This is a genomic window from Vogesella indigofera, assembly GCF_003633895.1.
In the GTDB taxonomy this organism is placed as follows: domain Bacteria; phylum Pseudomonadota; class Gammaproteobacteria; order Burkholderiales; family Chromobacteriaceae; genus Vogesella; species Vogesella indigofera.
Window position 1 is genome coordinate 112,955 of record NZ_RBID01000011.1, and the last position, 56,196, is coordinate 169,150.

General features: G+C 66.3%; 54 protein-coding genes and 1 pseudogene (2 of these 55 only partly in view). 42 read left to right on the top strand and 13 right to left on the bottom strand.

Translation table 11 applies throughout. The features are described from left to right. Positions 1-135: the 5' portion of a BolA family protein gene (locus tag C8E02_RS02845; protein WP_120809568.1), read on the bottom strand. Its footprint begins 129 nt before the window's first position; the window shows 135 of its 264 coding nt (coding positions 1-135); its start codon is at positions 133-135; the stop codon falls past the left edge of the window. After that, a complete protein-coding gene (locus tag C8E02_RS02850) occupies positions 132-434 on the bottom strand; it encodes a YciI family protein (protein ID WP_120809569.1) in 303 nt (100 codons plus the stop codon). The genes C8E02_RS02845 and C8E02_RS02850 overlap by 4 nt, the downstream gene beginning before the upstream one ends. A 325-nt stretch (positions 435-759) precedes the next feature. Here C8E02_RS02850 and C8E02_RS02855 point away from each other — a divergent pair, with 325 nt between their 5' ends. Next, positions 760-1,695, top strand: coding sequence for a DHH family phosphoesterase (locus C8E02_RS02855; RefSeq protein ID WP_120809570.1), 936 nt, complete (start codon positions 760-762; stop codon positions 1,693-1,695). 140 nt (positions 1,696-1,835) lie between these two features. Here the strand turns inward: C8E02_RS02855 and C8E02_RS02860 are convergent, their stop codons facing one another. Continuing rightward, positions 1,836-2,498, bottom strand: coding sequence for an HAD family hydrolase (locus C8E02_RS02860; RefSeq protein ID WP_120809571.1), 663 nt, complete (start codon positions 2,496-2,498; stop codon positions 1,836-1,838). A gap of 124 nt (positions 2,499-2,622) precedes the next feature. Here C8E02_RS02860 and C8E02_RS02865 point away from each other — a divergent pair, with 124 nt between their 5' ends. From C8E02_RS02865 to C8E02_RS02875, 3 genes are all read left to right on the top strand, one after another. Continuing rightward, positions 2,623-3,246, top strand: coding sequence for a ParA family protein (locus C8E02_RS02865; RefSeq protein ID WP_120809572.1), 624 nt, complete (start codon positions 2,623-2,625; stop codon positions 3,244-3,246). A gap of 207 nt (positions 3,247-3,453) precedes the next feature. Continuing rightward, positions 3,454-4,404, top strand: a complete 951-nt coding sequence (locus C8E02_RS02870; RefSeq protein ID WP_120809573.1) for a GMP reductase — start codon at positions 3,454-3,456, stop codon at positions 4,402-4,404. A gap of 91 nt (positions 4,405-4,495) precedes the next feature. Then, positions 4,496-4,846, top strand: a complete 351-nt coding sequence (locus C8E02_RS02875) for a VanZ family protein (RefSeq protein WP_245961050.1) — start codon at positions 4,496-4,498, stop codon at positions 4,844-4,846. Between the two features lie 194 nt (positions 4,847-5,040). On the opposite strand, the gene gntR is transcribed toward C8E02_RS02875, so the two are convergent. Further along, positions 5,041-6,063 carry an HTH-type transcriptional regulator GntR gene (gene gntR / locus C8E02_RS02880; protein WP_120809574.1) on the bottom strand — a complete coding sequence of 341 codons (1,023 nt, stop codon included), beginning with the start codon at positions 6,061-6,063 and terminating at the stop codon, positions 5,041-5,043. 198 nt (positions 6,064-6,261) lie between these two features. Here gntR and C8E02_RS02885 point away from each other — a divergent pair, with 198 nt between their 5' ends. From C8E02_RS02885 to prmB, 18 genes and pseudogenes are all read left to right on the top strand, one after another. Then, positions 6,262-6,774, top strand: coding sequence for a gluconokinase (locus tag C8E02_RS02885; RefSeq protein ID WP_211329140.1), 513 nt, complete (start codon positions 6,262-6,264; stop codon positions 6,772-6,774). Between the two features lie 9 nt (positions 6,775-6,783). Next, on the top strand, positions 6,784-7,302 hold the full coding sequence (locus C8E02_RS02890) for a TRAP transporter small permease (protein ID WP_211329141.1): 519 nt from the start codon (positions 6,784-6,786) through the stop codon (positions 7,300-7,302). A 10-nt stretch (positions 7,303-7,312) separates the two neighbouring features. Beyond that, on the top strand, positions 7,313-8,590 hold the full coding sequence (locus C8E02_RS02895) for a TRAP transporter large permease (protein WP_047966448.1): 1,278 nt from the start codon (positions 7,313-7,315) through the stop codon (positions 8,588-8,590). Between the two features lie 50 nt (positions 8,591-8,640). Beyond that, positions 8,641-9,654 (top strand): TRAP transporter substrate-binding protein, encoded by a 1,014-nt coding sequence (locus C8E02_RS02900; protein WP_120809576.1) that lies wholly within the window; start codon positions 8,641-8,643, stop codon positions 9,652-9,654. Between the two features lie 589 nt (positions 9,655-10,243). Continuing rightward, positions 10,244-12,442, top strand: a complete 2,199-nt coding sequence (locus tag C8E02_RS02905; RefSeq protein ID WP_120809577.1) for a TonB-dependent receptor — start codon at positions 10,244-10,246, stop codon at positions 12,440-12,442. Between the two features lie 21 nt (positions 12,443-12,463). Beyond that, positions 12,464-13,867 (top strand): Y4yA family PLP-dependent enzyme, encoded by a 1,404-nt coding sequence (locus C8E02_RS02910; RefSeq protein WP_120809578.1) that lies wholly within the window; start codon positions 12,464-12,466, stop codon positions 13,865-13,867. Positions 13,868-13,871: 4 nt separating this feature from the next. Next, positions 13,872-14,912 carry a PLP-dependent cysteine synthase family protein gene (locus C8E02_RS02915; protein ID WP_047966444.1) on the top strand — a complete coding sequence of 347 codons (1,041 nt, stop codon included), beginning with the start codon at positions 13,872-13,874 and terminating at the stop codon, positions 14,910-14,912. Continuing rightward, positions 14,909-16,042 carry an NAD/NADP-dependent octopine/nopaline dehydrogenase family protein gene (locus tag C8E02_RS02920; protein WP_211329142.1) on the top strand — a complete coding sequence of 378 codons (1,134 nt, stop codon included), beginning with the start codon at positions 14,909-14,911 and terminating at the stop codon, positions 16,040-16,042. The genes C8E02_RS02915 and C8E02_RS02920 overlap by 4 nt, the downstream gene beginning before the upstream one ends. 5 nt (positions 16,043-16,047) lie before the next feature. Next, on the top strand, positions 16,048-17,946 hold the full coding sequence (locus C8E02_RS02925; RefSeq protein ID WP_120809580.1) for an IucA/IucC family protein: 1,899 nt from the start codon (positions 16,048-16,050) through the stop codon (positions 17,944-17,946). 3 nt (positions 17,947-17,949) lie between these two features. After that, positions 17,950-19,176: an MFS transporter gene (locus C8E02_RS02930; protein WP_120809581.1), complete on the top strand. Its 1,227-nt coding sequence runs from the start codon at positions 17,950-17,952 to the stop codon at positions 19,174-19,176. A gap of 75 nt (positions 19,177-19,251) precedes the next feature. Further along, entirely contained in the window at positions 19,252-20,448 is a 1,197-nt protein-coding gene (locus C8E02_RS02935) for an ABC transporter substrate-binding protein (RefSeq protein WP_211329143.1), read from the top strand. Then, positions 20,445-21,506, top strand: a complete 1,062-nt coding sequence (locus tag C8E02_RS02940) for a FecCD family ABC transporter permease (protein ID WP_211329144.1) — start codon at positions 20,445-20,447, stop codon at positions 21,504-21,506. Before C8E02_RS02935 ends, C8E02_RS02940 begins: the two co-directional genes overlap by 4 nt. Beyond that, positions 21,500-22,279: an ABC transporter ATP-binding protein gene (locus C8E02_RS02945; protein WP_120809582.1), complete on the top strand. Its 780-nt coding sequence runs from the start codon at positions 21,500-21,502 to the stop codon at positions 22,277-22,279. Before C8E02_RS02940 ends, C8E02_RS02945 begins: the two co-directional genes overlap by 7 nt. A gap of 56 nt (positions 22,280-22,335) precedes the next feature. After that, complete coding sequence (locus C8E02_RS02950; RefSeq protein WP_120809583.1) at positions 22,336-22,761, top strand: ParB N-terminal domain-containing protein; 426 nt, start codon at positions 22,336-22,338, stop codon at positions 22,759-22,761. A gap of 262 nt (positions 22,762-23,023) precedes the next feature. Further along, positions 23,024-23,593, top strand: a complete 570-nt coding sequence (locus C8E02_RS02955; protein ID WP_120809584.1) for an aminodeoxychorismate/anthranilate synthase component II — start codon at positions 23,024-23,026, stop codon at positions 23,591-23,593. Between the two features lie 33 nt (positions 23,594-23,626). Beyond that, positions 23,627-24,649, top strand: coding sequence for an anthranilate phosphoribosyltransferase (trpD, locus tag C8E02_RS02960; protein WP_120809585.1), 1,023 nt, complete (start codon positions 23,627-23,629; stop codon positions 24,647-24,649). A 70-nt stretch (positions 24,650-24,719) separates the two neighbouring features. Next, positions 24,720-26,093, top strand: coding sequence for a phosphomannomutase/phosphoglucomutase (locus tag C8E02_RS02965; RefSeq protein WP_120809586.1), 1,374 nt, complete (start codon positions 24,720-24,722; stop codon positions 26,091-26,093). Positions 26,094-26,220: 127 nt separating this feature from the next. Beyond that, a pseudogene (prmB, locus tag C8E02_RS02970) lies at positions 26,221-27,108 on the top strand (50S ribosomal protein L3 N(5)-glutamine methyltransferase); the annotation flags it as partial. 171 nt (positions 27,109-27,279) lie between these two features. Here the strand turns inward: prmB and aauR are convergent. Then, on the bottom strand, positions 27,280-28,608 hold the full coding sequence (gene aauR, locus C8E02_RS02975; protein ID WP_047966401.1) for a two-component response regulator AauR: 1,329 nt from the start codon (positions 28,606-28,608) through the stop codon (positions 27,280-27,282). Continuing rightward, the gene (locus C8E02_RS02980; protein ID WP_211329145.1) at positions 28,601-30,448 is read right to left on the bottom strand and encodes a sensor histidine kinase; all 1,848 of its coding nucleotides are present in this window, start codon (positions 30,446-30,448) and stop codon (positions 28,601-28,603) included. The genes aauR and C8E02_RS02980 overlap by 8 nt, the downstream gene beginning before the upstream one ends. Before the next feature lie 409 nt (positions 30,449-30,857). Here C8E02_RS02980 and C8E02_RS17715 point away from each other — a divergent pair, with 409 nt between their 5' ends. Continuing rightward, a complete protein-coding gene (locus C8E02_RS17715) occupies positions 30,858-31,949 on the top strand; it encodes a methyl-accepting chemotaxis protein (protein ID WP_082133658.1) in 1,092 nt (363 codons plus the stop codon). Between the two features lie 107 nt (positions 31,950-32,056). Here C8E02_RS17715 and C8E02_RS02990 read toward each other — a convergent pair whose 3' ends face one another. The 4 genes from C8E02_RS02990 to C8E02_RS03005 form a co-directional block, all read right to left on the bottom strand. Further along, positions 32,057-33,598, bottom strand: a complete 1,542-nt coding sequence (locus C8E02_RS02990) for a DHA2 family efflux MFS transporter permease subunit (protein WP_120809589.1) — start codon at positions 33,596-33,598, stop codon at positions 32,057-32,059. A 12-nt stretch (positions 33,599-33,610) separates the two neighbouring features. Further along, positions 33,611-34,807 (bottom strand): HlyD/EmrA/EmrK family protein, encoded by a 1,197-nt coding sequence (locus C8E02_RS02995; protein WP_120809590.1) that lies wholly within the window; start codon positions 34,805-34,807, stop codon positions 33,611-33,613. Between the two features lie 19 nt (positions 34,808-34,826). After that, a complete protein-coding gene (locus tag C8E02_RS03000; RefSeq protein ID WP_120809591.1) occupies positions 34,827-36,233 on the bottom strand; it encodes an efflux transporter outer membrane subunit in 1,407 nt (468 codons plus the stop codon). 122 nt (positions 36,234-36,355) lie between these two features. Further along, positions 36,356-36,865: a MarR family transcriptional regulator gene (locus C8E02_RS03005; protein WP_120809592.1), complete on the bottom strand. Its 510-nt coding sequence runs from the start codon at positions 36,863-36,865 to the stop codon at positions 36,356-36,358. Between the two features lie 163 nt (positions 36,866-37,028). Here C8E02_RS03005 and C8E02_RS03010 point away from each other — a divergent pair, with 163 nt between their 5' ends. The 3 genes from C8E02_RS03010 to C8E02_RS03020 are packed head-to-tail and all read left to right on the top strand — an operon-like array spanning position 37,029 to position 38,912. Further along, positions 37,029-37,466 (top strand): hemerythrin domain-containing protein, encoded by a 438-nt coding sequence (locus C8E02_RS03010; RefSeq protein WP_120809593.1) that lies wholly within the window; start codon positions 37,029-37,031, stop codon positions 37,464-37,466. Continuing rightward, the gene (locus tag C8E02_RS03015; protein WP_170152084.1) at positions 37,453-37,668 is read left to right on the top strand and encodes a DUF2249 domain-containing protein; all 216 of its coding nucleotides are present in this window, start codon (positions 37,453-37,455) and stop codon (positions 37,666-37,668) included. Before C8E02_RS03010 ends, C8E02_RS03015 begins: the two co-directional genes overlap by 14 nt. 8 nt (positions 37,669-37,676) lie before the next feature. Continuing rightward, positions 37,677-38,912 (top strand): hypothetical protein, encoded by a 1,236-nt coding sequence (locus C8E02_RS03020; RefSeq protein WP_147424419.1) that lies wholly within the window; start codon positions 37,677-37,679, stop codon positions 38,910-38,912. A gap of 176 nt (positions 38,913-39,088) precedes the next feature. On the opposite strand, the gene cobA is transcribed toward C8E02_RS03020, so the two are convergent. Beyond that, entirely contained in the window at positions 39,089-39,883 is a 795-nt protein-coding gene (gene cobA / locus C8E02_RS03025) for a uroporphyrinogen-III C-methyltransferase (protein ID WP_120809596.1), read from the bottom strand. 162 nt (positions 39,884-40,045) lie between these two features. On the opposite strand from cobA, the gene C8E02_RS03030 reads away from it, so the two are divergent. The 3 genes from C8E02_RS03030 to C8E02_RS03040 all read left to right on the top strand — a co-directional run bounded on the left by C8E02_RS03030 (position 40,046) and on the right by C8E02_RS03040 (position 42,614). Continuing rightward, entirely contained in the window at positions 40,046-40,471 is a 426-nt protein-coding gene (locus C8E02_RS03030; RefSeq protein ID WP_047967298.1) for a c-type cytochrome, read from the top strand. Between the two features lie 41 nt (positions 40,472-40,512). Then, on the top strand, positions 40,513-41,967 hold the full coding sequence (locus tag C8E02_RS03035) for a cbb3-type cytochrome c oxidase subunit I (RefSeq protein WP_245961051.1): 1,455 nt from the start codon (positions 40,513-40,515) through the stop codon (positions 41,965-41,967). A 62-nt stretch (positions 41,968-42,029) separates the two neighbouring features. Continuing rightward, positions 42,030-42,614 carry a cytochrome c oxidase subunit 3 gene (locus C8E02_RS03040; RefSeq protein WP_120809597.1) on the top strand — a complete coding sequence of 195 codons (585 nt, stop codon included), beginning with the start codon at positions 42,030-42,032 and terminating at the stop codon, positions 42,612-42,614. Positions 42,615-42,620: 6 nt separating this feature from the next. On the opposite strand, the gene C8E02_RS03045 is transcribed toward C8E02_RS03040, so the two are convergent. Next, positions 42,621-43,541, bottom strand: coding sequence for a LysR substrate-binding domain-containing protein (locus C8E02_RS03045; RefSeq protein ID WP_120809598.1), 921 nt, complete (start codon positions 43,539-43,541; stop codon positions 42,621-42,623). A gap of 150 nt (positions 43,542-43,691) precedes the next feature. On the opposite strand from C8E02_RS03045, the gene yfcF reads away from it, so the two are divergent. The 7 genes from yfcF (at position 43,692) to C8E02_RS03080 (ending at position 49,881) form a co-directional block, all read left to right on the top strand. Next, entirely contained in the window at positions 43,692-44,321 is a 630-nt protein-coding gene (gene yfcF, locus C8E02_RS03050) for a glutathione transferase (protein WP_120809599.1), read from the top strand. 77 nt (positions 44,322-44,398) lie between these two features. Further along, the gene (locus C8E02_RS03055; protein ID WP_120809600.1) at positions 44,399-45,265 is read left to right on the top strand and encodes an AraC family transcriptional regulator; all 867 of its coding nucleotides are present in this window, start codon (positions 44,399-44,401) and stop codon (positions 45,263-45,265) included. Between the two features lie 267 nt (positions 45,266-45,532). Next, on the top strand, positions 45,533-46,489 hold the full coding sequence (locus C8E02_RS03060) for a DMT family transporter (protein ID WP_211329146.1): 957 nt from the start codon (positions 45,533-45,535) through the stop codon (positions 46,487-46,489). Positions 46,490-46,575: 86 nt separating this feature from the next. After that, a complete protein-coding gene (locus tag C8E02_RS03065; protein ID WP_120809602.1) occupies positions 46,576-46,836 on the top strand; it encodes a hypothetical protein in 261 nt (86 codons plus the stop codon). Positions 46,837-46,848: 12 nt separating this feature from the next. After that, positions 46,849-47,658: a CbbQ/NirQ/NorQ/GpvN family protein gene (locus C8E02_RS03070; protein ID WP_120809603.1), complete on the top strand. Its 810-nt coding sequence runs from the start codon at positions 46,849-46,851 to the stop codon at positions 47,656-47,658. Continuing rightward, positions 47,648-48,037, top strand: coding sequence for a hypothetical protein (locus tag C8E02_RS03075; protein ID WP_211329147.1), 390 nt, complete (start codon positions 47,648-47,650; stop codon positions 48,035-48,037). Before C8E02_RS03070 ends, C8E02_RS03075 begins: the two co-directional genes overlap by 11 nt. A 17-nt stretch (positions 48,038-48,054) precedes the next feature. Next, on the top strand, positions 48,055-49,881 hold the full coding sequence (locus tag C8E02_RS03080) for a nitric oxide reductase activation protein NorD (protein WP_120809605.1): 1,827 nt from the start codon (positions 48,055-48,057) through the stop codon (positions 49,879-49,881). A gap of 229 nt (positions 49,882-50,110) precedes the next feature. On the opposite strand, the gene C8E02_RS03085 is transcribed toward C8E02_RS03080, so the two are convergent. Next, a complete protein-coding gene (locus C8E02_RS03085) occupies positions 50,111-51,028 on the bottom strand; it encodes a bestrophin family protein (RefSeq protein WP_120810070.1) in 918 nt (305 codons plus the stop codon). Positions 51,029-51,288: 260 nt separating this feature from the next. Between C8E02_RS03085 and C8E02_RS03090 the strand changes: the two genes are divergently transcribed. The 6 genes from C8E02_RS03090 to ahbB (C8E02_RS03115) form a co-directional block, all read left to right on the top strand. Further along, the gene (locus C8E02_RS03090) at positions 51,289-52,983 is read left to right on the top strand and encodes a nitrite reductase (protein WP_120810071.1); all 1,695 of its coding nucleotides are present in this window, start codon (positions 51,289-51,291) and stop codon (positions 52,981-52,983) included. 42 nt (positions 52,984-53,025) lie between these two features. Then, positions 53,026-53,334 carry a c-type cytochrome gene (locus C8E02_RS03095; protein ID WP_047967249.1) on the top strand — a complete coding sequence of 103 codons (309 nt, stop codon included), beginning with the start codon at positions 53,026-53,028 and terminating at the stop codon, positions 53,332-53,334. Between the two features lie 109 nt (positions 53,335-53,443). Then, positions 53,444-53,809, top strand: coding sequence for a c-type cytochrome (locus tag C8E02_RS03100; protein WP_120809606.1), 366 nt, complete (start codon positions 53,444-53,446; stop codon positions 53,807-53,809). Then, complete coding sequence (locus C8E02_RS03105) at positions 53,806-54,984, top strand: cytochrome D1 domain-containing protein (protein WP_120809607.1); 1,179 nt, start codon at positions 53,806-53,808, stop codon at positions 54,982-54,984. Before C8E02_RS03100 ends, C8E02_RS03105 begins: the two co-directional genes overlap by 4 nt. A 23-nt stretch (positions 54,985-55,007) precedes the next feature. After that, the gene (gene ahbB, locus C8E02_RS03110) at positions 55,008-55,967 is read left to right on the top strand and encodes a siroheme decarboxylase subunit beta (protein ID WP_245961052.1); all 960 of its coding nucleotides are present in this window, start codon (positions 55,008-55,010) and stop codon (positions 55,965-55,967) included. Between the two features lie 13 nt (positions 55,968-55,980). After that, positions 55,981-56,196: the 5' portion of a siroheme decarboxylase subunit beta gene (ahbB, locus tag C8E02_RS03115; protein WP_170152085.1), read on the top strand. It continues 825 nt past the right edge of the window; only the first 216 of its 1,041 coding nucleotides appear in the window; the start codon lies at positions 55,981-55,983; its stop codon lies beyond the right edge, outside the window.

A 56,196-nucleotide genomic window follows, 5' to 3' on the forward strand; every position in this document is an offset into this window, starting at 1 on the left:
GATCAGCACATTGTAGTGGCCGCCGCTCTTGGCGCCGGCGTGGCCGGCATGGGAGGCGCTGTCGTCCTCGATGTCGAGGTGTTCCGGCGCCAGTGCCGCCAGGCGCTGGCGCATCATTTCGATGATGGCGCTCATGCCGGCAGCACTTTGCGGAACGGCTTGACGCTGACGCTGGCGTAGACGCCGGCGGCAACATAGGGATCGGCCTTCGCCCATTGCTCGGCCGCGGCCAGCGAGTCGAACTCGGCGACGATCAGGCTGCCGGTGAAGCCGGCCGGGCCAGGGTCGTTGCTGTCGATGGCCGGAAACGGCCCTGCCAGCAGCAGCCGGCCGTCGTTCTGCAGTGCCTGCAGGCGGGCCAGGTGTTCCGGCCGTGCCGCCAGGCGGTTATCGAGGGAATTGGGGGCGTCGGTGCCTGTGATTGCGTACAGCATGGTGCCTTTCTTTGTCTCTCAAAAAGCGGTCTGGCCGGTGGCAGACCTGCTGCGGGGGCGGTGAGGGCGGGCCGCGCTTCTGCACTGGCCGGCACCGGAATCACTGCGCTCTGTCTGCTGAAATGGCGGCCACGGCTGCGATTTCAAGCGGCAAGGCCAAGTGGCGGAACAATATGTCAGGATTATGCGGTGCCGGGTAGTGGCTGACAAGCTGGCAGGGCTATCACGCCCTTGCCGACTGCGGTACAGTTGCCGACAGCATTGATCGTGGCGGCAGGCGGCCCGATCGAATCATCATTCATGGAAACAGGGCAGGGAAACAGAAATGACAACAGGACAGTTTCGTCTGGTGACGCGCAGTGATTTCGATGGTCTGGTCTGCGCGGTGTTGCTCAACGAGCTCGGGCTGATCAACGACATCAAGTTCGTGCACCCGAAAGACATGCAGGACGGCAAGGTCGACATCACCGACCGCGACATCACCACCAACCTGCCATACGTCGAAGCCGCGCATCTGGCCTTTGACCACCACCTGTCCGAAACCCTGCGCAACGCCTCCGGCAAGCAGAACCACATCATCGACGCCGCGGCGCCGTCCGCCGCGCGCGTAGTGTACAACTACTACGGCGGCAAACAGCGCTTCCCGATGATCGCCGACGACATGATGGCGGCGGTGGACAAGGCCGACGCCGCGCAGTTTTCGCGCGAGGAGATTCTCGATCCGAGCGGCTGGGTGCTGCTCAACTTCCTGATGGATGCCCGTACCGGTCTTGGCCGTTTCCGCGAGTTCCGCATCAGCAACTACACGCTGATGATGGACCTGATCAAGTACTGCCGCGACCACTCCATCGACGAGATACTGCAGCTGCCGGACGTGCGCGAGCGGGTCGAGCTGTACTTCGAGCACGAGGCGCAGGCCAAGGCGCAGATCCAGCGCTGCGCCCGCGTCGAGGGCAAGGTGGTGGTGCTGGACCTGCGCAACGAGACGCTGATCCACCCGATCAACCGCTTCATGATCTACGCGCTGTACCCGCAGGCCAACATCTCCATCCACGTGCTGTGGGGGCTGAACCAGCAGAACACCGTGTTTGCCACCGGCAAATCGATCCTCGACCGCAGCAACCGCACCAGCGTTGGCGAGCTGATGCTGAAGTACGGCGGCGGCGGCCACGAAGCCGCCGGCACCTGCCAGGTCGACAACGACCAGGCCGAACGCGTGCTGGGCGAACTGGTGGCGCAGATCAACGCCAACGAGGGTTAAGAATCTGTTCAAGGTCTCGCGAGCTAGAGCGAGACAAGGCAAAAACGCCTGAGGAAGCGGCGTTTACCTGGATGTAAACACGCATGCCGAAGGCGTTTTTAACGCGGTATCGCCGAAGCGCAACAGACATTGAATGGGTTCTACACGTCCCGCAGCTGTTGCAGCAACGCCCGCGCGGCAAACAGGTCCTTGCATACCGCCAGGGCCTGTTTTGCCATGGAGGCGGGCGGCTGCACGATGTCCGGCACGATGATCACCCGCATGTTGGCCGCCAGCGCGGCGCTGGCGCCGTGTACCGAGTCTTCCAGCACGATGCAGCGCGCCGGTTCCACTTGCAGCCGTGCCGCCGCCGCCAGGTAGATGTCCGGTGCCGGCTTGCTGTTGGCGACGTCGCTGGCGCTGACCACGTGTTGGAAATAGGGCGCCAGCTGGCTGCGTTGCAGCTTCAGCTGCGCCAGAGGTCCTTCGGTGGCGGTGCCGACGGCGCAGGGGATCGCCTGCTGCCGCAGCCAGTCCAGCAGCGCGGTGATGCCGGGCTTGAGCGGAATGTCGCCGTGCTGCAGCTGCTGGTGGTAGTACTGCCGGTTCAGCAGCGCCAGTGCCGGCATGTGCGCGGACAGCTCGGAGTGCTGTTGCAGGTAGCGCAGGCAGTGCTGGTGGCTGAGGCCGACCAGCTGGTGCAGGGTGTCCTCGCCGATGCGGGTGCCCAGCTCGCTGGCGGCATCGCGCCAGGCCTGGGCACAGAGCTGCTCGGTGTCGATCATCAGTCCGTCCATGTCCAGCAAAATGGCGTCGTACGGCATGGTGTGGTTATCCTTTGTTGCGGGTGGGGGTAGCGAAGCCGCGTGGCCTGCTGTCTTTTATCATAAAATGCCCGGCGGGTAGTGGCGTCGCCGCGACCGGCAAGCAAGTACAGCGAAAGGTGTTATGGCGTATTCGATACTGGTGGCAAACCCCAAGGGCGGCAGCGGCAAGTCGACGCTGTCGACCAATATCGCCGGTTTTTACGCGTCGCAGTCGACCAAGGTGATGCTGGGCGATATCGACAAACAGCAGTCGTCGCTGAGCTGGCTGGCGCAGCGGCCGCCGGCGGCGCCGGCTATCCAGGGCTGGCAGATGATCGAGGGCCTGGCCAAGCCGCCGAAGGACACCCAGGTGGTGATCCTCGACAGCCCGGCCGGGCTGGACGGCAAGCGGCTGCGCGCGCTGGTGAAGAAGGTCGATCGCGTCATCGTGCCGATCCAGCCGTCGCCGTTCGACATGTGGGCCAGCAGCGAGTTTTTTGACGCCTTGCTGGCGGAAAAGGCGGTGCGCAAGGAAAAGACCTTTGTCGGCGTGGTCGGCATGCGCGTCGATCCGCGCACCCGCTCCGCGCGCGAGCTGGAAAACTTCCTGTCGCGCTACCAGGTGCCGGTGCTGGGCTGGATCCGTGACACCCAGTTCTACGTGCAGGCCGCCGGCGCCGGGTTGACGCTGTTCGATCTGCCACCGGCACGGGTGCGGCGCGACATCGAGGCGTGGCGTCCGATCCTGTCCTGGCTCGACAATTAACGCTTGACGCCCGGATTTTGCGCTGCGTATAGTCAGTACCGTTTGCCCTGCGCCCGACAGCGCCGCAGGGCGGGAAAATTGCAAGCGAAAGCCGCCCGGCTTTCGCTTTTTTATTTGGGGACGCCCGAAATCTGCACCGCTATCCGGAACGGCGGCGCAGCACCATTCCGCGAATGGTTTCCCGAATGCAATTTGGAGTGACAGCTGATGATCAACACCGAACTCAATTACGGCGATGTGTATCTCGTTCCGAAAAAAACCATCGTCGACAGCCGCAAGGAGTGCGACACCTCGGTGCAGTTCGGCCCGCGCCGTTTCGCGATGCCGCTCTATGCGGCCAACATGAAGAGCGTGGTCGATGCCGAGACCTGCGAATACTTTGCGCGCCGCAACTGGTTCTACACCATGCACCGCTTCGATGTCGACGCCGTGGCCTTCGTGCGCGACATGCAGGCCAAGGGCCTGTTCGCCTCGATCAGCGTCGGCGTCAACGGCGACACCCTGCAGCAGCTGGCCGCGCTTAAGGCCGCCGGGTTGAGCCCGGAATACATCACCCTCGACGTGGCCAACGGCTGGTGCGTGAAGGCGGAGCGCATGATCCGCTTCATCAAGCGCGAATTCCCGGACAGCTTCCTGATCGGCGGCAACATCGCCACCGCCGAGGCGGCGCGCGAACTGCAGGAGTGGGGTTGTGACGCGATCAAGGCCGGCATCGCCGGCGGCCGGGTATGCATCACCAAGAACAAGACCGGCTTCCACCGCCCGATGGTGGCCACCGTGCGCGACTGCGCTGCCGCAATCAGTGTGCCGTTGATTGCCGACGGCGGCATCGTCGAGCACGGCGACGTGGCCAAGGCGCTGGCCTGCGGCGCGAGCATGGTGATGGCCGGCTCGCTGTTTGCCGGCTACGACGAATCGGCGGGCGAGATCGTCGAGATCGACGGCAAGCACTACAAGGAGTACTTTGGCAGTGCCTCGCAGTTCAACAAGGGCGAGTACAAAAACGTGGAAGGCAAGAAGATCTTGGTCGAGTACAAGGGCAGCATCGCCCGCCTGCTGCACGAGCTGCAGGAAGACCTGCAGTCGTCGGTCAGCTACGCCGGCGGCCGCGAGCTGTCCGCGCTGCGCACGGTGCAGATGATCGCCGTCGCACACTAGGATTGATTAGGGGGCCGGTCTGCCCGTTGGCAGGCTGGCCGGGTTCTGGCCGCGCGACGACGGGCGGCAATCGAGATAAGGTGAAGTCGTGTTGTCGCACTCGTTACGTCGCAGTCTGGCCGCCGCTAGTTGGTGGCTGTTCTCCGTTTACCTGTTGTTGCTGAAGCCGGCCGGCACGCCGTCGGCGATTCCCCATTTCGACAAACTGGGCCACGCGCTGCTGTTCGCGGTGTGGGCGTGGCTGCTGGCGCGCAGTTTCGCCGCCCGCCAGCGTCCGCCGTTGCGGCCAACCTTGTGGCTGTGCCTGGGCTGGGCGCTGCTGTCCGAGCTGGCGCAGGGCAGCCTGACGCTGACCCGCAGCGCCGAGGCGGGCGACGTGGTGGCCGACATGGCCGGCGCGTTGATCGGCCTTTACTTGTGGCGGCGGGGGCAGGGCCGGTGACGGTTGCGGCCAAGGTTGGCCGCAAGGCAAGGCGTGCCGCTCAGAACCTGTTCAAAGTCTCGCGCGCTCACGCGAGACAAGGCGAAAACGCCTGAGGAAGCGGCGTTTAACTGGAAATAAACAAGCATTCCGAAGGCGTTTTTAACGCGGTGTCGGCCCATTGAAAACAATCACAGCAGCTATTGAACAGGTTCTCAGGTGCTGTCGCGCGCCAGCAGCTGGTAACCGAGGTCGACCCGGGTCGCCACCGGTGTCTTGCCCGCCATCAGTTGCAGCAGCATGCTGGCCGCGGCCTTGCCGATGTCGTAACGCGGGGTGTCGACCGTGGTCAGCGACGGATTGCTCCACGCCGAGGCGTCGAGGCCGTTGAAGCCGGCAATCGCCAGCTGCTGCGGGATGGCGATTTGGCGGCGCTGGCACTGGAACAACACTCCCAGCGCCAGGTCGTCGTTGTTGCAGAACACGGCATCGCAGTCCGGCGCCTGCAGCAGCAGGCGATCCAGTAGCCGCGAGCCGAGCCCGACCGAGGACGGGCTGGCCTCGGCCAGTTCGCGCTGTGGCTGGTACAGGCCGGCTTCGCGCAGCGCGGCACGGTAGCCTTCGCCGCGCTTGAGGGTGCGCGGGTCCAGCTGTGCTGCCAGAAAGGCGATGCGGCGATAGCCCTTGTCCAGCAGGAAGCGGGTGAGGGCGTAGCCGCTGTCGTATTGCGAGAAGCCGACGCAGGGGCTGTCGCCCTGTTCCGCCAGTTCCATCATGTGCACGGTAGGAATGGCGGCGGTCTGCAGCAGCGTCTGCGCTGTCGGGGTGTGGTCGAAGCCGGTGATCAGGATGCCGTCCGGGTTGTACTCCAGATAGGTGCGCAGCAGCTTTTCCTCGGCCTGTGGCGAGTAGCGGGTGTCGCCGATCAGCATCTGGTAGCCGGCCGGGTGCAGCGTGTCGTGGATGGCGGCGAGGGTGTCGACAAACACGGTGTTGGACAGCGACGGCACCAGCACCACCACGCTGTGCGACTTGGCCGACGCCAGCGCGCGCGCAGCGCGGTTGGGGACATAGCCCAGCAGCTGCACCGCGTCGTCGATGCGCTGGCGCAGCGCCTCCGAGACCAGCTCCGGCTTGTTCAGCGCGCGGGAAATGGTGATGGCGCTGACACCGATATGGTTGGCAACATCGCTCAAGGTGGTCCGGCTCTGGCCGGCGCGGGGTTTGCGTTCGCTCATGGGCTGCCATTGTAAGGGGGAGGGCGGTTTGCATCGCCGGATTCGATGTTGCGCTGCACGATCAAAACTGCTTTACCTTGCCGAATGTTAGCGCTAACCTTCGAGCAACCTTAGCACCCGGTGCCGCTTTGCTCAAGCACCGGACACCAGTGGCCGCGCGATGCGGCTTTTCATTAACCTGAATATGTTAACGCTAACATGAATAAAGCACCGATGATTGTGGTGATGGGCGTGTGCGGCTGCGGCAAGAGCGAGATCGGTCGCCGCCTGGCTGCGGCGCTGGACACCGGCTTTGTCGAAGGCGACGACTTCCATCCGCCGCACAATGTGGCGCGGATGGAGGCGGGCACGCCGCTGACCGATGCCGACCGCCAGCTGTGGCTGGAAACGCTGCGCGACCAGCTCGCCGCCGCCGCGCACGCCGGCCACGGGCTGGTGTTGTCCTGCTCGGCGCTGAAACGGCGCTACCGCGACCTGCTGCGCGAGGGCGATGCCGCCACCGTGTTCGTGCACCTGCACGGCAGCCGCGCGCTGATCGGGCAGCGGATGCAGGCGCGGCAGGGCCATTTCATGCCGCTGGGCCTGATCGACAGCCAGTTTGCCGATCTGCAGCCGCCGGCGGCGGACGAACGCGCCATCGCCGGCGACATCACCTTGCCGCCGGACGAGCTGGTCCGGCACATCCTGCAGCAGCTGGCTGCACTGTCGTGAGGAGCAATCATGCATAACTGCTTATCCCGTCTCGAACGGCTTGTTGAATGGCTGATGGCCTTGGCACTAGTGGTGATGGTGGCGCTGGTGTTCGGCAACGTGGTGCTGCGCTACGTGTTCGATTCCGGCATCGCCGCCGCCGAGGAAGTGTCGCGGCTGATGTTCGTGTGGCTGGTGTTTCTCGGCGCCATTCTCGCGGTGCGGCAGAACTCGCACCTCGGCGTGGAAATGGTGCAGGCGCGGCTGTCGCCGGCGTGGCGCCGCGGCTGTGCCGTGCTCAGCCATCTGCTAATGCTGTATGCGCTGTGGCTGTTCCTGCAAGGCAGCTGGAGCCAGACCCTGATCGGGCTGGAAACCTACTCCACCGTGCTCGGCTTCCCGATGGCGCTGTTTGCCGGCGCCGGGCTGTTGTGCGCCGTGGCCATGCTGCTGCTGATTGCGGCCAACCTTTACCGCATCGTGCGCCGCCACCCGCAGGCACAAATCCCCGGCAGTCCGGACACCCATTCCACCGCCCAGGACCTGTAAGGAACACACCATGACAATCGTGATTTTTCTGGCCGTGCTGTTTGCCTGCATGGCATTGGGCATGCCGGTGGCCTTTGCCCTGATGCTGACCGGCATCGCGCTGATGTTCCATCTCGACTTCTTCGACGCGCAGCTGGTGGCGCAGAACCTGTTGTCCGGCGCCGACAACTTCCCGCTGATGGCGGTGCCGTTCTTCATCCTCGCCGGCGAGCTGATGAACGCCGGCGGCATCTCGCGCCGCATCATCAACCTGGCGGTGGCCTTTGTCGGCCACATTCCCGGCGGTCTCGGCTTTGTCGCCATCGCCGCCTCGGTATTGCTGGCCAGTCTGTCCGGCTCCGCCATTGCCGATACCGCGGCGCTGGCCACGCTGCTGATCCCGATGATGCGTGACCACGGCTACCCGGTGGAGCGGGCCTCCGGCCTGATCGCGTCCGGCGGCATCATCGCGCCGATCATTCCGCCGAGCATGCCGTTCATCATCTTCGGCGTCACCACCAACACCTCGATTACCGCGCTGTTCCTCGCCGGTATCGTGCCGGGGCTGCTGATGGGCGTCGGCCTGGTGCTGACCTGGCTGCTGGTGTCGCGCGGCATGAATGTCACGCCGCAACCGAAGCAGAGCTGGGCACAGCGTCGCTACGCGCTGCGCGACGGGGTCTGGGCGCTGATGCTGCCGGTAATCATCATCGGCGGCTTGAAGTTCGGCATCTTCACCCCGACCGAGGCGGCGGTGGTGGCGGCGATGTATTCGCTGCTGGTCAGTCTGCTGGTGTACCGCGAGCTGAAGCTGTCGGTATTGCAGCCGGTCTTCGTGCACGCCGCACGCACCACCGCCACGGTGATGTTCCTGTGCGCCGCCGCGCTGGTGTCGTCGTACATGATCACGCTGGCCGATCTGCCGGCACAGATCGCCGAGATGCTGGGGCCGCTGATGGAGCAGCCACGCCTGCTGATGGCCGCCATGATGGTGCTGTTGCTGGTAGTCGGCATCGTGATGGACCTGACCCCGACCATTCTGGTGCTGGGGCCGGTGATGATGCCGCTGGTGCAGCAGGCCGGCATCGATAGCACCTATTTTGGCGTGATGTTCGTGCTGGTCGGCTCCATCGGCCTGATCACGCCACCGGTATGCACCGTGCTCAACGTGGTGTGCGGCGTGGCGCGCATTTCGATGGAATCGGCAACCCGCGGCGTGTGGCCGTTCCTGCTGACCTACCTGCTGCTGCTTAGCCTGCTGGTGGCGGTGCCGGAAGTGGTCACCGTTCCCGCCCAGTTCTTCCGCTGAGCGCAAGCCAGCCCGATCACAGCTGTAACAACACAACCGAGGAGAGACTCATGAAAACAATGTTCAAACCGCTGCTGGCCTGCCTGATCACCGCCGGCGCCCTGGCCACGCCGCAGGCGCTGGCCGCCGACATCAAGCCGCGCATCATCCGCTTTGGCTACGGCCTGGCCGAAGACAGCAACCAGGGCCGCGCGGTGAAGCTGTTTGCCGACGAAGTGGCCAAGCGCTCTGGCGGCAAGCTGAAGGTAAAGGGCTTCGGCTCCGCCAGCCTCGGCAACGACGTGCAGATGCAGAATGCGCTGATCGGCGGCGCGCAGGAAATGATGGTCGGCTCCACCGCCACGCTGGTGGGCGTGGAAAAGGACTTCGGTGTCTACGACCTGCCGTTCCTGTTCGCCAACGAGAAGGAGGCCGACACCGTGCTGGACGGCCCGTTTGGGCAGAAACTGATCGCCAGGTTGCCGGCCAAGGGCCTGGTCGGCCTGACCTACTGGGAAAACGGCTTTCGCAACGTAACCAACACCAAGCGTCCGATCACCCGCTTCGAGGACTTCCAGGGCATCAAGCTGCGCGTGATGCAGAACCCGGTGTACATCGACATGTTCAACAGCTTCGGCGCCAATGCGGTGCCGCTGGCCTTCGCCGAGCTGTTCACCGCGCTGGAGACCCGCGCCGTGGACGGTCAGGAAAACCCGGTCAACACCATCCAGTCCAGCAAGTTCTACGAAGTGCAGAAGTACCTGTCGGTGACCAAGCACGTGTACAGCCCGTGGGTGATGACCGCCAGCAAGAAGTGGTGGGACGGCCTGTCCCGCGACGAGCAGAAGATCCTGCAGGACGCTGCATTGGCATCGCGCACCTTCGAGCGCAAGGATTCCCGCGCCGAGGCGATGCGCAGCGTGAAATTCCTGACCCAGCAAGGCATGAAGATCAACATGGTCAGCGACGCCGAGCTGAAGCGCATGCGCGAGAAAGCCAAGCCGGCCTTCGACAAGTTCGCGGCCAACGGTGGCGCGGAGGTGTTGAAGGAGCTGCAGGGCGCGCTGGGCCAGTTGCGCAAGTAAGTCTGAGCCATCACCGTGGCGGCGCCAGCGTGCGCCGCCACGCTGTCTTTCCTCGCGCCGGCATCTGCCGGCGCTTTGTTTTGCCCATGCCCGCTCAAAGGTTGGCCGCAAGCGCGGTCGCCAGCACTGGCGCGGCCAGCCGCCCCTGAGACGGCTTGCTTGCCGTGTGCCGCATCGGCGCGTTGTGCAGTAGTGCCAGTCTGACTGGCGGTAATGATCGCTCCGGCGGCCTCGACGATGCGTTGCCTGTGCTGCCTGCTCGTACTCGCACTGCTAGCTGTGGATGCCATCCGCACTCGCACCCTCCCCACGATTTCTCCCGTAAAACCTTTCTTCTCCCGGCATGGAAATGATCCGGCATACGGCACTTGGCTTGTGCCGGTTTGCTGGTGCCCGGTGCTTGTCGCAGCGCCTGCGCCGTGTTGGGCGACTGCTTCCTGCCGTCACGCCCACCATTAAGTCATCTTGTTTGACAGCAGTTTTAATCGGAATGCATTTCTTGTTGCAAATCATTTGCATTTGCATTATTGTCGTGGGCAGTCATCCGATAGTTAAAGTTATCGCTTAACAAAACAGGAAATCGCTCGCCATGCAGCCCCAGTCTCCTTTATCTCCTTCCCATTCAGCCGCTCCGGTTACCACAACAGCATCCCTGCTCAAGCCGCTGGCTTTTGCCACGCGCATGGCCTTCTCCGGAATGCTGATGGTCGGGTTTGCAGGCCATGCCTATGCCGAAGAAGTCGCCGAGCTCCCGGCGGTGCAGGTCAGCGCGGACCTGTCCAGGGTGTTTTCCCGGCCTTATGCCGGTGGCCAGGTTGCCCGTGGGGGGCGCCTGGGCTTGCTGGGTAATGCTGACGCGATGAAGTCGCCGTTCAGCATCAGCAGCTATACCTCGCAGGCGATACAGAACCAGCAGGCGGCAACGGTGGCCGATGTGCTGGCCAAGGATGCGTCCGTCCGCGCCAGCCAGACCGGGGGCGTGGTCGATTCGTTCTTCATCCGAGGTTTTCCGATTGGCGAGGGGAATCTGGGGGAAGTCGCACTCGACGGGCTCTATGGTGTGGCGCCCAACTACCGGGTGTTCACCGAGTACGCCGAGCGGGTCGAGGTGATCAAGGGGCCGGCCGCGCTGCTGTACGGCATGTCGCCGAACAGTGGCGTCGGCGGCGTGATCAACGTGGTGCCAAAGCGGGCGCTCGCCCAGGACCTGACCCGGTTCACCGCCGACTACGCGTCGGATACACAGGGGGGCGGGCATCTCGATGTCAGCCGGCGCTTCGGCACGGATGAGCAGTTCGGCGTGCGTTTCAACGGCAGTCACCACCAGGGCGACACCGCCGTGGACAAGCAGACCCGCACCGCGGATGTCGGGGCCTTGTCGCTCGACTATCAGGGGGAGCGCTTCAAGGCGACGCTGGACCTGATCAGCCAGCAGGAGGAGTTCGACGCGCCGTCGCGGCCGTTTCTGGTCGCCGCCGGCGTCGCCGTGCCGTCGGCGCCGGACGGCCAGAACAACGTAACCCAGCAGTGGGCATGGTCGAAGATCGACGACCGCTCGGCCATGTTGCGCACCGAATACGAGCTGAGCGACAAGCTGACACTGTTTGCCAATGTCGGCGCCGCTCACACGGAAGTGTCGCGCCTGTCCGATCAGACACCGACGATTCTGAATGCCGCGGGCGATACGACGGCGACGCCGATGCACTTCAAGTTCGACATCGAGCGCTTCACGGCCGACGCGGGCGCGCGTGCCCGCTTCAATACCGGTCCGGTGCGTCATGCAGTCACCCTGCAGGCCAGCACCTATCGTGACCAACTGGCGCGGGGCTCCACTAGCGGCACGGCTGTGCTGTCGAACATCTACTCGCCGGTGGGCAGCCCGAGCCAGAACGTGAGCGCGCCGTCCTTGGTACCGAAGGTGTCCGAAACCACGCTGTCCGGCGTCGCCCTGGCCGATACGCTATCCATGCTCGACGAGCGCCTGCAGCTCATGGTTGGCGTGCGCCGGCAGCAGGTCGAATCGGACAACTTCAACGCGACTACCGGGGCCGTGACGTCTTCCTACGACAAGAGTGCTGTGACGCCGTTGTTCGGCATCGTCTTCAAGCCATGGGAAAAGGTCTCGCTTTACGCCAACCGTATCGAAGGGCTGAGCAAGGGAGACATCGCGCCAGCGACGGCATCCAACTCGGGGGAGGTGTTCGCACCGTACAAGTCGAAGCAGTACGAGGTCGGCGTGAAGATTGATCACGGTGGCCTGATGACCACGGTGAGCGCTTTCCAGATCACAAAGCCGAGCGGCCAGCTCACCAACGGCGTGTTCGCGGTCGATGCCGAGCAGCGCAACCGTGGTCTGGAGTTCAATGTCGCCGGCGAAGTGGCGAAGTCGGTACGGCTGTTTGCTGGCGTCACCTTGCTCGACGCCGAGCTGACCAAGACCAACAGCAGCGCAACCCGCGGCAAAGAGCCGGTTGGCGTTCCATCGGTGCAGGCCAACCTGAATGCCGAGTGGGACACGCCGTGGCTGTCGGGGCTTACGCTGACGGGCGGCGTGGCCTATACGGGCAAGCAATACGTCAATCAGGCCAATACGCAAAGCCTGCCGTCTTGGACCAAGGTCGACGTCGGCACGCGCTATCGCACCAAGATCGACGGCAAGCCCACCACGTTCCGGGCCGGCGTTCAGAACGTGTTCAACCGCGATTACTGGTCGGGCGTGGCCTCCTACAGCACCCTCTCGCAAGGGGCACCCCGCACGGTGCAGCTGTCCGCCACGGTGGACTTCTAAACCGGGTGGGGGAGGTCGACTATGCAAAGCCATACTCAGCTGCTTGAGGCCGAAACCGGGAGCCTGAAGGCTTGGACGCCCGGTGTGCTCCGGCCCATCCTGGATCCGGCCGTTGCGGATATCGTTTATTCCTCGCCGCAGTCGCTGTTGGACCTGGTCGAACGCTATGGTTCGCCACTCAATATCGTTTGGCCGCACATCCTGAAACAGAACGTCGAGGCGTTGCGCGCGGTATTGCGTAAGCATCAGGTGCGCTTCGACGTGTTTTACGGGGCCAAGGTCAATAAGTCGCAGGCGTTGGTGCGCGCCGCGGTAGAGGCCGGTATCGGCGTGGATGTGTCCAGTGTTTACGAGATGCGGGACGCCCTGCGTGCCGGCGTGGCCCCCGCCAGACTGTGCGCTACCGGCCCGGCCAAGACCCGCGAATTCCACGCCGAACTCATCGCCAATGTGGCGTTGATCTCGGTGGATTCGGCCGAGGAATTGGCGGAGCTGGAGGCTTGCTTGCACAGGGTCGCCAACGGGAGCGTGGCGCGAGTGCTGCTGCGCTACCGGCCAGCCTCCTCGTCGGCAAGCCGCTTCGGCATGGGAGGGGATGAGCTGTTGCAGTGTCTGCGGCACCTTTCAGAGCAGAAGCAGCGGTTCTCCTTCGAGGGCTTCCATTTTCACCTGGGCGGTTATGGCTTTGAGCCACGTGTGCAGGCGCTGCGTGAACTGATCCGCCACGTCGAGGCGGCGCGCGGACTGGGGCTCGATCCGAAAATCATCGACATCGGCGGCGGCCTGCCGATCCGCTATGTCGATGCCGACGCCTACGAGGCATTCCTGCGTGCGCAGAGCGGCGACGACTACCGCACCGGCAAGGTGCCCGAGTCGTTCTATCCATACGGCGGGCGCCTGGGCGCCTGCGAGTGGCTGGACAGGCTACTGGCGGCGCCTTGCGTGGATGGTTTGTCGATTGCCGGATACCTCAACACCCAGCAGCTGACACTGGCGCTCGAACCGGGGCGCAGCCTGGCTGACCAGAGTGCCGTGTCGGTGTTCAGGGTCACCCGGGTCAAGCAATTGGCGAGCGGCAATCCGGTGGTCTTCGTCGAAGGCAGCAGCTTCAGTGCCTGCGAAACCTGGTTCGCGTCCGAGTACTTGGTCGATCCGATCTTGGTTTCCCGTGCCAGCGGGGGGCAGCCGGTGCGAGCCTACATCGCGGGCCACAGCTGCCTGGACGACGACGTGATCACTAACCGCCTGATCGCTTTCAACACGATGCCGCAGACCGGCGACCTGCTGGTGTATGCCAACACCGCCGGCTACCAGATGGACCTGCTGGAAAACGAATTTCACCGCCACCCGATGCCGCGCCGCGTCACCGTGACCTACGACGCGGCCGGTGCGCTGGTGGTTTCCCCTGACGATCGAATGGAGTAACGAGATGATTCTGAATAAAGTGACCGATCTGATCGGCAATACCCCGGTTCTGAGCATTTCCATTCCTGCCAAACATTCCAAGCTGCTGCTCAAGATCGAGAAGAACAACCCCGGTGGCAGCATCAAGGACCGTATGGCGCGCAATATGGTGATCGCGGCGCTCAAGGCGGGCCGCCTCAAACCGGGGGGCGTGGTGGTGGAGTCCTCCTCCGGCAACACCGGTTGCGGGCTGGCGATCGCCGCCATCGAGTTCGGTCTGCGCTTTATCGCAGTGGTGGATCACCACGCCGCGCAGGACAAGATCGCGGTGATGCGTGCGCTTGGCGCCGAGATCCGCTACGTCGAAGGCAACTTCCGCGAGGACGAGGTGGCGGTGGTGGAGCGCCAGCGCCTGGCGGCCGAGCTTGCCAGCCAGATCCCCGGCGCGGTGTTCATGAACCAGTCGGACAATGCGGCCAACGCTGGCGGCTATTCCGATTTCGTGCGCGAGGTGATCGAAGAGGTGGGCGGCGTGGACGCCTACGTCGGCTGCGTCGGGACCGGTGGCTCGATGACCGGCATCGCGCGCGGCCTGAAAGTGCACAACCCGCACACCAAGACCATCGCGGTCGAGCCGGCCGGCTCCATCGTGTTCGGCCAGCCTGGCCATCCTTATTACCAATCCGGCACCGGCACGCCGGCCGGCGACACCGTCGGCCTGGTGCTCGACTACAGCTGCATTGATCTCGGCGTGCAGGTGTCCGACACGCAAGCGTTCGAAACCGCGCGCTACATCGCCCAGCGTACCGGGCTGCTGGTCGGCGGCTCCACCGGCGGCGTGATCTACAAGGCGCTGGAATTCATCCACAGCGGCTTGATCGGCGGCAACGTGGTGGCGGCGGTAGCGGACGGTGGCGAGAAATACCTGCACACCGTGTACAACGAGAGCTGGCTGCAGGAGCGCAATCTGCTTGACCCGCAAATCTGGGCGCAACTGGACGACTGGTTGAGCCCGGACGAAATCGAGGATGCGCAGCCGACCCTGCTGCAACGGAGCGCCGCATGATGGACCCGCTCAACGTCGTCATTTGCGGTGGCGGCCGAACCGGCCATCTGAGCGCGGTGCTGTTCAAGCAACGGCCCGGCATCCGGGTGTCGCTGCTCACGAACAACCGGGAAGTGATCGAGCGCCACGCTCACGCCGGCATCAGCGCGCTGCTGCCAGAAGGCGGAACGCTGTCGGCGCGCCTGGATGTCGTGTCGGGCGACCCGGACGCGACTCTGGCCGATGCCGACGTGGTGATCATCACCGTGCCGGCACAGGCCCGGCCGGCGCTGTTGCACGCGATTGCCGGCAGCCTGCCCACGCACAAGCCGGTGTACGTCGGGGCGATTCCGGGTTTCTGCGGTTTCGACTGGCTGGCCGAGAAGGCATTGGCGGCGCGGCCCAACGCGGTGATCTGGGGCATGAAGGACGTGCCGCATACCGCCTATGCGCTGCAGCCCGGTGTTTCGGTCCGGATGGGCGGGGCGAAGAGCACGCTGTACGTCGGTACGCACCAGCGTGAAAGCGGGCCTGCGCGTCAGGCGCTGCTGGCGCACCTGCAGCGCCTGTACGCGGCGCCGGTGGAACTGCTCGCGCACTACCTGGAAATCACGCTGACCCCCGGCAATCCGATCATGCATCCGTCGGTGGTCTACGGCCTGATCGGGCCGTATGCGCAGTGGCACGACAAGCCTTTCGCCGAACCGCTGTGCTGGTGGACCGACTGCCCCGAACTGGGCGCGTATTTCCTTGAACGCTGCGATGAGGAGAGCCAGCTGTTGTGCAAGGCGGTCGAGCAGCGCCTGGGCGTGGACATGTCGTCGGTGCAGCCGCTCAGGCAGGAAATCGTCGAAGCCTACCAGGAGCAGATCCGCGATCCCCGCACCATGCTATCGGTGCTGCGCAGCAATCAGGCTTACGACTCGATTCTGGCACCGATGGTGAAAACCGCGGACGGCTACGTGATCGACAAGAAGAACCGCGCCTTCCACGAGGACGTCGCGTTCGGCCTGGCGGTGCTGGTCGAGATGGGCCGGCGTCTGGAACTCAAGCTGCCGTACATCGAAGAAATTTTCAACTGGAACGTGGCCTACATGGGAGGCCTGCGCAGTTCCGCCCTCGATTATTTTCCGCAAACCTGGCCGGCCTGATACCAATGAAAACCAATCTGAAACGACTGCAATCCGACAATGCCTTCTACGTCGAACGCGAAGCCGCCGCGCTATGCAACGCCGAGCGCAATGCGCTGCGCCGCGTGGTGCGTTGCCTGTTCGCCGAGAAGATCATCGACAAGGACATGCTGGTGTTCGCCCCGCACGGGCAGGGCGCCTGGCTGCCGCTGTGGCAGCGGATGGCGCTGGTCTATTTCGATGACCTGCACGCGGCGCCGGCCAACACCTTCATCAACCACGGCGCCATTACCCTGATCGAACACAAGGGTGCGCACACGGCGATCGAGACAGCGGCGCAACTGATCGACATTCTGCGAGACAGCTTCGACTTCGCACCCAGCGACGACGGCGTGGCCGGGCTGAAAGCCGACATGGCCAACAGCGTTGCGAATGACGCACTGGCGCGCATCTACCGTGAAGCGTGGAACGCCGAACTGGCCGAGCGCATTGCCGCGACCGGTGCCAAGGGGTTTGCTGACTATCTGCGCCGGCATGCCGCTACCGGCGAAGCGGCGGTGTTACTCGATCAATGGGGCTCGCTTGAGGGGCACCCGTTCTATCCGACCTGGAAATCCAAGCCGGACCTGAACCCGGAGCAAGTGGCGGCGCTGTCGCCCGAGTTCAACGCCTCGGTTTCCGTGCGCATCGCCGCGCTGCACGCGGATCACGCTTACCTTGAACGAATGCCGCACGTGTCTGGCTATCACGACTGGTTCGCCGAACAGTTCCCGACATTGTGGGCCGACTGGAAAGCGGGTCTGAACGCCAGGCGACTGAACGAGGCCGACTGGCTGCCGCTGCCGATCCACTCCTGGCACCTCGACCATTTTGTAGGCAAGGAGTACGCCGCCGAGATCGAGGAGGGCATCCTGATTCTGGAGGGGCCCGATGTCGAAACGCGCCCGACCATGTCGTTCCGCACCATGATGCCGCAGCTGCAGGGCACGGTACCGTTCATCAAGTTGCCGATGGCGCTGTGGCTGACCAGCGAACAGCGCAGCCTGCAGGCCAAGTCGATCCACATGGGACCGCGCATCAGCGCCGTGATCCAGCGCATCCTGGCAGCCGAAAACGGCTTCGGCCACACCCTCGAGATCTTCCCGGAAGAGGTGGCGCTCCATTACAAGCACGCGGTGAAACAGGAAGATCGCTCCGGCCGCCACCTGTCTGTCGCGTATCGCGCCAGCAAGGAAGCGTTCGACCGTAATGACGGCCTGCTGCCGATCACCGTGGCGGCCTTGCTGACCGACGGGCCGGCTAGCGGCCGCCCGCTCATTACCGAGCTGATCGAGCGCGCCGGGGCGGCGGATGACCCTGCCTTGGCGGTGGAAGCCTATTTCCGCCTCTATGCGCGCGTGGTTACCCGGCCGGTGCTGAGCATCTACCTGCTGTACGGCATTGCGCTCGAGGCGCATCAGCAGAATACCTCGGTGCTGTTCGATGCGGACGGTATGCCCAAGAGCTTGCTCATTCGCGACTTCGGTGATGGCCGTACTTACGCGCCGCTGCTGAATGCGCGCGGTTATGAACTGAAGCCTTACGTGCATCCGGGAATTTTGCCGACTGTGTTCAGCGACGATATCGAGCCGGTACGCACGTTCGTGGTGGATGCATGCTTCGTCTGCCATCTGCACGAAGTGGCCTTGCTGCTGACGCGTCAATACTCGCTGGCCCCGACGCGCTTGTGGGAAATCCTGCGTGAAGAAGCAGAAGCTGCGTTCGACGCCATCCAGGAGCGTGTCGAACCGGAACTGTGGCTGCGCGAGCGTACGGCCTTCCTGGAGCAGCCGTGGTCCACCCGTTCGGTGCTGCGCATGCACTTGCTCAAGTACGCCGACTACCGGCTGCAGCACGAGCTGCCCAATCCGCTGCGGATGGCTTGAGTCATGTCGAATGTCGTCGCATCGGGGCCGGCGTCGCGTCTGGTCCACCTGCTGTTCGTGATTCAACTGGTGTCGATGGGGGCCATGGAGATGAGCGGCCCGTTCTGGCCGCTGCACCTGAAGGCGCTCAGTACCGCCAGTTGGGAATTCGGCTTTGCGGGGGTCGCCGTCTATGTCGGACCGATGCTCGGCATCGTGCTTACCAGCGCGTTCTGGGGCCGGGTCGGCGACCGTTTCGGCCACAAGCTGATGATGATCCGCGCCTTGCTCGGCCTCGCGCTGACCCAGTTGGCACTGGCCTACGCGCAGGATGTGTGGACCATTCTGGCCTTGCGCTTCGTGCAGGGGGCCTGCGCCGGCTTCATCGCGCCAGCGCAGGCCTATGGCGTCAGTATCGAGTCGCCGGCACGCCGGGCGCGCCTGTTCGCCTATCTGCAGGTATCCACCAACGTCGGGTCGCTGGCCGGTGCGGTGATGGGCGGCCTGATCCTGGACCATGCCAATTTCCGCTGGATCAACATCGTTGCCGCCGTGCTGTGCGCCGCCTGCGCCGCTGCCGTGGCGCTGCTGCTGCCTAGCGTGGCGCCGGTCGCCAAGGCTGTACCCGCTGCCGCCACAGCGCAGGTTGATCTCTCCTCTGCATGGCGTCGCGCGCCGATCGCCGGGCTGCTGGCGGTGACCGGCATCCTGCTGGTCAGTCGCATGGTCACCCAGACGCCGTTCTCGCTGTACGTGAGTTCGGTGTTCGGGGTGAGCAACTGGCTGGTGGGTTTGTGCTATGGCCTGCTGGCGCTCGGTTTCGTCGTGTCCGCCTCGCTGTGGGCGCGCTATTTCGAGCACGTCAGCTTGCCGTTGGCGCTGCGCCGCATCAGCCATGTGGCGATGGCCTGCGCGGTGTTGACCGCTGCCGCCGGCATCACGCACGACATCGGAGCCTTCTTTGTCATCCACTTTGCCTGGGGCGTGCTGCTTGGCGCGACCACGCCGGTACTGATGGCGCTGATCTCCAGGTCGGCCGGCAGCCTGGGGCAGGGCTACGTGCTCGGGGTGGCGCAGAGCACCGCGCAGTTTTCGTCCATCACCGGCATCGCGCTGGGTGGCTGGCTGACGCAGAGTTTCGGGCTGCAATACACCTATTTCTATGTGGCGGCGTGCTATCTGCTGGCCGTGGCGGCGGTGCTGCTGGTGCGGAGGGAACGCATGCCCGCGCCTCAGCAGAAGAGCGCGTAGTCGCTCGTTCTGCAGCAGGTCCGGAATGGCGCGCGACAAATCGAATACGAAGCAGTTATTTTTTTGAGGATATTGATGATGCTATTTCAACGCCGACGGGCGCTGGTGGTACTCGTGGCGCTCAGCCTAGCGGCGGCGCTGGGGGCACTGTTCTTCATGACGGAGCCGGACAAGCCGGATGCGCCCGCGGTGCTTGCCGAGGGGACCAGCACCGTCACCGACCTGGCCGGGCGCAAGGTGCAGGTACGCCTGCCGGTGCAGCGCGTGATCCTGGGTGAGGGACGCCAGCTGTACCTGGTGGCCGCGCTCGATACCGACAACCCGCTCAAGCGTATCGCCGGCTGGCGCAAGGATCTGATCCAGTCCGATCCGGACACCTATCGCGCCTACTTGCGCAAGTTTCCCGGGATCGCCGACCTTCCCACTTTCGGCGGCTTCGAGGACGGCACCTTCGATATCGAGCAGGCGATTGCGCTCAAGCCCGACGTGGTCGTGATGAACATCGAGGCCCAGCGCGCCACCGAGGACGCGCGCTATATCGAGAAGTTGGCCGCGCTCGGCATTCCGGTGGTGTACGTGGATTTCCGCCACGCCCCGATGGAAAACACCGAGCCGACCATGCGTCTGTTCGGCAAGCTGTTCGGCAAGGAACAGCGCGCCGAAGCATTCATCGCGTTCCACAACGAGCAGGTCAAGCGCGTCACCGACGTGATCGAGGCCCGCCAGCCGGCGCGCCCCAGGGTGTTCATCGAGCGCATCGGCGGCTACACCGAGGACTGCTGTCTGAGCTTCGGCAACGAGAACTTCGGACGCTTCGTGGAGATCGCGGGCGGCAACAACGTCGCCAAACAGGCGATCCGTGGCACGTTCGGCCAGCTGAATCCGGAGCAGGTGATCGCCGCCGACCCTGAGCTGGTGGTGGTGACCAGTGCCAACTGGGAGGCGTTCGTGCCGAATGGCAGCTGGGTGGGCGTGGGACCGGGGGCCAACCTGAAGGAGGCCGCGCGCAAGCTGGCCGCCTACCCGAGCCGCTCGGCCTACGCCGGCATCACGGCTAACCGTAAGCACGCGTTCCACGCCATCTGGCATCAGTTCTACAACAGCCCGTACCAGTTCGTGGCGATCCAGCAGCTGGCCAAGTGGTTTCACCCCGAGTTGTTCGCCGATCTCGACCCGGATGCCACCTTCCGCGAGCTGCACGAGCGCTTCCTGCCGATTCCGTACCAGCCGGGCTATTTCGTGAGCCTGCACGATAAGGAGGGGCAATCATGAGCGTCGCCGACATGAGCACACCCAACCGGAGTGCGACGTACCGCGGGCTGGTGCAGAAGAAGCGCCTGCTGCTGGGGGCCTTCGTCGTCCTGCTGCTGTTGAGCCTGCTGCTCGACCTGGCGCTTGGCCCGGCCAGCTACAGCCTGGGCGACGTGATGCACGCGCTGTTCCGTCCGGACAGTGCCGCCTTGCAGACCCGGGTGGTGCTGTGGGAGATCCGTCTGCCGGTGGCGCTGATGGCGCTGGCGGTGGGCGCCGCGCTGTCGCTGGCCGGTGCGCAAATGCAGACCATCCTCAACAACCCGCTGGCCAGCCCATTCACGCTCGGCATTTCCGCCGCCGCCAGCTTCGGCGCGGCCCTGGGGCTGGCATTCGGGCTCAAGCTGTTTCCGGCCGCGGCCGAGTACATGGTGCCGCTCAACGCCTTCCTGATGGCGATGCTGTCGGCGATGCTGATCCACGTGCTGAGCCTGCGCCGCGGCGTGAGCGCCGAGACCATCGTGCTGCTCGGCATCGCGCTGGTGTTCACCTTCAACGCGCTGCTGGCGCTGGCGCAATACTTCGCCAGCGAGCAGGCGGTGGCCGCCGTGGTGTTCTGGACCATGGGCAGCCTGACCAAGGCCACCTGGCCCAAGCTCGGCGTGGTGTGCCTGGTGATTCTGGTCACGCTGCCGGTCTTCGCCAGGCGCGCGTGGGCGCTCACCGCGCTGCGCCTGGGCGACGACAAGGCTGCCAGCTTCGGCGTGAACGTGCGCCGGCTGCGTTTCCAGACCCTGATCCTGGTCAGCCTGCTGGCCGCGTTTCCGGTGGCCTTCGTCGGCTCCATCGGCTTCGTCGGCCTGGTCGGCCCGCACATTGCACGCATGCTGATCGGCGAGGACCAGCGCTTCTTCCTGCCGGCGTCGATGCTGGCCGGCGCGCTGATGCTGTCCGCGAGCTCCGTGGTGAGCAAGACGCTGATCCCGGGGGCGATCTTCCCCATCGGGGTGGTCACCTCGCTCATCGGCATGCCGTTCTTCATTTCACTCATACTCGGCAGCAAAAAGAACGCATGGTGACACTACGTTTGGAAAATCTCGGCGCCAGCTATGGCCGCCACGAAGTCATCTCCGGCATCACCACCCCGGTCTTCCTGGGCGGTGAGGTGGTGGCGGTCATCGGCCCCAACGCGGCCGGCAAATCCACCCTGTTCAAGCGCATCGCCGGGCTGATCGACGGCCCCGGACGCGTGCTGCTGGAAGGGTCTAGCAAGGGCCGGGACGGCATCTGCTACATGCCGCAGGACATCAGTGCCAACGCGCGGCTGACGGTGTACGAGTCGGTGCTGCTGGCGCGCAAGCAGCAGACGCCGTCCTGGGCGGTGCACGACACGGATCTGGCGCGCATCGACGACATCCTGGCCGCGCTCGGCATCGATGCGCTGGCGTTTCGCAACCTCGGGGAGCTGAGCGGCGGGCAGCGCCAACTGGTATCGATCGCGCAGACGCTGGCGCGCGATCCGGAAGTGCTGCTGATGGACGAACCGACCAGCGCGCTCGATCTGCACCGGCAGATGCAGGTGCTCGGATTCATGCGCCAACTGGCGCGCGAGCAGGGGATGATCGTGTTCATCGCGATCCACGATCTCAACCAGGCCCTGCGTTTCGCCGACCAGGCGCTGGTGATCGCCGGCGGTAGCGGGCAGGGCAGCGGCCCGTGCGAAGAGGTGATCACGGTCGACATGCTGCGTGCCGTGTACAAGATCGACGCCCGCATCGAGCGCTGCTCGCAGGGCGCCGGCCACGTCATCGTCGATGGCGTGGTCCAGGAGACGGCCATGCTGCAACGCTGAGCGGGAGGTAGAGGTGCTTGTGCCAGCCATTGAAACCATCTCCAGGGAACAGACAAATGCGTGATTACCCGTCCTACTGTGTGGCTCTCAAGCCGGTGGACTTCTTCCTTTCTTCCGAAGAGGTCGATGAGGAGGCCGTGCACCGGCTGGCGGCCGCCATCGCCCAGGCGGGCATGTGGACGACGCCCATTCCCGTCGATAGGGAAACCGGCATCATCATGGACGGCAACCACCGCGCGCGCGCGGCGGTTTTGCTGGGGCTGCATTATCTGCCGTGCGTACTGCTGGGCTATCGGGACCCCAGAGTGGTCGTCACGCATTGGCGCAGCGGAGAGCCATTTTGCGTCGACAGCATCCAGCGCCAGATCTTGTTGCACAAAAAGCGCTTTCCATACAAAACGACCCGGCATCTTTTCGCGCCAGCGCTACCCGAGACCGAGATTCAACTGGGCATGCTGAGAGGCACGGTCCAAAAGCCTTGAGCGACATCACCTTGTAGTGGTCAATCAAAGGATCGTCACGATCAATCAAGGAGGGACTCACTCGTCCAATCGAGATTGGTCGCACGCCTCACGCTAGCCAGAGATGCTGGCACCAGGAGGCAGCCTGAATTCCATCATGTTATCCTGTCACTCTGTTCCGCTGACTTCCCATAAAGTCCACGGTAAAACAGGATAAAGGACAGGATTAAAACCCATAGATGCGGCACCGTAAGCCGCCAGGAATAAGGCTTGTAGACCCGCTATGTTACTGATGATCGACAACTACGATTCCTTCACCTACAACCTCGTGCAGTACTTCGGCGAGCTGGGGCAGGAAGTCAAGGTCTTCCGCAACGACGAAATCACGCTGGAAGAAATCGAGGCGCTGGCGCCGCAGTACCTGGTACTGTCGCCCGGCCCGTGCACGCCGAACGAGGCTGGCATCTCGGTGCCGGCCATCCACCATTTCGCCGGCAAGCTGCCGATCATGGGCGTCTGTCTCGGCCACCAGAGCATCGGCCAGGCCTTTGGCGGCAAGATCATTCACGCCAAGCAGCTGATGCACGGCAAGGTGTCGCCGGTGTCGCACCACGATATCGGCATGTTCCGCGACATCCCCAATCCGGTGACCTGCACCCGCTACCATTCGCTGGTGATCGAGCGCGAGTCGCTGCCGGAGTGCCTGGAGATCACCGCCTGGACCGACGACGGCGAGATCATGGGCGTGCGCCACAAGACGCTGCCGATCGAGGGCGTGCAGTTCCACCCCGAGTCCATCCTCACCCAGCACGGCCACCAGATGCTGGACAACTTCCTGAAAGAATTCGCCTAAACCGCACAGCGCCGCAGACGCCGGAGAAAAAAGATGATCACACCGCAGGCCGCCCTCAATCGCCTGATCGACCAGAACGAACTGTTCCACGATGAAATGCTGGACCTGATGCGCCAGATCATGCGCGGCGAAGTGCCGCCGACGCTGATCGCCGCCATCCTGATCGGCCTGCGCGTGAAAACGGAAAGCGTGTCGGAAATCGCCGCCGCGGCGCAGGTGATGCGCGAGTTCGCCACCCGCGTGCCGGTGAGCGATACCGCGCGGCTGGTGGATACCTGCGGCACCGGTGGTGACAAGAGCCACACCTTCAACATCTCCACCACCGCCGCCTTCGTGTCGGCGGCGGCTGGCGCCCGCGTCGCCAAGCACGGCGGCCGTTCGGTGTCGTCCAGCTCCGGCAGCGCCGACGTGCTGGAGGCGCTCGGCGTCAACCTCAACCTCAGCCCGGAGCAGGTCGGCCGCTGCATCGACGACATCGGCGTCGGCTTCATGTTCGCGCCCAACTACCACAGCGCGATGAAGTACGTGGCGCCGGTGCGGCGCGAGCTGGCAGTGCGCACCATCTTCAACATCCTCGGCCCGCTGACCAATCCGGCCGGCGCCCCCAACCAGGTGATGGGCGTGTTCCACCCCGACCTGGTCGGCATCCAGGCGCGCGTGCTGCGCGAGCTGGGCAGCCGCCACGTGATGATCGTGCACGGCGAAGACGGCCTCGACGAGATCACCCTGTCCGGCTATACCAGCATCGCCGAGCTGAAAGACGGCGCCATCCGCGAATACCGCATCGACCCGGCCGATTTCGGCATCGCCCACGCGCCACTGGCCGCGCTGCGCGCCGACAGCGCTGAGCAGTCGAAAACCATGCTGCTGGCGGTGCTCGACGGCCAGTCCGGCCCGACGCGCGACATCGTGCTGCTCAATGCCGCGGCGGCGATCTACACCGCTGGCATTACGGCCAGCCTCGCCGATGGCGTGGCGCTGGCCCGCTCCGTGATCGACAGCGGCGCGGCGCGCGCCAAGCTGGACGCGCTGGTACAGCTGAGCCAGTCGCTATAATGAACTTCCCGGCCGCCGGCAGCGCGCCGGCGGTTGCGGCCAACCTTCTACTCCTGATCGGGTTTGAGCAATGACCATCTCTCCCTCCATTTTCAAGGCCTACGACATCCGCGGCATCGTCGGCGACACCCTCACCGCCGACGCCGCCCGCCTGATCGGCCGTGCCATCGGTTCCGAAGCGCGCGAGCGTAATGTCGGCACGATCTGTATCGGCCGTGACGGCCGCCTGTCCGGCGCCGAGCTGTGCCATGCGCTGTCCGACGGCATCCGTGCCGCCGGCGTCGACGTCATCGACGTTGGCCGCGTCGCCACGCCGATGCTGTACTTCGCCGCCTACCAGCTGGAAACCTTCTCCGGCGTGATGGTCACTGGCAGCCACAACCCGCCGGACTACAACGGCTTCAAGATGATGCTGGACGGCGACACCCTCGCCGGCGACTGGATCCAGAAGCTGTACCAGCGCATCGTCGACAACGACTTCGCCGACGGCCACGGCGGCTACAGCACGCACGACATCGTCGATGCCTACCTCAACCGCATCACCGGCGACATCAAGCTGGCGCGGCCGATGAAGGTGGTGGTCGACTGCGGCAACGGCGTGGCCGGCGATTTCGCGCCGGAGCTGTTCCGCGGCCTGGGCTGCGAGGTGCACAAGCTGTTCTGCGAGGTGGACGGCACCTTCCCCAACCATCACCCCGATCCGGCCAAGCCGGAAAACCTGCAGGATGTGATCCGCGCGCTGCGTGACACCGACGCCGAGATCGGCCTCGCGTTCGACGGCGACGGCGACCGTCTCGGCGTGGTCACCAAGGACGGCAGCATCATCTGGCCGGACCGCCAGCTGATCCTGTTCGCGCAGGATGTGCTCAGCCGGCAGCCGGGCAGCAAGATCATCTACGACGTGAAGTGCACCCGCCTGCTGGCGCCGGCGATCACCGCCGCCGGTGGCGTGCCGATGATCAACCGCACCGGCCACAGCTTCATGAAGGCGGCGCTGAAGGCCAACCCGGACGCCGGCCTCGCCGGCGAGATGTCCGGCCACGTGTTCTTCAAGGAGCGCTGGTACGGCTTTGACGACGGCCTGTACGCCGGCGCGCGCCTGCTGGAAATCCTGTCGAAGGTGGCTGATCCGTCGGCGCTGCTCAATGCGCTGCCCAACGCGCTGTCGACGCCGGAGCTGAACCTGAAGACCGCCGAGGGCGAGAACCATGCGCTGATCGAACGCCTGCAGCAGACGGCTCAGTTCGACGGCGCCGAGGACATCATCACCATCGACGGCCTGCGCGTGGAGTACGCCGACGGCTTCGGCCTGATGCGCGCCTCCAACACCACGCCGGTGATCGTGCTGCGTTTCGAGGCCGACAACCAGGCGGCGCTGGAGCGCATCCAGGATGACTTCCGCCGCGTGCTGGCCAAGGAAACCAGCGCAGCGCTGCCGTTCTAAGCGATAATCGCCGCCAGTTGACCGCCGCGATGGCGGTCTGATCAGACCAAGGTTGGCCGCGGCCAACCTTTCGCATTATCAAGGCGGCACGACGCACTCGTGCCGCCGGCTTTTTAAAGGGAATGCCATGTACGCCGAAGCTGCCAGCACTTTTCAAACCGTCCGCGACCTGCTGCGCTTTGCCGTGTCGCGTTTTACCGATGCCGGGCTGACTTACGGCCACGGCACCAGCAATGCCTACGACGAGGCCGCCTACCTGATCCTGTCGACGCTGAAGCTGCCGATCGACCGCCTGGAGCCGTTCCTCGACGCCCAGCTGCTGCCGCGCGAGGTGCAGCAGGTGGTGGCGCTGATCGAGCGCCGTGCCGAAGAGCGGGTGCCGGTGGCCTACCTCACCAACGAGGCGTGGCAGGGTGAATTCAACTTCTACGTCGACGAGCGCGTGATCGTGCCGCGCTCCTTCATCTTCGAGCTGCTGGGCGAGCAGCTGGAGCCGTGGATCGAACACCCGGAACTGGTACACCGCGCGCTGGACCTGTGCACCGGCTCCGGCTGCCTGGCGATCCAGCTGGCGCACCACTATCCGGACGCCGAGATCGACGCCGTCGACATCTCGCTGGACGCGCTGGAAGTGGCCAGCATCAACGTACAGAACTACGGGCTGGAAGACCGCATCCAGCTGATCCACAGCGACCTGGTGGAAGGCCTGGAAGAGCCGTACGACCTGATCATCTCCAACCCGCCGTATGTCGACGCCGAATCGGTGGACGCGCTGCCGGCGGAATACCTGCACGAGCCGGAACTGGCGCTGGGCTCCGGCGAAGACGGCCTGGATGCCACCCACGTCATCCTGCAGAACGCGGCGCGCCTGCTCAATCCGCAGGGCGTGCTGCTGGTCGAGATCGGCCACAACCGCGATGTGCTGGAAGCGGCCTACCCGAGCCTGCCGTTCATGTGGATGGAAACGCAAAGCGGCGACGGTTTCGTGTTCCTGCTGACGCGCGAAGACCTGGTCGCCGCCGGGCTGGGCGATCCGCTGAACGACGCCGACTTCGGCGATCTGGTGATCGAGGACGAAGACATCTGAGCGGTCGCGGCTTGCGGCCAACGTTGGCCGCAAGGCTGAGCGCACGAAAAAGGCAGCCCGACGGGCTGCCTTTTTTGCTGTGGCTGGCAGGGGCAGGGGCTAGTTGCTGCCCTGCAGCCCGTACTTCTTCACCTTGTCGAACAGCGTGGTCTTCGGGGTGCCCAGTGCGGCGCTGGCCTGGGTCAGGTTGCCGCCGTGGCGGCGCAGCGCCTCCACGACCAGGCTCTTTTCATAGGCTTCCACGCATTCGGCGAGGCTGGGCGAGTTGTGGCCGTCGCCGCTGTCCTTGAACGCCGGCAGCCCCAGCGCGTAGCGTTCGGCGACGTTGCGCAGTTCGCGCACGTTGCCGGGCCAGTCGTGCGCCATCAGCCGCGACAGCGTCTTGCGGTCCACTTCCAGCGGCTCGCGGTCGAAGCGCAGCGCCGCCTGCTGCAAGAAGCACTCGAACAGCAGCGGGATGTCCTCGCGCCGTTCGCGCAGCGGCGGGATTTCCAGTGTCACCACGTTGAGGCGGTAGTAGAAGTCGGCGCGGAACTTGCCCTGTTGCGACAGCTCGCCCAGGTCTTCCTTGGTGGCGGCGATCAGGCGGCAGTCGACATCGACCATCTGGTTGCTGCCGAGGCGTTCCAGCTTGTGTTCCTGCAGCACGCGCAGCAGCTTGATCTGCAGGTTGATCGGCATGGTCTCGACTTCGTCGAGGAACAGCGTGCCCTTGTGCGCGTGCTCGATCTTGCCGATGCGGCGCTTGCCGGCGCCGGTGAAGGCGTTGGCCTCGTGGCCGAAGATTTCGCTCTCGAACAGGTGCTCCGGCAGGCCGCCGCAGTTGATCGCCACGTAGTTGTGCTGCTGGCGGCGGCTGAATTCGTGCAGGCAGCTGGCGACCAGCTCCTTGCCGGTGCCGGTTTCGCCGTTGATCAGCACGTTGGCGCCGGTATCGGCGACGTTGAGGATCAGCTCGCGCAGCTGGCACATCGCGGCGGAGCGCCCGATCAGGCGCTGTTCCAGCGTCTGCTTGCCGTCCAGCTGGCGGCGCAGGCTTTCCACCTCCAGGCTCAGCCGGCGCTGCTCCAGCGCGCGGCGGGCGACCTCCACCAGCCGCTCCGGCGAGAACGGTTTTTCCATGAAATCGTAGGCGCCGTCCTTCATCGCCTGCACCGCCATGCTGACGTCGCCGTGGCCGGTGATCAGTACCACCGGCAGGCTGCGGTCCTGCGCCTTAAGCTGTTGCATCAGGGTCAGACCGTCGATGCCGGGCAGGCGGATGTCGCTGATCACGATGCCGGGGAACTGGCCGTCGATCAGCGGCAGCGCGGCTTCGGCGCTGGCGACGCCGGTGACCGGGATGTCTTCCAGCGTCAGCGCCTGCTGGCAGCCGAGCAGGACATGGGGATCGTCTTCCACGATCAGGACGCGCAATGCTTCAGACATGATGGAGTTCCTGTTCCGGGCACAGCGGCAATTGCAGCACGAAGGCGGCGCCTTGTGGCAGCGGCTGTGCCTGCAGTGTACCGTTGGCCGCCGCGGCGAGGCTGGCGGACAGGGTCAGCCCCAGCCCCAGCCCGCTGCCCTGCGGCTTGGTGGTGAAAAAGGGTTCGAACAGATGCTGGCGTACCTGCTCCGGCAGGCCGCCGCCGTTGTCGGCCACGGTCAGCTGGTAGCGGCCGCCGTCGCGCTGGCCGCTCAGCCGCACGCAGGCGGTGGGCACGCCTTGCAGCGCGTCCAGCGCGTTGCCGATCAGGTTGACCAGGATCTGCTCCAGCCGCGTCTGGTCGATGGCCAGCAGCACGTCGTCGAATTCGCGCTGCACCGTGACCGGGTGGCGCGACAGCCGCGGCTGCAGCAGGAACAGCGCGGCGTCGACCGCGGTTTCCAGCCGCGCCTGGCCGTCGGCGTGTTCGGAGCGGCGGGCGAAGGAGCGCAGCGAGCCGGTGATCTTGCCCATGCGTTCCACCAGCTCGCCAATGGTCTTGAGGTTGGCCGCCGCGGTGTCGTAGGCGCCGCGGGCGAGGAATTTGACGGTGTTGCCGGACAGCGTGCGCAGCGCCGCCAGCGGCTGGTTCAGCTCGTGGGCGATGCTGGTCGACATCTGGCCGATCACCGCCAGCTTGCCGGCCTGGATCAGCTCGTTCTGCGCCTTGCGCAGTGTCTGCTCCGCCAGCTCGCGCTCGCGGATCTCGGCCAGCAGGCGCTCGTTACTGGCGGACAGGTCGGCGGTGCGCTCTTCGATGCGGCGTTCCAGCTCGCTGTTGGCGGCCTGCAGCGCTTCGCGTGCCGACAGGCGGGTGGCGATCACCTTGCGCCGCTCGTTCCACGCGATCAGCAGCAGCGTCAGCACCGCGACGATGGTGGCCGCCAGCATCGCGTGCGTCCACGCTGCCGCCTTCACCGCCGCCAGCGGGCTGAGCAGGGTCAGCTGCCAGCGGGTGTCGTTGAGGGTGCGCGACTGCGCCAGGAACAGGCGGCCTTCCGGCGCGGCGACGTCGGGGTCGGACAGCTCCCAGCGGTCCAGCCCCGGCGACAGCGTGCGCCGCGATTTCAGCTGCAGCAGTGGCAGCGATGCCCAGTGGTATTGCAGGCTCTGCGCCAGCTGGTTGCGCCGCTCCTGCGACAGCGGGTGGATCACGTTCAGCCGCCAGCGCGGCTTGGAGGCAAGGATGATGACGCCGTTTTCATCGGCGATGAACACGTCGGCGCCGGCCTTGCGCCAGCCGGCCTCCAGCTGGCCGAGGCGGACCTTGACCACCGCCACGCCGGCGATGCGGCCGTTGACGCGCAGCGGGCTGGACAGGTAGTAGCCGGCCTCGCCGATGGTGCTGCCGATGCCGTAGAAGCGGCCGGGGCGGCCGGCCATGGCGTCGGTGTAGTAGGGGCGGAACGACAGGTCTTCGCCGACATAGCTGTCGCTGCGGCGCCAGTTGCTGGCGGCCAGCACGCGGCCGCCGCTGTCCAGCACGTAGATCGCCAGCGTGCCGCTGCGCTCGTTCATCGCCGCCAGGTAGCGGTTGACCTCCAGCTGGTGGCTGGCGTCCGGCGACTGCAGCAACTGCAGCGTCACCGGGTTGAGCTGCAGCAGGCCGGGCAGCCACACGAAGCGCTCGATCTCGCTTTCCACGCCGCGGGTGTGCAGCTCCAGCTGGCGGTTGCCCTGCTCGCGCAGGGCGTCGATGCCGTGCTGCACCGAAAACTGGTAGGTCAGCGTACTGCACAGCAGCACCAGCCCCAGCAACAGGCAGCTCAGGAACAGCGGTTTGCGGATACGGACAGACATGGCGGAAAAAAGCGTTGCGGCCAACATGGGATGACAGGATTCCGGTTCTAACACAGGCCATGGCCGGCGTCAGCAAAATTGCGGCACGGCGGGGTGCCATTTTTGTTGCACCCCGCGCTTAACATGGCGCGCCAGGCGCACCATTGCGGTGCTTCTGCCTTGCACTATTCGTGCCAGTGACAAGCGGCAGCGATAACAAGCACTTGCCGCCGCCGGCCATCGCAAAACCGAACCACTGCCGCGGCAGCATCCGGAAATCCGTACGCCATGCCGTCCGGAAAGCCATCGTCAAGCCGGCGGCCAGGCGGTAATATTCACGGGTTGGCCAGCCGCAGGGCTGGCCGATGACCTGTCGTCACACCATTGCGGCGAGTTTGCGCCGCATCCGGGACTTGGAGATAACATAAACATGTTTGGCAACAGCAAGAAAAAGATCGCCGCACTGGAAGAACGCCTCGCCACCCTGGATCAGGAGCGCGCGACACTGCAGCAGCAACTGGAGCAGGCGCGCCAAGCGCTGGGCAACTGCGAACAACTGAGCCGCGAAAACGAGCTCGCCCAGCAAAAGCGCCACAGCTACCGCCAGCCGTTCGGGCAGTTCTGTGACGGTGTCGCGCAGCTGCGCGGCAGCTTCAGCAAGCTGGCCGAGGACATGGAAGGCTGCTTCAGCCTGGCCACCGACACCGCGGCCGGCCTCGACCACACGCGCAACGTGGTCGACACCCTCGCCAACAGCTTCAGCGACATCGCCAACGCGCAGCAGCTGACCGCGCGGCAGATGGACACCCTCAACAGCAAGACCGGCGAAATCCGCCAGTTCGTGCAGCTGATCAAGGACGTGGCCGACCAGACCAACCTGCTGGCGCTGAATGCGGCGATCGAGGCGGCGCGCGCCGGCGAGCAGGGCCGCGGCTTTGCCGTGGTGGCCGACGAAGTGCGCAAGCTGGCGGAGCGCACCTCGCAGGCGACCAACGAAATCGCCAGCCTGGTGGGCGACGTGGAGAAGGCGTCCAGCGACACCAAGCAGCAGGTCAGCGAGGCGGCGGAGCAGGCGGAGAAGTATCGCCACACCGGCGAGGAAATCGCGGTGGCGATCAAGAAACTGGTCGACGGTAGCGAGCAGATGGCGAAGGCAATCACCGCCGGCACCAACGCCAGCTTCATGGAAGTGGTGAAGCTGGATCACGTCGTCTACAAGATGGAGATCTACAAGGCTTTCATCGGCTACCACACTCTGGACGCCGGCCAGCTGTCCGGTCACACCCACTGCCGTCTCGGCAAGTGGTACTACGAGGGCCGCGGCCATCAGCAATGCCGCGACCAGACCAGCTACGGCCAGCTGGAAGCGCCGCACGCACGGGTGCACGAAAGCGGCAAGGCGGCACTGCAGGCGTTCTACGCCGCCGACTACAGCGCGGCATCGCAGGCGCTGGCGACCATGGAACAGTCGTCCGAAGAGGTGATGGGCCTGCTGGACCGGCTGGTGCACCTCAGCCACTAAGCGCCGCTAAGCCATAGCTGGGCAGTCAGGCAAACAGGGCATGGTGATCACCATGCCCTGTTTGCATTGGTGTTGCCGGTCGTGCTTGCGGCCAACCTTGATGCCGCTCAGTGGCCGGCGTCGACCACCACCACCCCGGCCGCCGCTTTCGGCGGCCGCGACAGCCAGACCAGCCCGGTCAGCAGCAGGAACAGCACCGTGGCCAGCCAGAACACCTCGTTGGCACCGAGGAACAGCCCCTGGCGGCTGATGTCACCCGCGATCACCGCCGCCGCCTGCTCGGCGCTCAGCCCGGCCTGCTGCATCGCCGCCAGCGTGTCGCGGGTGGCGCCGTCATACAGGCTGACGTGTTCGGTCAGCTGGGTATGGTGCAAGCCTTCGCGGTGCTCCCACTGCCAGGTGGTCAGCGAGGCGCCGATGGAGCCGGCCAGCGTGCGCATGAAGTTGGACAGGCTGGAGGCGCTGGCCAGCTGTTGTGGCTTCATGTTGGACAGGGTGATGGTGGTCAGCGGCATGAAGAAGCCGGCGATGGCAAAACCCTGCACGAACTGCGGCCACGCCACGCTGGCAAAATCCATCGCCGGATTGAAGGTGCTGTAGCGCCAGTAGAAACACGCGGCAAACATCAGGAAGCTGAAGGTCACCACCCAGCGCATGTCCAGCCGATGCGCGTTCTTGCCGATGATGGGTGACAGCAGTACCGGCAGGATGCCGATCGGTGCGGTGGCGAGGCCGGCCTCGGTGGCGGTGTAGCCCATCTGCGTCTGCATCAGCAGCGGCATCAGCACGATGGCGCCGAAGTACAGCATGAAGCCGACGCTGACCGAGATCACCCCGACGCTGAAGTTGCGGTCGCGGAACAGCGACAGGTCGATCACCGGATGCTGGTCGGTGAGCTCCCACACCACCAGGTAGGACAGCGCCAGCAGCGCGATGATGCCGTACAGCACGATCTCGCCGGAGTGGAACCAGTCCAGCTCCTTGCCGCGGTCGAGCATCATCTGCAGGCAGCCGACGCCGAGCACCAGCAGGATCAGCCCCACCTTGTCGATCGGCAGCTGCAGGATGGTGGTTTCGCGATGGCGCAGCTCGCGCCAGGCCAGCGCGGCGGCGGCGGCGCCGATCGGGATGTTGATGTAGAAGATCCAGCTCCAGTGCCAGTTGTCCGACAGCCAGCCGCCGAGGATGGGGCCGAAGATCGGCGCCACGATGATGGTCATCGTCCACAGCGCCATGGCGATGGCGCGCTTGTCCGGCGGATAGCTCTGCAGCAGCAGGCTTTGCGACAGCGGGATCATCGGCCCCGCCAGCAGGCCCTGCAGCACGCGGAACAGGATCAGCAATTCCAGGCTCGGCGCCAGGCCGCACAGCCACGAGCTGATCACGAAGCCGATGGTGGCCAGCAGGAACAGGCGCACCTCGCCGACGCGCTTGGCCAGCCAGCCGGTGATCGGCACCGAGATGGCATTGGCGACACCGAAGGAGGTGATCACCCAGGTGCCCTGGCTGGTGGACGCGCCCAGATCACCGGCGATGGTGGGAATCGCCACGTTGGCGATGGTGGTGTCCAGCACCTGCATGAAGGTGGCCAGCGACAGCGCCAGGGTGACCAGCGTGCGCGAGCGTCCTTCCAGTGGGGGATGCGACATGATCACGCTCCCTTAGCGGCCAAGGTTGGCAGCAATGATTTTGGCCACCGCCTGGTCGGCCTGCGCCAGCTGGCGCTCGAACACGCTGGTGCTCAGCGCCGGATTGCGGCGGGCCGCGGTCAGCAGCGGGCCGTCCTGCTGGCTGGTGTCGACGCTGACCGACATCGACAGGCCGAGGCGCAGCGGGTGCTGCTGCAGCTCCTGCTGCTGCAGCGCGATGCGTACCGGCACACGCTGTACCACCTTGATCCAGTTGCCGGTGGCGTTCTGTGCCGGCAGCAACGAGAACACGCTGCCGGTGCCGGCGGCGAGGCCGGCGACCGTGCCGTGATAGGTGACGTCGTCGCCGTACAGGTCGGCGTGCAGCTCGACCGGCTGGCCGATGCGCAGCTCGCGCAGCTGGCCTTCCTTGAAGTTGGCATCGACCCAGGCACTGTCCAGCGCCGCCACCGCCAGCAGCGGGGTGCCGGGCTGGATGCGGGCGCCCGGCTGCGCGCTGCGGCGCGCGATCTGGCCGGCGACCGGCGCGCGGATCTCGGTGCGTGCCAGTGCGAGGTAGCTCTCGCGCAGCGCGGCGGCGGCGCGTGCCACCGCCGGTTGTTGCTCGGCGCTGTCGCTGAGCACCAGCGCGCGGCTGGCCTGCTGTTCTTCCTCGCCGACCTTCAGCGCGGCGCGGGCGGCGGTCAGCGCGATGCGGGCGCTGTTGGCCGCATCGCGGGCGTGCTGCAGTTCTTCACCGGCGATGGCCTGATCGCGGGCGGCGGCCTCGCGGCGCGCCAGATCGCCGCTGGCGCGGGCGACGTCGGCCTCGGCACGGGCGACATCGGCTGCGCGCTGCGCCACCAGCGCGTCTGACTTGCCGCTGACCGAGATCAGCTGCCGCGTCTGGCGCACCGCCTGCGCCAGTTCGGCCTCGGCGCGGGCGTAAGCCAGCTGTGCGTCGTTGCGGTCCAGTGTCAGCAACAGGTCGCCGGCCTTCACGCTCTGGGTGTCGTCGGCGTGGATGGCGACGATGCTGCCGGCCACTTGCGACGATACCGGGATCAGATTGCCGGCGACGTAGGCGTCGTCGGTGGCCTGGTGGTGGCGCAGCGCAAGGAACCAGTAAGCACCGGCGGCGAGGCCGGCGATGGCCAGCGCCACGCTCAGGCGGGTGAGGGCGGTGCGGCGGGCGGTATTGGGGGCGGTAGTCGGGGTGGTGTTGTCCATTATCTTCTTGCTCCGGAATTCAGCGGGTGGCCGCCGGGGCGGTGCCCAGCGTGCGGATCAGGGCGGCCTGGCTATGCAGGCGCTGGGTATGCAGTTCGAGCGCGGCGAGTCGGGCCTGGGTCAGCTGGCGCTGCTCCGCCAGCAGGCTGGCGGGGGTGGCCAGACCGGCGCTGGCACGGCTTTGCACTTTGGCGACGCTGTCGCGGCGGGCGAGCAGCGCCTGCTGCTTGGCGGCCTCGGCCTGGCGCAGTCGTGCTAGCTGACTGCTGTGATCGGCGGTGTCGCGGATCGCGTTCAGCAGCGTCTGGTTGTAGCTGGCGATGGCGGCTTCCAGCTCGGCGCTGCGGCTGTCGAGGCGCGCGTTCAGTTCGCCGTTGCTGAACAGCGGCAGTGTCAGCGCCGGCGCCAGTCGCAGCACGCGTGCGCCGGGGCTGAACAGGTCGCCCAGCTCTTGCGCCGACAGCCCGGCCATCAGGTTGAGGCGGACATCGGGATAGAAGTCGGCATGCGCCGCGGCGACGTTGCCGCGACTGGCCTCCACCCGTTCCCGCGCCGCCTGCACGTCGGCGCGCAGGCCCAGCTGGCTGCTGTGTAGCGGTGCGGTGTCCAGCGTCCACTGCGGCAGCGCGGCGGCGGGCAGCGCGTCGATGGCGGCCTGCGGCTGGGCGCTGAGCGCGGCGAGGGCGTGGGCGGCGGCGCTGCTGCGCTGCTCGCCGCGCAGCAGGCGCTCGTCGCTGTCGGCCAGCTGGGCGCGTGCCTGCAGCACCTCGTCCGGCTGCGCCAGGCCGTGCTTGACGCGCTGTTCGGCGTTTTGCAGCAGGCTGGCGGCCTGCTGCCGGTCTTGCTGCAGCAGCGTCAGGGCGGCCTGCGCGCCGCGCCATTCCAGATAGCTGCCGACCAGCGCGTAGGCCACGCTCTGGCGCGCGTCGCTGGCTTCCAGCTCGGCGGCGCGGGCCTGGCCACGGGCGGCGGCGAGCTGGGCGCGGGTCTTGCCCCAGAAGTCGAAGCGGTAGCTGAAATCGGCGGATACGGTCTGCAGCGTGGTCCACTGGCCGAGCATCGCCGGGGGCAGCGCGTCGAACTCCGAGGTGCGCGCGCGGCTGGCGCCGAGGTTGCCGTTGACCTTCAGACCGTCGTTGCTGGCGACGCTGGCAATGCCGGCGCGCGCGGCACGCAGGCGGGCGTCGGCGGCGTCCAGTCCCGGGTTGCTGCGCAGCGCCTGCGCCAGCAGCTGCTCAAGGCTGGCGTCGTTCAGCGCGCGCCACCAGTCGGCGGCAAAGGGGGTGGCGGCTTCGCTGACCGCCAGCGCGGCCGGGGTCAGCGGCTGGCTTTGCAGCGGGGCCACCGCCGGGGTGGCGCAGCCGGACACAGCCAGCAGTGCCAGCAAGGCGCTGACGGGCAGTAACGTGGTGTTGTAGTTTCTCATTTGATTGTCACCTGCGTGACTACTTGTGTCGAAAAAAACCGCCGGAGGCGGGTGGGAATGGCTGGCGGCAATGCCGTGAGGCTTGCGGCCAACCTTGCTGATTCGGGTGACGGAGCTGGTACTCAGCCGCCGAGCTGCTGCATCAGCTTGCGCAGCAGCGCTTCCAGCTGTGCACGCTCTTCGCCACTGAACACAGCCCACAGCTCGCGCACCTGCTGCCGCTGCTCCGGCATCACCTGTTCGATGAAGGCGAGGCCGCTGTCGGTCAGCTCCAGATAGGTGCGGCGGCGGTCGACGCTGCAGGGCTGGCGCCGGATCAGGCCGCGGTTCACCAGGTCGTCCACCACCCGGGTGGCATTGGTGCGCGAAAACGCCAGCGCATCGGACAGCTCGGACGGCATCAACCGTTCTTCCGGTCGTGCGTACAGCACCATCAGCGCCATCCAGGTGGTCTCGTTCATGTCGTGCACCGCCAGCGACTGGTTGAAGTAACCCAGCAACAGCGGCTGGATGTGCAGCAGCAGACGGGTGAGGGTCACTTCCTCGCGCGGGCTGCCGGGCAGGCGGCGGGCGATGGTGTCGATGGCGTGTTCGGTGGCCGCAAAGCTGTGGCCGCAGGCAGGTGCTTTCATGGGATAATAGTAACGCACGTTACTATTTATTTCAAGACGGAATTCAGCTCGCGGTGCCGGCAGTGTTCTGAGGCGGCCGACAGGGCGCGGGTTTCTTGATCGGCATCATTCAGCCGTGTGCTGCGCCGCGGCAATACTGTCGGCAACACCCCACCGGAGCCTGATGATGAACCTGACAACCCACCTGAGCGCGGTGCACCGCCACTGCGACGACTCATTTGCCGCGCTGGAGCAGGCGGTGCGCCAGCAGGACTGGGCCGGCGCCGATGCGCTGTGCGCCAGCTTTTGCGAGGAAATGGCGCAGCACTTTGCCGACGAGGAAAACCGGCTGTTCCAGGCGCTGGAAGCGGCCACCGGCATGCGCGGCGGGCCGACCGCGGTGATGCGCTACGAGCACGAACAGATGCGCGAGCTGATGGAAGACCTCAACCGCGATCTGTTGCAGCGCGACGCCCGCGGCGTGGCCGCCACCTGCGACACCTTGCTGGTACTGATGCAGCAGCACAATATGAAGGAGGAAAATATCCTCTACCCAATGTGCGACAGCCGGATTCCGGATGCCGCCGCCCTGTTGCAGGAGCTACGCCATGTCACCCCGTGATTTGCGCGGCCTGGTGCCGCCGGAACCGATGGAAATCATCCTCGACGACGTCGACAACGGCAGCAGCGGCCAGCAGCTGGCCTATGTGCTGCCACACTTCCCCGGGCCGCTGATCCCGTTGCTGCAGCAGCGCAAGGTCAGCTTTGACAGTGAAATGCTGCCGGACATGAGCGGGGTGGTGCTGAAGCTGGTGCTGCCCTGATGCAGGCCATGCCCAGTTTTGACCGCGCACCGCCGCTTTCGCTGCCGGTGCGTTATTTTTTGGCGGCGGCGTTCTGGCTGCTGCCGCTGGCGGCCAGCTTGCTGCGGACCGACAACGACTATCCGTCGCTGAGCCTGCTGCTGCCGCTGCACCTGCTGGCGCTGGGCGTGCTCGGCAACGCCATGCTGGGCGCCTTGCTGCAGATGGTGGCGGTGGTGTCCGGCGTGCCTTGCCTGCGGCCAACGTGGTGGCGGCTGGGGGTGTGGAGCCTGTGGCAGCTGGCCACCGCCAGCCTGTGCTGGGGCTTTTACCGGGCGCTGGCGCCGCCGTGGCTGCAGCTGGCCAGCGTGCTGTTTGCGCTGCTGGCCGCCGCGCTGTCTGGCCTGTTGTACGGGCTGTGGCGCAGCCCGGCGGCGGACGGCAGTAGCCGCGGTCTGCGCCTGGCCCTCTGCCTCTTGCTGCTGACCCTGTTGCTGGGCCTGTCGATGCTGGCGGTGCTGGGCTGGGGCCTGCCGTGGCCGTTGCTGAGCCTGTTGCCGCTGCACCGGCTGGCGGCGCAGGGCTGGGTGTTGCTGCTGGTGATGGCGGTGGCGCAGGTGATCGCGCCGATGTTTCTGCTGACGCCGGCCTATCCCGGCTGGTGGCAGCGCCACGGCGCCACGCTGTGGCTGCTGGCCTTGCTGGCCGGCGCGGGCGGTTTGCTGTGGCAGCCGCAGTGGTCGTGGTGGTGGCTGGCGTGGCTGCCGCTGGCGCTGTTTGCCGTGCTCAGCCTGCGGCTGCTGCGCGCCAGCCGGCGGCCGCAGGAGTGGCTGCTGCCGTACTGGTGGCTGGCGTTTTCGCTCTTGGCCTTGCTGGCGGCACTGCTGCCGCTGCTGGCGTGGCAGGGCAGTGCGCCGTGGCTGGCGCGCGCGCTGGCGTGGTGTCTGCTTGGCGGCTTCGCGCTGACACTGGTGGTTGGCATGCTGTACCGCATCGTGCCCTTCCTGCTGTGGCTGCACCTGAAGAATGCCGCGCCGCCGCGCCATCGCGTGCCGGCGCTGCACGCCTTCGTGCCGGAAACCGCCGCGCGGCACAGCTGGCGCGCGCTGTTGCTGTTGCAGCCGCTGGCGGCGCTGTGGGTGTGGCAACCGCAGCTGGGCTGGCCGCTGGCGCTGGCGCTGCTCGGCCTGCTGGCGCTGCTGCTGTGGCATTTCATCGCGGCGGCACGGCAGTACCGCGCCGCCCGTCGCGCCTTGCCGTCTTAGAACCTGTTCGCGATCTCCTGTTCGCGATCTCCTGTTCGCGATCTGGCGCGACTTGATCTGGATGGCGTGGTACGGCGTTGAAAACGGCTGGGGATGCTTGTTTATCCCTGGATAAACAAGCATCCCCAGCCGTTTCGCCTTGTCTCGCGTGAGCACGCGAGATCGTGAGCAGGCTCTCAGCCGGCCAGTGCCTGAGCCAGCGTCGCCTGCAGTCTGGCCTGCAGCCGGACCACCTCGCCGATGATCAGTAGTGCTGGCGGCTTGACCGCGTGCTGCTGCACACAGGCGCCGAGGCTGGCCAGCTCGCAGCACAGCACCCGCTGCTGCGCGGTGGTGGCGTTCTCGATGATGGCCACCGGCGTGGCGGCGGCGCGGCCGGCGGCCTGCAGCTGCTCGGCGATGTTGGCCGCCTCGCCCAGCCCCATGTACACCACCAGCGTTTCCTCGGCGCCGGTGTGGCTGGTCCACGCCAGTGCGCTCTGTCCCTCGCGGCGATGACCGGTGACGAAGCTGACGCCCTGCGCGTAGTCGCGGTGCGTCAGCGGAATGCCGGCCGCCGCCGCCGCGCCCATCGCCGCGCTGATGCCGGGGATCACCTCGCAGGCGATGCCGGCTGCGGCCAACGTTTCCAGCTCCTCACCGCCGCGCCCGAACAGGAACGGGTCGCCGCCTTTCAGCCGCACCACGCGCAGTCCTTGCCGCGCCTTGTCCACGATCAGCTGGTTGATGTCCTGTTGCGGCAGGGTGTGGCGGCTGGCGCGCTTGCCGACGCAGATCTGCTCGGCGCGGCGATTGACCAGCGCCAGCACCGCGTCGGACACCAGCAGGTCGTACAGCACCACGTCGGCCTCGCTGAGGCGGCGCAGCGCCTTCAGCGTCAGCAGGTCCGGGTCGCCGGGGCCGGCACCGACCAGGCTGACCTGGCCGTGGCGCAGCGGGTAGGGATGGGGGAAGGAGGCAGGGGCGTTCATTGCTGTTCCAGTCTGGCCGGCGGCCGCTAAAGGGATGACGCCAGTGTAGGAAGGAGGGTGGCCGGGAATCGTTGATTCGCATCAATGCTATCGGGATGGGTGGAAACGTACAGTTCGCCCTGACACGCCGGGTTCCCGGTGACGCAAGAAAAGGAGGACGCGATGAGCGCCAGTTTTACCAAATCGACCGCGCGCAACATCTTTTACGGTGGCGCGGTGTTTTTCTTCCTGCTGTTCGTGGCGCTGACACTGGATACGGTGCAGGCGCTGCCCAAGCGCGACAACCGCGCCAACCTGACCGAACAGGTCGCCCGCGGCAAGAAGCTGTGGGAGGTCAACAACTGCATCGGCTGTCACACGCTGCTGGGCGAGGGCGCCTATTTCGCGCCGGAGCTGGGCAACGTCTACCAGCGTCGTGGCCCGGAATTCATCAAGGCCTGGATCAAGGCGCAGCCGACCGGCGCGCCGGGACGCCGCCAGATGCCGAACTTCCATCTCAACGATGCGGAACTCGACGACCTGGTGGCCTTCCTGAAGTACAGCTCGGAAATCAACACCAATAACTGGCCGCCGAATATCGAAGGCTGATGCCTGTCGATCCCGGTAATTCATCATCCAAGGAGAACCAGATGACTTCCTCCGCAATGGCCACCGCGCGCGCTGCCAGCGTCTCGGCGGCGGCCAATGACCCGCTCACCAATGTCCAGCTCAAGTACCGCTCGCAAGCGGTGGCCAAGCCGTACTTTGTCGCCGCGATCGGCCTGTTTGTCGGCCAGATCCTGTTCGGCCTGATCATGGGCCTGCAGTACGTGATCGGCGATTTCCTGTTCCCGGAAATCCCGTTCAACGTGGCACGCATGGTGCACACCAACCTGCTGATCGTGTGGCTGCTGTTCGGCTTCATGGGCGCCGGCTATTTCCTGATTCCGGAAGAATCGGAACGCGAGCTGCACAGCCCGAAACTGGCCATCATCACCTTCTGGGTGTTCCTGGTGGCGGGGGCGCTGACCATTGTCGGCTATCTGGCGGTGCCGTACGCCACGCTGGCCAAGATCACCGGCAACGACTTGTTGCCGACCATGGGGCGCGAGTTCCTGGAGCAGCCGACCATTACCAAGATCGGCATCGTACTGGTGGCGCTGTCCTTCCTGTTCAACCTGAGCATGACCGTGCTCAAGGGCCGCAAGACCAGCATCAGCATGGTGATGATGCTGGGCCTGTGGGGGCTGGCGATCTTCTTCCTGTTCTCGTTCTACAACCCGGACAACCTGGTGCTGGACAAGTACTTCTGGTGGTGGGTGGTGCACCTGTGGGTGGAAGGGGTATGGGAACTGATCATGGGCGCGATGCTGGCCTTCGTGCTGGTGAAAGTGACCGGTATTGACCGCGAAATCATCGAGAAGTGGCTGTACGTGATCATCGCCATGACGCTGATCTCCGGCATCATCGGCACCGGTCACCACTACTTCTGGATCGGGGCGCCGGCGTACTGGCAGGTGTGGGGTTCGGTGTTCTCCGCGCTGGAGCCGATTCCGTTCTTCATGATGACGCTGTTCGCCTTCAACGTGGTCAACAAGCGCCGTCGCGAGCATCCGAACAAGGCCGCGGTACTGTGGGCACTGGGCACCGGCGTGATGGCCTTCCTCGGCGCCGGCGTGTGGGGCTTCCTGCACACCCTGGCTCCGGTCAACTACCTGACCCACGGCACGCAGATCACCGCCAGCCACGGCCACATGGCATTCTACGGCGCCTACGCCATGGTGGTGATGACCATGATTTCCTACACCATGCCGCTGATGCGTGGCCGCGAGGCCAACAGCAATGCCGCGCAAGTGGTGGAGATGTGGTCGTTCTGGCTGATGACGGTAGCGATGGTGTTCATCACCCTGTTCCTGACCGCCGCCGGCATCCTGCAGGTGTGGATGCAGCGCATGGGTGACACTCCGCTGTCGTTCATGGCCACCCAGGACAAGATCGCCTTCTTCTACTGGCTGCGCGAGCTGTCCGGCGTGGTGTTCTTCATCGGCCTGCTGCTGTACATCGTCAGCTTCTTTATCCGCGGCAACGAGCGCGCCAGCGCCTGATCCCGCCGCATCCGGCAACACGGGCGCCCCTTGCGGGCGCCTTTTTCACGACGGAGCCTGCCATGAACACAGCCGCACCCGGTCTTGTCGCCCCGCCACGCGTGCCCGGCGACCTGGCGATGTGGTTCTTCATCCTCGCCGAGCTGGCGGTGTTCGGCATCTTCTTTGCCGTCTACGGCGTGGCGCGGCAGCGCGATGCGGCGCTGTTTGCCGCCGGTCAGGCGCAGCTGCTGCTGTGGCCGGCGCTGCTCAACACCCTGTTGCTGATCGCCGGCAGCGCCACGGTGGCGGCGGCGGTGCGCGCCTTTGCGGCCAACCTTGTCGCGAGCGGCCGCCGCTACCTGCTGGCCACGCTGCTGCTGGGTGGCGGCTTTGTGGCAATCAAGGGCTGGGAGTTCGCCGGCAAGTTCGCCGCCGGTATCACTCTGTCCAGCAACGACTTCTGGATGTTCTACCTGTCGCTGACCTTCTTCCACTTTCTGCACGTGATCCTCGGCCTGGTGATCGTGGCCGCGGTGTATGTCCATGCCCGCCGTGGCGCCTACGATGCGGCCAAGCACGACGGCGTGGAAACCGCCGCCGCCTACTGGCACATGGTCGATCTGGTGTGGGTGGTGCTGTTCGCGCTGGTGTACGTGGCGCGCTGACCAGGCTCAGCCGCCGGGAGCGGTGTCGTGCAGCGGCGGCGGCTGCAAGGCGGCGAGATAGTCGGCGGTTTCCGCGTTGATCCAGCTGCGGAAATCCTGTTGCTTGGCGGCGGCGCTCTCGCGCTGCGGCCATACCAGCCAGTGCGGCGACAGGTGCGGCACGCGGAGATCGGTCAGCTGCACCAGCTCGCCGCGCTGCAGCGCGCCGGCCACCAGGCTGCGCCGCAGCAGCGCCACGCCCAGTCCCTGCTGTACCGCCGCCAGCACCAGATTGCTGTCGTTGATCCACAGCGCGGCGTGCGCCGGCTCCGCCACCCCGGCGGCGCTGCACCAGCCTAGCCAGGATTCCACCGTGCGCACCACCGGGCAGGCCACCACCTCGGCGGCGGTGCGCGGCAGCTGGCCGCCGTTGAAGTGCGGTGCCGCCACCGCCAGCAGCTCGTCGTCGAACAGCCGTTGCTGCTGCACGCCCTCCCAGCCGCCACGCCCCATGCGGATGCCGATATCGACCAGCCCCTGTTGCAGGTCCTGGATGTCGAGGCTGGCGCGCAGCGTGACGCGATAGTGCGGATGGCGGGCGTAGAAGCGTGGCAACCGCGGCAGCAGCCAGTGCTGGCCGAAGGACGGCAGTACCGCGATCACCAGCTCGTCGCCGCGCGGCCTGGCGCGCACCAGCCGGGTGGCCTCGCTCAATTCGCCCAGCGCCACGCGCACCTGCAGCGCGTACAGGCGGCCATCCTCGCTCGGCTGCAGGCCGCGGCCCTCGCGCAGGAACAGCACGCTACCAAGCTGTTCTTCCAGCAGCCGGATCTGCTGGCTGACGGCGGAGTGGGTGACATTGAGCTCGGCGGCGGCGAGGCTGACGCTGCCCAGTCGCGCCACCGCCTCGAAACTGCGCAGCGCCGCTAACGGTGGTAGGTTTTTCATGTAAGAAAATCTAACAGAAAACCCAAATAAATATCGATTTTCGCGTGCGGAAATGGCATTTATAGTGCTTTCTTCAATGCCAGTCGGCGGCACGTAATGCAGTAACGCTTACATGTGTGCCGTCCGGCCCCACGCCAGGAAAGGAAGAAGATGTCGTCGCCAGCCGTGTTCACCCTCTATGCCGATAGCCGTTTCACCAGCCCCTACGCGATGTCGGTGTTTGTCACCCTGACCGAAAAAGGGCTGCCCTTCACGCTGCAGACGGTGGATCTGGAGGCCGGCGCCAACCGGCAGCCGGCCTACGCCGCGCTGTCGCTGTCGCAGCGGGTGCCGTTGCTGCTCGACGGCGACTTCCGCCTTGCCGAATCGTCGGCGATCAGCGAATACCTGGAGCAGCAATACCCGACGCCGGCGGTGTATCCGGCCGAAGTGCGGCAGCGTGCGCTGGCGCGGCAGGTGCAGGCGTGGTTGCGCAGCGACCTGCTGCCGCTGCGGGCGCAGCGCAGCACCGAGGTGGTGTTCTGCCGGCCGGTCGATTGCCCGCTGGATGCCGCCGGGCAGCAGGCGGCCGACAAGTTGTTCGCCGCCGCCAGCCAGCTGCTGGCCCACGGTGGTGAGCACCTGTTCGGCGACTGGTGCATCGCCGACACCGACCTCGCGCTGATGCTGCAGCGGCTGCTGCAGAACGGCGACGCGGTGCCGCCGCGGCTGGCCGATTACGCGCGGCGGCAGTGGCAGCGGCCGTCGCTGCAGGGCTGGCTGCAGCTGCCGCGCGACTGAGCGGCCGCCTTCCGCGATCACGACGCGGGGTGCATACTCTGTGTTTGCCGCCCGTGACCCGACCCGCCATCCCCGCCATGACTGTTGCCGCCGATTCCGCCTCCACCGCCACCCCGCCGCTGCAGCTGGCCGGGGTGCCGGAGGTGTTCGAGCACACCACCGACCGTGCCGAATTCTGCCTGCCGGCGCCGGGGGTGGAGCTGTACCGCGCCCATATCGTGCGCCACGCCTTCGAGCCGCATACCCACCAGGCGTTCGGGCTGGGCGCGATCGAGGCCGGGGTGGAGCGCTTTCGCTACGGTGGCGGCGAGCACCTGGCGCCGCCCGGTTCCATCGTGCTGATGAACCCGGACGAGCTGCACACCGGCCGCGCCGAGACCGCGCACGGCTGGCGCTACCGCATGCTGTATCTCGATCCGGCGGTGCTGGCGCGGGTCAGCGGCGAGGACGGCTGGTGGTTCGACGAGGCGGTGCGCCACGATGTCGCCAGCGCGCAGCGCGTCAGCCAGCTGCTGGCCGCGCTGTGGCAGGCGCACGAGCCGCTGGCCTTCGACAGCCTGCTGTTCCGGCTGCTGGCCGAGTTCCGCCGCCATGCGCGGGTGCCGCAGCCTGCGCCTGCCGAGGCGGCGCACCGTTTCGCGCCGGTGCTGGACTACCTGCGCGCCAACCTCGCCGAAAAACTGACGCTGCCGCAGCTGGCGGTGGTGGCCGGCCTCAGTCCCTTCCATTTCCTGCGCCGTTTCCAGGCGCAATACCACGTCACGCCGCAGCAGATGCTGATGGCGCTGCGCCTGTTCGAGGCCAAGCAGCTGCTGGCGGCCGGCGTCGCGCCGGCGCAGGTGGCCGCCGCCACCGGCCTTGCCGACCAGGCGCACCTGACGCGCGCCTTCGTGCGCCGCTACGGCGTGACCCCGGCGCGCTACCAGAAGCAGGTACGCGCCTAGGACGCGATGCCAGGTGCTGCAGCGGCTTGATCGCCATCGGGCGCTGCGGCGCGGGTAACAGCTTCGGCCTGCCGGTTCATCTCTGGATAAACGCCACCGCTGCCGCCGCTTTTCCTGGCCTCGCGTGAGTGCGCGCGCTTGAACCGCTGTCAACGCCGCGCGCCGGTTTTGTGGCGCCAGGGTTGGCCGCAATCTGGTACAAGACACCGCCGGCGCCGCGGGCTACCGTGCGTTTATTTGGCGGAGGGCAGGGCGATGGGAACGGGCGTGTTGTATGCACTGGCGGCGGGGCTGATGTGGGGGCTGGTCTTCGTCGGCCCCTTGCTGTTGCCGGAATATCCGGCGGCGCTGCAGTCGGTGGGGCGCTACCTCGCCTTCGGCCTGATCGCACTGCCGCTGGCGTGGCTGGACCGGGTACGGCTGCGCGAGCTGACGCGTGACGACTGGCTGGAGGCGCTGAAACTGGCCGCCATCGGCAACCTGCTGTACTACCTGTGTCTGGCCAGCGCCATCCAGCGCGCCGGCGCGCCGTTGCCGACCATGATCATCGGCACGCTGCCGGTGGTGATCGCGGTGAGCGCCAACCTGCGCGACCAGCGCCGCGATGGCCGCCTGCCGTGGCGGCAGCTGTGGCCGTCGCTGCTGCTGATCGGCGTCGGCATCGGCTGCGTCAACAGTGTCGAGCTGGCGGCGCTGCAGCGCGAGGCAGGCGGCGATCTCGGCCGCTACCTCAGCGGCGCCTTGCTGGCGACGGTGGCGGTGGCGTGCTGGACCTGGTACCCGCTGCGCAACGCCGACTGGCTGCGCCATCATCCCGGCCGCAGTCCGCGTAGCTGGGCCACCGCGCAAGGCGTGGCGACGCTGCCGCTGGCGCTGCTCGGCTACGCGCTGCTGTGGGGCGGCATGGCCGTCGCCGACAGCCCGTTTTCGATGCCGTTCGGGCCGCGGCCGCTGTTCTTTCTCGGCCTGATGGCGGTGATCGGCCTGTTCGCCTCGTGGCTGGGCACGCTGTGCTGGAACGAGGCCAGCCAGCGGCTGCCGACGGCGCTGGCCGGGCAGCTGATCGTGTTCGAGACGCTGGCGGCGCTGGGCTATGCCTTCCTGCTGCGCGGCGAGTGGCCGGCACCGCTGACCCTGCTCGGCATCGCCCTGCTGGTCGCCGGCGTGCTGTCGGCGCTGCGCGTCAGGCCGCAAGCGGTGGCCACCGCCGCCCACGCCGGCTGAGGCGTATTGCCCGCCGCCGCGCAGGGGCGGGGTTTCCTTATTTGTCATCAAGGTTGGCCGCAGCGGCGTTGCGGCATGATGCAGCCATGAACTCCTCCCGCATCTCCCCTCCGGTGTGGCCGGTCTGGCTGTGGCTGTCGTCGCTGACCCTGCTGCTGGCGCTGCTGAGCGAATGGCACGGCAGCGGCACGCTGCTGGCGACGCTGGCGCTCGGCGGTGCCTGGCTCAAGGGCGTCGCCATCGTCGAGTCGCTGATGGCGCTGCGCCATGCGCCGCTGTGGCTGCGCGGCATCGTCCACGGCTGGCTGCTGCTGGTGTGCGGGGGGCTGCTGATCAGCTTCGCCTAGGAACCCACCCCCATGAATGCACCCGTCCATGCCAAGCTGGCAAGCCAGCTTCCGTTCTACCAGCCGGTAGCCGATGAATGCACCGTTTTTGAAACCGCCTGGCGCCAGCAGTTGCCGGTGCTGATCAAGGGCCCCACCGGCTGCGGCAAGACCCGCTTCGTCGCGCACATGGCGGCCAAACTGGGCCTGCCGCTGTTCACCGTGTCCTGCCACGACGACCTGTCCGCCGCCGATCTGGTCGGCCGCCACCTGATCGCCGGCGGCGATACCCGCTGGTGCGACGGCCCGCTCACCCGTGCGGTGCGCGAGGGCGGCATCTGCTATCTCGACGAAGTGGTGGAGGCGCGCAAGGACACCACCGTGGTGCTGCACCCGCTCACCGACGACCGCCGTATTTTGCCGATCGAACGCACCGGCGAAGAATTGCAGGCACCGCCCGGCTTCATGCTGGTGGTGTCGTACAACCCCGGCTACCAGCACGTGCTGAAGACGCTGAAACCGTCCACCCGCCAGCGCTTCGTCGCGTTGAGTTTCGACTTCCCGCTGCCGGAAGTGGAACGCGCGGTGGTGCAGCACGAGGGCGGGGTGGACGAAAGGTTGGCCGCACAGCTGGTGACGCTGGCCGGCCAGATCCGCCGCCTCACCGGCTACGATCTGGACGAAGCGGTCAGCACCCGCCTGCTGGTGTACTGCGCGAAGCTGATCGCCAGCGGCATGGCCGTGCGCCTGGCCTGCCGTACCGCGCTGGTGGAGCCGCTGTCGGACGAAGCCGACACCCTGGCGGCGCTGATGGCGGTGGTGGATACCCAGTTTGGCCACTGAGCTGGCGGAGACGGAGCGCACGCGGGCGATTGGCGCGCACGCGCTGTACCTGCTGAACCTGTTGCTGCTGCCCGGCCTCGCCTTTGTCGTACTGTGGTGGTGCCGCCGCCGCTGGGCCGCGGCCGCCAGTGCCGCACTGCGCCGGCATCTGGACCAGGCTTTCGGCGCGGCATTGTGGAGCGGGGGATTGATCGTGCTGGTCAGTCTGCTGCTGGTGTGGTTGGGCGATCTGCAGCAGCCGGTCACCTGGGTGCTGCTGATCCTGTATTTCACCGTGATCCACGCCGCACTGGTGTTGCTGGGCGCCTATGCGCTGTCGCGTGCCATGGCCGGCTTGCCTTGCCGTTATCCGCTGCCCGGCCTGTGGCGGCAACCCTGACTTGAAAGACACTTGCTATGGAAGACCTTGTTGGTGGCTGGTGGGACAAGCTGATCCGCCGTACCGCCTACCGTGGCTATCCGCAGGCGGCGGTGGCGCTGGCGGAGATTGAAAAGCAGGCGCCGCTGTTCTTCCGCGCCATGGGCGGCGACCCGGCGCTGACCCTGCGCACCGCCGTCGGTACCGCCCACGGCGCGCGGCGCCGGCTGCTGGAACGCATCGCCGGCACCGGCGAGCAGGTCGAGCTGGCGTGGCGCGACGGCCAGTCGCTGTACCTGCCGGAGAAGATCGACCTGTTCCCCGACGCGGCGCACAACCGCGAACTGTATTTCTGGCTGATGGCGCTGGCGGCACAGCCGCAGCACGGCGACGACGGCGACTGGCTGACGCGCAACCGTCGCGCCACGGCCGCCTGCCTCGCCGCGATGCCCGGCCTCGCCGCGCTGTACCAGCGGCTGGTGACGGCGCTGCTGCCGCTGCGTGACACGCCGCGCGATGCCGCCGCAGCGGCGCAGGAGGCGGCGATCCGCCAGGCACTGCTGCAGCCGGAAGCTGCCATTGTGCTGCCGCCGTGCCGCACCCCGCCGCAGCCGGTGCTGCTGTGGCTGCACCCGACGCCACCGACCGCGCCGACCGCCGGCTTGGATGACAAGCAGACGCCGGAGATGGAGGACAGCGACAGCAAGGAAACGAAGAAAAAGCGTCGCTACCGTGCGCGGCGCGATACCGCCGACGAGCGCAAGAACGGCATGCTGCTGGTGTTCCGCGCCGAGAGCATCTTCACCTGGGACGAGTACGTGCGCGTCAACCGTCACACCGACGACGATGACATGGACGACGCCGGCGCCGCCGCCGAGGACATGAACACGCTGACCATCAGCCGCGACAACCGCCGCCGCGCCAGCCGGCTGAAGTTCGACCTCGACCTGCCGGCCGCCGCCTACGACGACACGCCGCTGGGCAGCGGCATCCTGCTGCCGGAATGGGACTACAAGCGGCAACGGCTGGTGGCCGAGCACTGCTGCCTGAAGCCGATGCTGCCGCGCGATGCCACCCCGGCGCCGCTGCCGGACAAGCTGCAACCGCTGGCCCGGCGCCTGCGCCGCCAGTTCCAGGCACTGTCGCCGGAGCGCACCCGCAAGAGCGGCGAGGCCAGCGGCCCGGACATCGACCTCGACCGCCTGATCCGCTTCCTCGCCGAGAAACGCAGCGGCGTGGCGGTGGCCGAGCCGGCGTTGTACCAGGCGTGGCCGCCGGGCGGGCGCAACATGGCCTGCCTGCTGCTGGCCGACCTGTCGCTGTCCACCGAAAGCTGGCTCGGCGAAGCCGGGCAGGTGATCGGCGTGATCCGCGACAGCCTGCTGCTGTTCGCCGAGGCGCTGTCCGCCTGCGGCGATGCCTTCGGCCTGTATGGCTTTTCTTCGATCCGTCGCGACGAGGTGCGCTACCTGCTGCTGAAGGATTTTGCCGAGCGCTACGACGACACCACCCGCGGCCGCATCCTGGCGCTGCGCCCCGGCTACTACACGCGCATGGGCGCGGCGATCCGCCAGTCCACCCGCATCCTGCTGGAGCAGCCGGCGCAGCGCCGCCTGCTGCTGATCGTGTCCGACGGCAAGCCCAACGACCTCGACCACTACGAAGGCCGCTACGGCGTGGAAGACACCCGCCAGGCGGTGCTGGAGGCGAAGCGGGCAGGGCTGATCCCGTTCTGCGTCACGGTGGACAAGGAGGCCGGCGAGTACCTGCCGCACCTGTTCGGCCGCCGCGGCTACAGCGTGGTGCACGACGCACGGCGCCTGCCGCAGGTATTGACCAGCCTGTACGCCAGCCTGACCGCCTGAGAGCCTGTTCACGATCTGCTGTGACTTGATCGCAATGGCGCGATACGGCGTTGAAAGCGTCTTCGGAATGCTTGTTCATGTCTGGATAAATGCCGCTTCCTCAGCCATTTTCGCCTTGTCTCGCGTGAGCACCGAGATCATGAACACGCTCTGACATGCGCTTGCCCAGCAAAAAAGGTTGGCCGCAATGTTGCGGCCAACCTTTTTTGTTGATGCGCCGGGGCGCGGCTCAGTACAGGTAGACACCGTCCGGCTGCGGTGCCGGCACCGGCACCGGCTGGCGCAGCATGTCGCATACCGCGGACTCGATGCCGTAACACAGCGCGGTCAGCGGCAGGTCGTTGCCTTCCTTGCCGAACGGCTCTTCCAGTTCCTCGCCCAGCACGTCCAGTGCCATATAGGTGTAGGCGATGAACACCGCGATCAACGGCGTCAGCCAGCCGATGCTGGTGGTCAGCCCGATCGGCAGCAGCATGCAGTAGATGGTGACGGTGCGGTTGAGCAGCACACGGTAGGTGAACGGGATCGGCGTATTGCGGATGCGTTCACAGCCGCCGACCACGTCGGACAGCGCGTCCAGATTGCGGTCGACGCTCTGCCACTGCCACTGGTCGATGCTGCCGCTGTGGCGCAGGCTGGCATTGAGGCGGTGCAGGTAGAGCAGGATCAGCCCCGGCTTGCCGGGCGCGTCGGCGATCGCCTGCCATTCCGCCGCCGGCAGCAGCCGCTGCAGGTGGGCGGCGACGTCGTCCTGGCGCAGCTGGCCTTTCAGCGCATAGGCAAAGGCGCAGATGCCGTGCAGCATCTGTCGCGACTCCGGCCGCGCGTCGGCAACCGCCAGCAGCTTGCCAGCCAGGGTGCGCGCCACGATCAGCAGCGTGCCCCACAGCTTGCGCGCTTCCCAGAAGCGTTCGTAGCTGACCGAATTGCGGAAGCTGAGGAAGATCGCCAGCGACACCCCCATCAGCGTGAAGATGTAGATGTTCAGCGACGATTGCGCGTGCTGGCTGATCCACCAGTTGGTGGCAAAGGCGGACAGCAGCGAGATGAAGAACACCAGGCACAGCCGGGGCAGGATGCGCGGCAGTACCGAGCCGCGCCAGACGAACAGCAGCTCGAACCAGTTGTGACGAGAGTGGATGATCATGATCGGTAGCGGGGGCAGCGAGAGAGAGACCAGCCCGACATCATAGGCGCTGCCGGCCTGCGGCCACAAGGCGCGGCGGCGGCAACGGCGCCTTTTTTTTGTGCACTGCGGCAAGGCGCCGCCGCGGGCAAGGGCGGCGGACGACAAGTTCACGCCGTCTGGCACCGGATTCCGATCCGTTGATACGAATCAATGATGCCAATGTCACCACCGGCGGATGATGCGCGCATGAATTCCCTCATAGCGTGGTGGAGAGCATCATGAAAAGCTTCAGGATAAGTGCACTTGCACAGGGCGTATTACTGGCAACCTTGCCGTTCGCTGCATCGCTGGCGCTGGCGGACGCCGCCGGCAGTCCGGCGGCCCAGTCTCAGCAGGAGATGCACCAGAACATCAACCCCAAGGCGCCGCCGATCACCAAGGTCGAATTCGAGCGCGCCAAGCAGATCTACTTCGAGCGTTGCGCCGGCTGTCACGGCGTGTTGCGCAAGGGTGCCACCGGCAAGCCGTTGACGCCGGACATCACGCTGGGCAAGGGCACCGACTACCTGAAGGTGTTCATCGCCTATGGCAGCCCGGCCGGGATGCCGAACTGGCAGACCTCCGGCGAGATGAGCGAGCAGGACGTGGACCTGATGGCGCGCTACATCCAGCAGGAGCCGCCAACCCCGCCGGAATTCTCGCTGGCCGACATCGAGAAGTCGCGCAAGATCTACCTGCCGGTGGAAAAACGCCCGACCAGGAAGATGAACAGCTACAACCTGGACAACATCTTCTCCGTCACCCTGCGCGACAGCGGCGAAGTGGCGCTGATCGACGGCGACAGCAAGCAGATCATCAACATCATCAAGACCGGCTACGCGGTGCACATCTCGCGGTTGTCCAAATCCGGTCGCTACCTGTACGTGATCGGCCGTGACGCCCGCCTCAACCTGATCGACCTGTGGCTGCCGAAGCCGGACAACGTCGCCGAGGTCAAGGTCGGCCTCGAAGCGCGCTCGGTGGAAACATCCAAGTTCAAGGGCTTCGAGGACAAGATCGCCGTGGCCGGCACCTACTGGCCGCCGCAGTTCGTGATCATGGACGGCGACACACTGAAGCCGCGCAAGGTGGTGTCCACCCGCGGCATGACCGTGGACAACGAGTACCACCCCGAGCCACGGGTAGCCTCCATCGTCGGCAGCCACTACAAGCCGGAATTCGTGATCAACGCCAAGGAAACCGGCAAGATCATGATGGTCGATTACTCCGACCTCAATAACCTGAAAACCACCACCATCGACTCCGCCAAGTTCCTGCACGACGGCGGCTTCGACAGCAGCGGGCGCTACTTCCTGGTCGCCGCCAACGCCTCCAACAAGATCGCGGTGGTCGACACCAAGGAAGACAAGCTGGCGGCGCTGGTCGATGTCGGCAAGATCCCGCACCCGGGCCGCGGCGCCAACTTCGTGCATCCGAAATACGGTCCGGTGTGGAGTACCTCGCACCTGGGCAGCGAGGACGTGACGCTGATCGGTACCGATCCGGTGAAACATCCGCAGTACGCGTGGAAGGCGGTCAGCGTGTTCAAGGGCCAGGGTGGCGGTTCGCTGTTCATCAAGACCCATCCGAAATCGAAGAACCTGTGGGTGGATACCCCGCTGAACCCGGATGCCAAGGTCAGCCAGAGCGTGGCGGTCTACGACATCAACAACCTGGCCAAAGGGCCGCAGGTGATCGACGTGGCCGCCTGCGCCAAGCTCGCGGACGACGGTGCCAAGCGCGTGGTGCAGCCGGAGTACAACAAGGGCGGCGACGAGGTGTGGTTCTCGGTGTGGAGCGCCAAGAACAAGGAATCGGCCATCGTGGTGGTCGATGACAAGACCCGCAGCTGCAAGGCGGTGATCAAGGACAAGCGCCTGATTACCCCGACCGGCAAGTTCAACGTCTACAACACCCAGCACGACGTCTACTAACCCTCAGCGCGGGCCGCGATCCGGCCCGCCACGGAGATCATCATGAAAACATCCCTGCTTACCGCACTGCTGCTCAGTGGCGGCCTGCTGCTGGCCACCAGCGCCAACGCCTCGCCGGAGCTGGCGAAGAAGTACAACTGTTTCGCCTGTCACGGCATGGACAAGAAAGTGGTCGGCCCGGCGTTCAAGGACATCGGCAGCAAGTACAAGGGCCAGAACATGCAGGCCAAGCTGGAAGAGAAGGTGAAGAAGGGCGGCGCCGGCAGCTTCGGCCCGATCCCGATGTCGCCCAACCCGCAGGTGCCGGATGCCGACATCAAGCTGCTGGTGAAGTGGGTGCTGGCACAGTAAGTCCCGCTTCTTGCCGCACGCCGGCCCGCTTCGGGCTGGTCGCCGCGGCACGGACTTTGATCGCAGCAGGCGCCGCCTGCTGCCGTGAAAGCCTGACCGGAATCCCGCCATGAAACTGCCTGCCTGTTGCCGTACGCTGACCGCTAAGTGCCTGCTGCTGGGCTGTTGCGCCGCCTTGTTCATCTCCGAAGCCGTCTATGCCGACAGCGGCATCGTCTCCCCCGCACCGCAACGCGTCGCCGAGCTGCGCCACCTGCTGCGCGAGGACTGCGGCGCCTGTCACGGGCTGACCCTCAACGGCGGCCTCGGCAGCCCGCTGACCGCCGCCGCGCTGGCCGGCAAGCCCGGCGACAGCCTGGTCGCCACCTTGCTCGATGGCCGTCCCGGCAGCGCGATGCCGCCGTGGCGGCCGTTCATGAGCGAGGCCGAGGCGCAGTGGCTGATCCGGCAATTGCAGCAGGGGGTGACACCATGAAGGCGATGACAAGGTTGGCCGCAGCGGCGGCTGCCATGCTGCTGCTGGCCGGTTGCGCCACGCCGGCGCTGCGCGGCAGTGGCGATCTCGGCGTGGTGATCGAGCGCGCCGCCGGCAGCGTGCAGGTGGTCAGCAACAGCAGCAACACCATGCTGGCGCGCGTCGGTGGGCTGGGCGACCTGTCGCACGCCTCGCTGGTGTACAGCCGCGACGCGCGCTACGTGTACGTGTTCGGCCGCGACGGCGGCATCAGCAAGGTCGACATCCTCGCCGGCAAGCTGGTGGCGCGGGTGCTGCAGGCCGGCAACAGCATCGGCGGCGCCATCTCCAGCGATGGCCGCATCGTGGCGGCGCAGAACTACAGCCCGGGCGGGGTCAAGCTGTTCGACGCCGACACGCTGGCGCTGCTGGCCGACATCCCGGCCGTGGACGACAACGGCCAGCCGTCCAAGGTGGTCGGCCTGGCCGACCTGCCCGGCAACCGCTTCGCCTTCAGCCTGTTCGAGGCCGGCGAGATCTGGGTGCTGGACGCCGCCACGCCGCGCGCGTCGCAAGTCACCAAATACCGCAACGTTGGCCGCAATCCCTACGACGGCCTCGCCAGCAGCGACGGCCGCTACTACATCGCCGGCCTGTACGGCGACGACGGCCTGGCCCTGCTGGACAACTGGCAGCCGCAGGCCGGGGTGCGCCGCATCCTGCCCGGCTATGGCCAGGGCCGGGACAAGCAGCCGGTGTACAAGATGCCGCACCTGCGCGGCTGGAGCATCGCCGGCGACTACGCCTTCCTGCCGGCGATCGGCCTTCACGAGGTACTGGTGGCGGACAACCGCAGCTGGCAGGAAGTCGCGCGGGTGCCGGTATACGGCCAGCCGGTGTTCGTGATGGCGGAGCCATCCGGGCGCCGGGTGTGGGTGAACTTTGCCTTTCCGCACAACGACACGGTGCAGGTGATCGACGTGCCGACGATGCAGGTGATCCGGACGCTGAAACCGGGCCGCGCCATCCTGCACATGGAATTCACCGCCCGTGGCGACGCGGTGTGGCTGTCCAGCCGCGACGACGACAAGCTGGTGGTGATCGACACCGCCACCTTCCAGACGCGGCGCGAACTGCCGGCGGCCAACCCTTCCGGCATCTTCTTCAGCTGGCGCGCCGGTCGGATGGGCATGTGATGGGCGCGCCGCGAGAACCTGGCGTGCTCCCCGCGCCGCTGCTGGCGCTGCTGGACCGCTACCAGCGCGACTTTCCGTTGCAGCCGCAGCCATTCCGCCTGCTGGCAGAGCAGGCGGGCATCAGTGAGCACGCCTTGCTGGCGGCGCTGGCACAGGCGCGCGCCGACGGCCTGCTTGGCCGCCTCGGCGCGGTGTTCGCCCCCAATACCGTCGGCGTCAGCACGCTGGCGGCGCTGGCGGTGCCACCGGCGCAGCGCGACGCCATCGCCGCGCAGATCAGCGCGCTGCCGCAGGTCAACCACAACTACGCGCGCGAGCACCACTACAACCTGTGGTTCGTTCTCACCGCGCCGGATCGCGCCGGCATCGACGCCGCGCTGGCGCAGATCGCCAGCCGCACCGGCTACCCGCCGCTGGACCTGCCGTTGCAGCACGAATACCACATTGACCTCGGTTTTGCCCTCGGTGCTGACGGCCCGTCACGGCGGCCAACCCTGACCCCGTCCGCGCCGCTGCTGGACGACGGCGACCGGCGCCTGATCGCGGCGCTGAACGAGGGCATCGCGCTGCAGCCTCGCCCGTTCGCACTGCTGGCCGACGCCTGCGGCCTCCCCGAGGACGAGGTGTTGCAGCGGCTGCAATGCTGGGTCGCCAGCGGCGTCATCCGCCGCTTCGGCATGGTGCTGCGCCACCACGAGCTGGGCTTTCGCGCCAACGCGATGTGCGTGTGGCAGGTGCCGGCGGCGGCGCGCGACGCCATCGGTACGGCGCTGGCCACCGACCCGGCGGTGACGCTGTGCTACGCGCGGCCGCCGCAGGGCGCGCACTGGCCGTACAACCTGTTCTGCATGATCCACGCCCGCGATGCCGCCAGCGCCCACGCCGCCGCGCAAAGGTTGGCCGCAAGCCACGGCCTGGCCGCGCTGCCGCAGGCGGTGCTGATTTCCACCCGCCGCTACACCCAGCGCGGCGCCCGTTACTGACCGGAGTCCTGCCATGAACGCACCACTGCCCCTGGCCGCGCCCGCCGCCGACACCTCGCACGCGGCCGACGTGCCGGATGCGACGCTGGACGCGCTGGACAGCCTGATCATCGACACGCTGCAGGGCGGCTTCCCGCTGCTGCCGCGCCCGTATGCCGCCGTCGCCGACAGCATCGGCCTGGGCGAGGCGGTACTGCTGAAACGGCTGCAGCGGCTGCTGGCCGGGCGG

Bases quoted from the DNA above. Each gene is read 5' to 3' on its own strand.
- C8E02_RS02930 (WP_120809581.1), top strand. From the start codon at position 17,950: ATGTCGAATGTCGTCGCATCGGGGCCGGCGTCGCGTCTGGTCCACCTG.
- C8E02_RS02920 (WP_211329142.1), top strand. From the start codon at position 14,909: ATGATGGACCCGCTCAACGTCGTCATTTGCGGTGGCGGCCGAACCGGC.
- C8E02_RS03090 (WP_120810071.1), top strand. From the start codon at position 51,289: ATGAAAAGCTTCAGGATAAGTGCACTTGCACAGGGCGTATTACTGGCA.
- C8E02_RS02900 (WP_120809576.1), top strand. From the start codon at position 8,641: ATGAAAACAATGTTCAAACCGCTGCTGGCCTGCCTGATCACCGCCGGC.
- C8E02_RS03000 (WP_120809591.1), bottom strand. From the start codon at position 36,233: ATGAGAAACTACAACACCACGTTACTGCCCGTCAGCGCCTTGCTGGCA.
- C8E02_RS02870 (WP_120809573.1), top strand. From the start codon at position 3,454: ATGATCAACACCGAACTCAATTACGGCGATGTGTATCTCGTTCCGAAA.
- C8E02_RS02910 (WP_120809578.1), top strand. From the start codon at position 12,464: ATGCAAAGCCATACTCAGCTGCTTGAGGCCGAAACCGGGAGCCTGAAG.
- C8E02_RS03015 (WP_170152084.1), top strand. From the start codon at position 37,453: ATGTCACCCCGTGATTTGCGCGGCCTGGTGCCGCCGGAACCGATGGAA.
- C8E02_RS03065 (WP_120809602.1), top strand. From the start codon at position 46,576: ATGAACTCCTCCCGCATCTCCCCTCCGGTGTGGCCGGTCTGGCTGTGG.
- C8E02_RS17715 (WP_082133658.1), top strand. From the start codon at position 30,858: ATGTTTGGCAACAGCAAGAAAAAGATCGCCGCACTGGAAGAACGCCTC.
- C8E02_RS02865 (WP_120809572.1), top strand. From the start codon at position 2,623: ATGGCGTATTCGATACTGGTGGCAAACCCCAAGGGCGGCAGCGGCAAG.
- C8E02_RS02945 (WP_120809582.1), top strand. From the start codon at position 21,500: ATGGTGACACTACGTTTGGAAAATCTCGGCGCCAGCTATGGCCGCCAC.
- C8E02_RS02895 (WP_047966448.1), top strand. From the start codon at position 7,313: ATGACAATCGTGATTTTTCTGGCCGTGCTGTTTGCCTGCATGGCATTG.
- C8E02_RS02940 (WP_211329144.1), top strand. From the start codon at position 20,445: ATGAGCGTCGCCGACATGAGCACACCCAACCGGAGTGCGACGTACCGC.
- C8E02_RS03095 (WP_047967249.1), top strand. From the start codon at position 53,026: ATGAAAACATCCCTGCTTACCGCACTGCTGCTCAGTGGCGGCCTGCTG.
- C8E02_RS03035 (WP_245961051.1), top strand. From the start codon at position 40,513: ATGACTTCCTCCGCAATGGCCACCGCGCGCGCTGCCAGCGTCTCGGCG.
- C8E02_RS02850 (WP_120809569.1), bottom strand. From the start codon at position 434: ATGCTGTACGCAATCACAGGCACCGACGCCCCCAATTCCCTCGATAAC.
- C8E02_RS02990 (WP_120809589.1), bottom strand. From the start codon at position 33,598: ATGTCGCATCCCCCACTGGAAGGACGCTCGCGCACGCTGGTCACCCTG.
- C8E02_RS02980 (WP_211329145.1), bottom strand. From the start codon at position 30,448: ATGTCTGTCCGTATCCGCAAACCGCTGTTCCTGAGCTGCCTGTTGCTG.
- aauR (WP_047966401.1), bottom strand. From the start codon at position 28,608: ATGTCTGAAGCATTGCGCGTCCTGATCGTGGAAGACGATCCCCATGTC.
- C8E02_RS02860 (WP_120809571.1), bottom strand. From the start codon at position 2,498: ATGCCGTACGACGCCATTTTGCTGGACATGGACGGACTGATGATCGAC.
- C8E02_RS03030 (WP_047967298.1), top strand. From the start codon at position 40,046: ATGAGCGCCAGTTTTACCAAATCGACCGCGCGCAACATCTTTTACGGT.
- C8E02_RS03070 (WP_120809603.1), top strand. From the start codon at position 46,849: ATGAATGCACCCGTCCATGCCAAGCTGGCAAGCCAGCTTCCGTTCTAC.
- C8E02_RS02995 (WP_120809590.1), bottom strand. From the start codon at position 34,807: ATGGACAACACCACCCCGACTACCGCCCCCAATACCGCCCGCCGCACC.
- C8E02_RS03005 (WP_120809592.1), bottom strand. From the start codon at position 36,865: ATGAAAGCACCTGCCTGCGGCCACAGCTTTGCGGCCACCGAACACGCC.
- C8E02_RS02935 (WP_211329143.1), top strand. From the start codon at position 19,252: ATGATGCTATTTCAACGCCGACGGGCGCTGGTGGTACTCGTGGCGCTC.
- C8E02_RS03020 (WP_147424419.1), top strand. From the start codon at position 37,677: ATGCCCAGTTTTGACCGCGCACCGCCGCTTTCGCTGCCGGTGCGTTAT.
- C8E02_RS03085 (WP_120810070.1), bottom strand. From the start codon at position 51,028: ATGATCATCCACTCTCGTCACAACTGGTTCGAGCTGCTGTTCGTCTGG.
- gntR (WP_120809574.1), bottom strand. From the start codon at position 6,063: ATGAGCGAACGCAAACCCCGCGCCGGCCAGAGCCGGACCACCTTGAGC.
- C8E02_RS02905 (WP_120809577.1), top strand. From the start codon at position 10,244: ATGCAGCCCCAGTCTCCTTTATCTCCTTCCCATTCAGCCGCTCCGGTT.
- C8E02_RS02965 (WP_120809586.1), top strand. From the start codon at position 24,720: ATGACCATCTCTCCCTCCATTTTCAAGGCCTACGACATCCGCGGCATC.
- C8E02_RS03010 (WP_120809593.1), top strand. From the start codon at position 37,029: ATGATGAACCTGACAACCCACCTGAGCGCGGTGCACCGCCACTGCGAC.
- C8E02_RS03040 (WP_120809597.1), top strand. From the start codon at position 42,030: ATGAACACAGCCGCACCCGGTCTTGTCGCCCCGCCACGCGTGCCCGGC.
- C8E02_RS02915 (WP_047966444.1), top strand. From the start codon at position 13,872: ATGATTCTGAATAAAGTGACCGATCTGATCGGCAATACCCCGGTTCTG.
- C8E02_RS02925 (WP_120809580.1), top strand. From the start codon at position 16,048: ATGAAAACCAATCTGAAACGACTGCAATCCGACAATGCCTTCTACGTC.
- C8E02_RS03100 (WP_120809606.1), top strand. From the start codon at position 53,444: ATGAAACTGCCTGCCTGTTGCCGTACGCTGACCGCTAAGTGCCTGCTG.
- C8E02_RS02855 (WP_120809570.1), top strand. From the start codon at position 760: ATGACAACAGGACAGTTTCGTCTGGTGACGCGCAGTGATTTCGATGGT.
- C8E02_RS03105 (WP_120809607.1), top strand. From the start codon at position 53,806: ATGAAGGCGATGACAAGGTTGGCCGCAGCGGCGGCTGCCATGCTGCTG.
- cobA (WP_120809596.1), bottom strand. From the start codon at position 39,883: ATGAACGCCCCTGCCTCCTTCCCCCATCCCTACCCGCTGCGCCACGGC.
- C8E02_RS03080 (WP_120809605.1), top strand. From the start codon at position 48,055: ATGGAAGACCTTGTTGGTGGCTGGTGGGACAAGCTGATCCGCCGTACC.
- yfcF (WP_120809599.1), top strand. From the start codon at position 43,692: ATGTCGTCGCCAGCCGTGTTCACCCTCTATGCCGATAGCCGTTTCACC.
- C8E02_RS03045 (WP_120809598.1), bottom strand. From the start codon at position 43,541: ATGAAAAACCTACCACCGTTAGCGGCGCTGCGCAGTTTCGAGGCGGTG.
- C8E02_RS02950 (WP_120809583.1), top strand. From the start codon at position 22,336: ATGCGTGATTACCCGTCCTACTGTGTGGCTCTCAAGCCGGTGGACTTC.
- C8E02_RS03055 (WP_120809600.1), top strand. From the start codon at position 44,399: ATGACTGTTGCCGCCGATTCCGCCTCCACCGCCACCCCGCCGCTGCAG.
- trpD (WP_120809585.1), top strand. From the start codon at position 23,627: ATGATCACACCGCAGGCCGCCCTCAATCGCCTGATCGACCAGAACGAA.
- C8E02_RS02890 (WP_211329141.1), top strand. From the start codon at position 6,784: ATGCATAACTGCTTATCCCGTCTCGAACGGCTTGTTGAATGGCTGATG.
- C8E02_RS02955 (WP_120809584.1), top strand. From the start codon at position 23,024: ATGTTACTGATGATCGACAACTACGATTCCTTCACCTACAACCTCGTG.
- C8E02_RS02885 (WP_211329140.1), top strand. From the start codon at position 6,262: ATGAATAAAGCACCGATGATTGTGGTGATGGGCGTGTGCGGCTGCGGC.